The 57,446-nt window shown below is 71.8% G+C and carries 42 protein-coding genes (1 of these 42 cut by a window edge); 19 read left to right on the top strand and 23 right to left on the bottom strand.

Annotation, left to right across the window (positions count from 1 at the left end; all coding sequences use genetic code 11):
- Nucleotides 1-344, bottom strand: a 344-nt coding sequence (locus ABZS69_RS34025; RefSeq protein WP_355379472.1) for a helix-turn-helix domain-containing protein, incomplete at its 3' end; no start/stop codon positions are given.
- A gap of 27 nt (nucleotides 345-371) precedes the next feature.
- Between ABZS69_RS34025 and tnpA the strand changes: the two genes are divergently transcribed.
- The 4 genes from tnpA to ABZS69_RS34005 all read left to right on the top strand — a co-directional run bounded on the left by tnpA (nucleotide 372) and on the right by ABZS69_RS34005 (nucleotide 3,989).
- On the top strand, nucleotides 372-788 hold the full coding sequence (tnpA, locus tag ABZS69_RS34020) for an IS200/IS605 family transposase (RefSeq protein ID WP_355379471.1): 417 nt from the start codon (nucleotides 372-374) through the stop codon (nucleotides 786-788).
- Between the two features lie 159 nt (nucleotides 789-947).
- Nucleotides 948-1,637, top strand: a complete 690-nt coding sequence (locus tag ABZS69_RS34015; protein WP_355379470.1) for a DUF3152 domain-containing protein — start codon at nucleotides 948-950, stop codon at nucleotides 1,635-1,637.
- Between the two features lie 261 nt (nucleotides 1,638-1,898).
- Nucleotides 1,899-3,020, top strand: coding sequence for an MBL fold metallo-hydrolase (locus ABZS69_RS34010; protein ID WP_355379469.1), 1,122 nt, complete (start codon nucleotides 1,899-1,901; stop codon nucleotides 3,018-3,020).
- Between the two features lie 42 nt (nucleotides 3,021-3,062).
- Entirely contained in the window at nucleotides 3,063-3,989 is a 927-nt protein-coding gene (locus ABZS69_RS34005; RefSeq protein ID WP_355379468.1) for a pirin family protein, read from the top strand.
- Here ABZS69_RS34005 and ABZS69_RS34000 read toward each other — a convergent pair.
- The 6 genes from ABZS69_RS34000 to ABZS69_RS33975 all read right to left on the bottom strand — a co-directional run bounded on the left by ABZS69_RS34000 (nucleotide 3,986) and on the right by ABZS69_RS33975 (nucleotide 14,986).
- The gene (locus ABZS69_RS34000; RefSeq protein ID WP_355379467.1) at nucleotides 3,986-6,658 is read right to left on the bottom strand and encodes a serine/threonine-protein kinase; all 2,673 of its coding nucleotides are present in this window, start codon (nucleotides 6,656-6,658) and stop codon (nucleotides 3,986-3,988) included. The two genes, ABZS69_RS34005 and ABZS69_RS34000, sit on opposite strands and share 4 nt — an antisense overlap.
- An 83-nt stretch (nucleotides 6,659-6,741) precedes the next feature.
- Nucleotides 6,742-7,695: an ABC transporter permease gene (locus ABZS69_RS33995; protein ID WP_355379466.1), complete on the bottom strand. Its 954-nt coding sequence runs from the start codon at nucleotides 7,693-7,695 to the stop codon at nucleotides 6,742-6,744.
- Entirely contained in the window at nucleotides 7,692-8,651 is a 960-nt protein-coding gene (locus ABZS69_RS33990) for an ABC transporter permease (protein ID WP_355379465.1), read from the bottom strand. The genes ABZS69_RS33995 and ABZS69_RS33990 overlap by 4 nt, the downstream gene beginning before the upstream one ends.
- Nucleotides 8,644-10,842 (bottom strand): ATP-binding cassette domain-containing protein, encoded by a 2,199-nt coding sequence (locus ABZS69_RS33985; RefSeq protein WP_355379464.1) that lies wholly within the window; start codon nucleotides 10,840-10,842, stop codon nucleotides 8,644-8,646. Before ABZS69_RS33985 ends, ABZS69_RS33990 begins: the two co-directional genes overlap by 8 nt.
- Before the next feature lie 67 nt (nucleotides 10,843-10,909).
- Entirely contained in the window at nucleotides 10,910-11,944 is a 1,035-nt protein-coding gene (locus ABZS69_RS33980) for an ABC transporter substrate-binding protein (protein WP_355379463.1), read from the bottom strand.
- A 510-nt stretch (nucleotides 11,945-12,454) separates the two neighbouring features.
- Entirely contained in the window at nucleotides 12,455-14,986 is a 2,532-nt protein-coding gene (locus tag ABZS69_RS33975) for a PA14 domain-containing protein (RefSeq protein WP_355379462.1), read from the bottom strand.
- A 162-nt stretch (nucleotides 14,987-15,148) separates the two neighbouring features.
- Between ABZS69_RS33975 and ABZS69_RS33970 the strand changes: the two genes are divergently transcribed.
- From ABZS69_RS33970 to ABZS69_RS33960, 3 genes are all read left to right on the top strand, one after another.
- Nucleotides 15,149-15,949 carry a DeoR/GlpR family DNA-binding transcription regulator gene (locus ABZS69_RS33970; RefSeq protein ID WP_355379461.1) on the top strand — a complete coding sequence of 267 codons (801 nt, stop codon included), beginning with the start codon at nucleotides 15,149-15,151 and terminating at the stop codon, nucleotides 15,947-15,949.
- A 482-nt stretch (nucleotides 15,950-16,431) separates the two neighbouring features.
- Nucleotides 16,432-16,983 (top strand): TetR/AcrR family transcriptional regulator, encoded by a 552-nt coding sequence (locus ABZS69_RS33965; protein WP_355379460.1) that lies wholly within the window; start codon nucleotides 16,432-16,434, stop codon nucleotides 16,981-16,983.
- Nucleotides 16,967-17,371 (top strand): DUF5360 family protein, encoded by a 405-nt coding sequence (locus ABZS69_RS33960; protein WP_355379459.1) that lies wholly within the window; start codon nucleotides 16,967-16,969, stop codon nucleotides 17,369-17,371. The genes ABZS69_RS33965 and ABZS69_RS33960 overlap by 17 nt, the downstream gene beginning before the upstream one ends.
- Here the strand turns inward: ABZS69_RS33960 and ABZS69_RS33955 are convergent.
- Complete coding sequence (locus ABZS69_RS33955) at nucleotides 17,358-17,573, bottom strand: hypothetical protein (RefSeq protein ID WP_355379458.1); 216 nt, start codon at nucleotides 17,571-17,573, stop codon at nucleotides 17,358-17,360. The genes ABZS69_RS33960 and ABZS69_RS33955 overlap by 14 nt on opposite strands.
- A 143-nt stretch (nucleotides 17,574-17,716) precedes the next feature.
- Here ABZS69_RS33955 and ABZS69_RS33950 point away from each other — a divergent pair, with 143 nt between their 5' ends.
- Nucleotides 17,717-19,198, top strand: coding sequence for a sugar ABC transporter ATP-binding protein (locus ABZS69_RS33950; RefSeq protein WP_355379457.1), 1,482 nt, complete (start codon nucleotides 17,717-17,719; stop codon nucleotides 19,196-19,198).
- 11 nt (nucleotides 19,199-19,209) lie between these two features.
- On the opposite strand, the gene ABZS69_RS33945 is transcribed toward ABZS69_RS33950, so the two are convergent.
- From ABZS69_RS33945 to ABZS69_RS33910, 8 genes are all read right to left on the bottom strand, one after another.
- Nucleotides 19,210-20,208, bottom strand: coding sequence for a hypothetical protein (locus ABZS69_RS33945; RefSeq protein WP_355379456.1), 999 nt, complete (start codon nucleotides 20,206-20,208; stop codon nucleotides 19,210-19,212).
- A 112-nt stretch (nucleotides 20,209-20,320) separates the two neighbouring features.
- Nucleotides 20,321-21,964, bottom strand: a complete 1,644-nt coding sequence (locus ABZS69_RS33940) for a protein kinase (protein ID WP_355379455.1) — start codon at nucleotides 21,962-21,964, stop codon at nucleotides 20,321-20,323.
- A 136-nt stretch (nucleotides 21,965-22,100) separates the two neighbouring features.
- Nucleotides 22,101-23,165, bottom strand: a complete 1,065-nt coding sequence (locus ABZS69_RS33935) for an NAD(P)-binding domain-containing protein (protein WP_355379454.1) — start codon at nucleotides 23,163-23,165, stop codon at nucleotides 22,101-22,103.
- A 49-nt stretch (nucleotides 23,166-23,214) separates the two neighbouring features.
- Nucleotides 23,215-26,709 (bottom strand): WD40 repeat domain-containing serine/threonine-protein kinase, encoded by a 3,495-nt coding sequence (locus tag ABZS69_RS33930; protein ID WP_355379453.1) that lies wholly within the window; start codon nucleotides 26,707-26,709, stop codon nucleotides 23,215-23,217.
- Nucleotides 26,710-26,746: 37 nt separating this feature from the next.
- Nucleotides 26,747-27,760, bottom strand: a complete 1,014-nt coding sequence (locus ABZS69_RS33925) for a substrate-binding domain-containing protein (RefSeq protein ID WP_355379452.1) — start codon at nucleotides 27,758-27,760, stop codon at nucleotides 26,747-26,749.
- 44 nt (nucleotides 27,761-27,804) lie between these two features.
- On the bottom strand, nucleotides 27,805-28,665 hold the full coding sequence (locus ABZS69_RS33920; protein WP_355379451.1) for an aminoglycoside phosphotransferase family protein: 861 nt from the start codon (nucleotides 28,663-28,665) through the stop codon (nucleotides 27,805-27,807).
- 31 nt (nucleotides 28,666-28,696) lie between these two features.
- The gene (locus tag ABZS69_RS33915; RefSeq protein ID WP_355379450.1) at nucleotides 28,697-29,260 is read right to left on the bottom strand and encodes a hypothetical protein; all 564 of its coding nucleotides are present in this window, start codon (nucleotides 29,258-29,260) and stop codon (nucleotides 28,697-28,699) included.
- Nucleotides 29,261-29,262: 2 nt separating this feature from the next.
- Nucleotides 29,263-30,051 carry a hypothetical protein gene (locus tag ABZS69_RS33910; protein WP_355379449.1) on the bottom strand — a complete coding sequence of 263 codons (789 nt, stop codon included), beginning with the start codon at nucleotides 30,049-30,051 and terminating at the stop codon, nucleotides 29,263-29,265.
- Between the two features lie 495 nt (nucleotides 30,052-30,546).
- Between ABZS69_RS33910 and ABZS69_RS33905 the strand changes: the two genes are divergently transcribed.
- Nucleotides 30,547-33,228 (top strand): AAA family ATPase, encoded by a 2,682-nt coding sequence (locus tag ABZS69_RS33905; RefSeq protein ID WP_355379448.1) that lies wholly within the window; start codon nucleotides 30,547-30,549, stop codon nucleotides 33,226-33,228.
- A 27-nt stretch (nucleotides 33,229-33,255) separates the two neighbouring features.
- On the opposite strand, the gene ABZS69_RS33900 is transcribed toward ABZS69_RS33905, so the two are convergent.
- The 3 genes from ABZS69_RS33900 to ABZS69_RS33890 all read right to left on the bottom strand — a co-directional run bounded on the left by ABZS69_RS33900 (nucleotide 33,256) and on the right by ABZS69_RS33890 (nucleotide 35,302).
- Nucleotides 33,256-34,191, bottom strand: a complete 936-nt coding sequence (locus ABZS69_RS33900; protein WP_355379447.1) for an aminoglycoside phosphotransferase family protein — start codon at nucleotides 34,189-34,191, stop codon at nucleotides 33,256-33,258.
- Nucleotides 34,192-34,374: 183 nt separating this feature from the next.
- A complete protein-coding gene (locus ABZS69_RS33895) occupies nucleotides 34,375-35,034 on the bottom strand; it encodes a GNAT family protein (RefSeq protein ID WP_355379446.1) in 660 nt (219 codons plus the stop codon).
- Nucleotides 35,035-35,104: 70 nt separating this feature from the next.
- A complete protein-coding gene (locus tag ABZS69_RS33890; protein ID WP_355379445.1) occupies nucleotides 35,105-35,302 on the bottom strand; it encodes a hypothetical protein in 198 nt (65 codons plus the stop codon).
- 990 nt (nucleotides 35,303-36,292) lie between these two features.
- Here ABZS69_RS33890 and ABZS69_RS33885 point away from each other — a divergent pair.
- On the top strand, nucleotides 36,293-37,831 hold the full coding sequence (locus ABZS69_RS33885; protein WP_355379444.1) for a pectate lyase: 1,539 nt from the start codon (nucleotides 36,293-36,295) through the stop codon (nucleotides 37,829-37,831).
- 217 nt (nucleotides 37,832-38,048) lie between these two features.
- On the opposite strand, the gene ABZS69_RS33880 is transcribed toward ABZS69_RS33885, so the two are convergent.
- The 3 genes from ABZS69_RS33880 to ABZS69_RS33870 form a co-directional block, all read right to left on the bottom strand.
- The gene (locus ABZS69_RS33880; protein WP_355379443.1) at nucleotides 38,049-39,077 is read right to left on the bottom strand and encodes a hypothetical protein; all 1,029 of its coding nucleotides are present in this window, start codon (nucleotides 39,075-39,077) and stop codon (nucleotides 38,049-38,051) included.
- A gap of 208 nt (nucleotides 39,078-39,285) precedes the next feature.
- Nucleotides 39,286-42,786 (bottom strand): carboxypeptidase regulatory-like domain-containing protein, encoded by a 3,501-nt coding sequence (locus ABZS69_RS33875; RefSeq protein WP_355379442.1) that lies wholly within the window; start codon nucleotides 42,784-42,786, stop codon nucleotides 39,286-39,288.
- 8 nt (nucleotides 42,787-42,794) lie between these two features.
- The gene (locus tag ABZS69_RS33870; protein ID WP_355379441.1) at nucleotides 42,795-45,398 is read right to left on the bottom strand and encodes a M4 family metallopeptidase; all 2,604 of its coding nucleotides are present in this window, start codon (nucleotides 45,396-45,398) and stop codon (nucleotides 42,795-42,797) included.
- A 289-nt stretch (nucleotides 45,399-45,687) separates the two neighbouring features.
- Between ABZS69_RS33870 and ABZS69_RS33865 the strand changes: the two genes are divergently transcribed.
- Nucleotides 45,688-48,543: a choice-of-anchor L domain-containing protein gene (locus tag ABZS69_RS33865; RefSeq protein WP_355379440.1), complete on the top strand. Its 2,856-nt coding sequence runs from the start codon at nucleotides 45,688-45,690 to the stop codon at nucleotides 48,541-48,543.
- A gap of 77 nt (nucleotides 48,544-48,620) precedes the next feature.
- Here ABZS69_RS33865 and ABZS69_RS33860 read toward each other — a convergent pair whose 3' ends face one another.
- Nucleotides 48,621-49,607: a polyprenyl synthetase family protein gene (locus ABZS69_RS33860; RefSeq protein ID WP_355379439.1), complete on the bottom strand. Its 987-nt coding sequence runs from the start codon at nucleotides 49,605-49,607 to the stop codon at nucleotides 48,621-48,623.
- 342 nt (nucleotides 49,608-49,949) lie between these two features.
- Here ABZS69_RS33860 and ABZS69_RS33855 point away from each other — a divergent pair, with 342 nt between their 5' ends.
- From ABZS69_RS33855 to ABZS69_RS33820, 8 genes are all read left to right on the top strand, one after another.
- Nucleotides 49,950-50,198, top strand: coding sequence for a hypothetical protein (locus ABZS69_RS33855; RefSeq protein WP_355379438.1), 249 nt, complete (start codon nucleotides 49,950-49,952; stop codon nucleotides 50,196-50,198).
- Nucleotides 50,188-50,949: a phosphotransferase gene (locus ABZS69_RS33850; protein WP_355379437.1), complete on the top strand. Its 762-nt coding sequence runs from the start codon at nucleotides 50,188-50,190 to the stop codon at nucleotides 50,947-50,949. Before ABZS69_RS33855 ends, ABZS69_RS33850 begins: the two co-directional genes overlap by 11 nt.
- 321 nt (nucleotides 50,950-51,270) lie before the next feature.
- Nucleotides 51,271-52,281, top strand: coding sequence for a TOMM precursor leader peptide-binding protein (locus ABZS69_RS33845; RefSeq protein WP_355379436.1), 1,011 nt, complete (start codon nucleotides 51,271-51,273; stop codon nucleotides 52,279-52,281).
- Nucleotides 52,282-52,791: 510 nt separating this feature from the next.
- Nucleotides 52,792-54,153: a radical SAM protein gene (locus tag ABZS69_RS33840; protein WP_355379435.1), complete on the top strand. Its 1,362-nt coding sequence runs from the start codon at nucleotides 52,792-52,794 to the stop codon at nucleotides 54,151-54,153.
- Nucleotides 54,146-54,988, top strand: a complete 843-nt coding sequence (locus ABZS69_RS33835) for a TOMM precursor leader peptide-binding protein (RefSeq protein WP_355379433.1) — start codon at nucleotides 54,146-54,148, stop codon at nucleotides 54,986-54,988. The genes ABZS69_RS33840 and ABZS69_RS33835 overlap by 8 nt, the downstream gene beginning before the upstream one ends.
- Complete coding sequence (locus tag ABZS69_RS33830; RefSeq protein WP_355379432.1) at nucleotides 54,981-56,291, top strand: YcaO-like family protein; 1,311 nt, start codon at nucleotides 54,981-54,983, stop codon at nucleotides 56,289-56,291. The genes ABZS69_RS33835 and ABZS69_RS33830 overlap by 8 nt, the downstream gene beginning before the upstream one ends.
- Nucleotides 56,292-56,301: 10 nt before the next feature.
- Nucleotides 56,302-57,408, top strand: coding sequence for a hypothetical protein (locus tag ABZS69_RS33825; RefSeq protein WP_355379431.1), 1,107 nt, complete (start codon nucleotides 56,302-56,304; stop codon nucleotides 57,406-57,408).
- Between the two features lie 3 nt (nucleotides 57,409-57,411).
- On the top strand, nucleotides 57,412-57,446 hold the beginning of the coding sequence (locus tag ABZS69_RS33820; protein ID WP_355379430.1) for an MFS transporter. It continues 1,204 nt past the right edge of the window; only the first 35 of its 1,239 coding nucleotides appear in the window; it begins with the start codon at nucleotides 57,412-57,414; its stop codon lies off the right edge, out of view.

Below are 57,446 nucleotides of genomic sequence, written 5' to 3'. Positions count from 1 at the left end.
TTCGCCTTCGACTTCCAGTGCACTGTCCACGTGCCATGCTTGCGGCACGCCTGGTCCAGGTCTTTGAGGGTCTGCTGGATCACTTGGGCGGGGGCATCGGCGAGCCAGTGGCAGTACGGGTCCTTCTTGGCGTCGGCGAGTTGCCTGCACTGCTCGGCATAGGTGATCCACTGCCCGCGTCGCCGGTATTCCCGCCGTTGTTCGAGACCGGTGTTCCACACGGCCCGGCAGATTCCGCCCAGCCTTTCGGCGAACGCCCGCTGCCCGAAGTCGAACTCCAGGCGGTACTTCCGGCCCTCCAGCACGCGCGACACCTCCTCTTCCACGGGACGCTCACGCCTCACCGACTCGAACATATTATCGCCTGGTCTATGAGCCAGGAAGTGGAATATCGACGAGGCAGACACGTGGTTTCCGCGATGCACGTCCATCTGGTCTTTGTCACCAAATATCGCAGCAACGTGTTCGACGACGCGATGCTACGCCGCTGCGAAGACATCATGATCGAGGTGTGCGACAGCTTCGAGGCCGAACTCCGCGAGTTCAACGGCGAACACGACCACGTCCACCTGCTCATCCACTACCCGCCCAAGGTTGCGATCAGCAAACTCGTCAACTCGTTGAAAGGCGTCTCCTCGCACTACCTGCGCAAGGAGTTCACCGGCCAGGTCAACCGCGCCATAACGCACGGCCACTTCTGGTCACCCAGCTACTTCGCCGCCTCCTGTGGCGGAGCGCCACTATCGATCATCAAGGCGTATATCGAACAGCAGCGCCACCCCACCTGAGGCTCCAGGTCCGCGCTCCGCGCTCCGCGCTGCCCCGCCTACGGCGGGCCATCCCCCAAAAGGGGGACCGCATTCATCCCCGGCCTGAAGGCCGAGGCTTTCTGCGGGCCTTCGGTAACATCGGTTTCCTCCCCACCGTGACGCTGTGGGGAGGCCGCGTTGCCGCTGCTCGCGCTCTTGATGCTGGTCCTGCTCGTGACCTCCTGCGCCTCCGCGACCCCCGCGCCCCCACCTACCTCCACCCCCACGCCTTCGCCGAGCCGGCCTCCCCCCGCTCCCAGGAAGCGCCCCGTCAAAGAGGTGTGGGTACCGTACTCCGCCTCCGGCCGGTACCTGGTCGTGCCCGGCGGCGCGCCGGCCCGGCCGGGCTCCGGCGAGGTGGTGCGGTACGTGGTGGAGGTGGAGGCCGGCCTGCCGTTCGACCCGGCCGGGTTCGCCGCCGACGTGCATCGGGTGCTCAACGACGTACGCGGGTGGGCGCGCTTCGAACGCGTCGACCACGGCCCGGCCCAGGTCCGCGTCGCCCTGTCCAGCCCGTTGCTCACCACCCTCCAGTGCCAGCCCCTCCGCACCGGGGGCGAGCTGTCCTGCTGGAACGGCACCCGCTCGGTCATCAACGCCCTGCGCTGGGCGAAGGGCGTCCCGCAGTACCGGGGCGACCTGACCGCGTACCGGGCCTATCTGATCAGCCACGAGGTCGGGCACAGCCTGGGGCACGGCCACGAGCCCTGTCCCGGGCCCGGGCGGCTCGCCCCCGTCATGACCCAGCAGTCGAAGTCGCTGGACCGCTGCCGCCCCAACCCGTGGCCCCACCCCGACCGCGGACCGGCCGAGGACCGCAGACCGTGAGGCCATATGTCGCGACACCTCACCCGTTCATGGCAGGGGCTGCCGTGCGGCGGGAGGATGGCGACCGGTAGGTTCATCGAGCCGATGAGGTCGCCGCGGCGGGGACGGGGCGGGCGTCGCAGCGCGCTGGGGAGCGCCGGCGACACCGGCCACCAAATGATCGATGCGGTCTGAACCTATCGCGATATATCGTAGAACGGGAACACCGGGGAATCCCGCTCGGTTGAGCGGGATGCACAGATTTCCAGGGGAGTGTGGCTGATGGCAGGAATGCGGACGGCACGGCGGGTCCTCGCGGGCGGCGTGGCCCTGGCGACCGCGGGCTGGGTGTTGCGCGAGATCCCCGCCGAGCTGGGCGTACGGCCTCTGACGTCGGGGCCGGACCGGGCGGCGAGGATGCGGCGCTCGCCGCAGTTCAGGGACGGCACGTTCTTCAACCCGATGCCCGAGCCGACCCACATGATGACGGCCCCGCCCGCCGGCCTGCTCGGCGAGCTGACCAAGAACAAGGAGCAGCGCCGCCCCGCGGGCCCGATCCCGCTGCGCGTCCCGCCGACCGACCCGGCGCCCGCCGACGGCGTGCGCGCGATCTGGTACGGCCACGCCTCCACGCTGGTGGAGATCGAGGGCAGGCGGGTGCTGTTCGACCCGGTGTGGAGCAAGCGGCCCTCCCCCTCGCAGCTCGTCGGCCCCAAGCGGCACCACCCGGTGCCGGTCGAGCTGGGCGAGCTGCCGGCGATCGACGCCGTCGTGATCTCGCACGACCACTACGACCACCTCGACCTGACGACCGTGCGCTCGCTGCTCAGGACGCAGAAGGCGCCGTTCCTGGTGCCGCTGGGCATCGGGGCGCACCTGGAGCGGTGGGGCGTGCCGTCGTACCGGATCATCGAGCTCGACTGGGAGGAGGGGGCCGAGGTGGCGGGGCTGAGCTTCGTCGCCACGGCGGCCCGGCACTTCTCCGGCCGGGCCTTCACCCGTAATGACACGTTGTGGGGCTCCTGGGTGGTGGCCGGGGCGAACAAGCGGGTCTTCTACGCGGGCGACTCCGGATACTTCGAGGGCTACCGGGGCATCGGGTCGGCGCACGGGCCGTTCGACCTGACGCTGATGCCGATCGGCGCCTACAGCCCGGCCTGGCCCGACATCCACATGAACCCCGAGGAGGCCGTCAACGCCCACCTCGACCTGGGCGGCTCGCTGCTGCTCCCCGTCCACTGGGCGACCTTCACGCTGGCCCTGCACCCGTGGTCCGAGCCGGTGGAACGGCTGTGGCGCGAGTCCAAGGCACGGGACGTCAAGATCGTCGTACCCCGCCCCGGCGAGGCCGTGGACGCCTCCGCCGCCCAGGTGGTGGAGGGCTGGTGGGAGACCCTCGCCTGACCCTCACCTGACCTTCGCCCGCGCGGCCCGTACAGTCTTGGCGTGAGCAACCTGGAGCTTGACCCGCGGGAGATCCGCTGCGGCGCCGACGCGGGCCCAGAGGTGGGTGCCGGCGGCGAGGTGCTGATGGGGCGCGAGGTGCCGCTGGGCGGGCCGCGCGCGATGCTGGTGAGCAGGACGCTGCCGGGCGTGCACCGGCGCATGATCGGCGCGTGGTGCTTCGTGGACGCCTACGGGCCCCAGCGCGCGACGATGCGGGTGCCGCCGCACCCGCACACCGGCCTGCAGACGGTGAGCTGGCTGGTCGAGGGCGAGGTGCTGCACCGCGACAGCCTGGGCACCCTGCAGGAGATCCGCCCCGGCCAGCTGAACCTGATGACCGCCGGCCGCGGCATCTCCCACTCGGAGGAGTCGCCGGAGACGGTGCTCCACGGGGTGCAGCTGTGGGTGGCGCTGCCCGGCGAGCACCGGCACACCGGGCCGGCGTTCGAACACCATCCGGCGCTGCCCGTGCTCTCGGGGCCCGGCTTCGAGGCGACCGTCGTCATGGGGTCGCTCGGCGGGGTCGCGTCGCCGGCCACCGCGTTCAGCCCGCTGGTCGGGGCCCAGATCGCGGTGGACGGCACGTGCGAGGTGCCGCTCTCGCCCGGTTTCGAGCACGGCGTGCTGCTGCTGGACGGCGCGATCGAGCAGCTGGAGGCGGGGGCGATGGTCTACCTGCCACCGGGGCGGTCCGCGCTGCGGCTGTCGGGGCGCGGCCGGGTGCTGCTGATCGGCGGCGAGCCCTTCGGCGAGGAGATCGTCATGTGGTGGAACTTCGTCGGCCGCACCCACGACGAGATCGCCGCGTTCCGCAAGGACTGGATGGAGGGCGAGGGGTTCGGCGCCGTCGAGGGGTTCGACGGGGCGCCGCTCCCCGCGCCCGTCCTGCCCGCCATCCGGCTGAAGCCGCGCGGGCGGGTGCGTTAGCCCTTCTGGACCGTGTAGACGACCTCGAGGTCCTCGCCCTTGGCCGGAACCTCGGCCAGCAGGCGCACCATCTTCCCGGTGAAGTCGATCACCTGGACCTGCTGCTTGTCGGCGGTGGCGTCCGGGCGCACCCAGCAGAGCAGGTGATCGTCGTCGAACCAGGCGGCCAGGCCGCCGCAGGCCGTCTCGATCCGCTTCACCTCGGCGCCGGTCCGGCTGTCGTACACGCAGTTGTTGCCGCTGCCCAGGCCCGGGCAGTTGGTGACGAAGAGCCTGCCCGACGGCGAGAACAGCTCGTCGGCGATGCCGGCGCCGACGTTCGGGATGCGGCGGACGCGCAGGCCGCCGGCGTCGAAGAAGCGCAGCGCCTGCTGCCCGGCGTCGATCGACATCGCGACCACGCCGGTGTCGGCGTCGTCGAAGCCGTACCTGATGTTCTTCAGGGAGCTCTCCCTGAGCGAGGCCACTGCGGCCTTCCTGGTGGTCACGTCCACGATGGCGAAGCCGGTCGACTGCCAGGTGTCCTTGACCGGGTTGCCGACGTTGAGCAGCAGGCGGGTGCTGTCGCGGGACCAGGCCTGGATGTACGCGCTGAGCGGCTGCCGCGAGGTCTTGACCGAGAACCGTTCGCCCGTCGTCTTGTCGGTGATCTCCACGGCGTCGTAGTTGTCGACGAAGTTCTTGCCGCGCTTGGCTAGGTAGCGGCCGTCCGGGGAGAGCGTGGCCTCCCATTGGTCCTGATATTTCGTGAAGCCTCCCGTGAGGGAGTCGCGGGCGTGGTACACCCAGTTCTTGGACTTGGGGTCCCTGACCATGTAGGTCGTCAGCCTGACCGGGTCGTCCGGGCTCTCGTAGACGGTGGCGTCGGTGTCGGGGAGCCGGACCGGGATGAGGTTCGCGGTCGGGACCGGGGACGCGGTGGGACTGGGGGACGCCGTGGCCGTGGCCGTGGTGGTGGCTGTGGCGGGTGTCGGGAATGCCTGCGGCTTGGGGGGCAGGTTGACGACGGTCACCACGACGATCGCGATCGCCGCCACCAGCGCCACGCCCGCGACGGCCCCGCCGATCAGCCAGTTCCTCCGGTTGGACGGGGGCGGGCCGCCGTACGGGATGCCCGTGGGCGGCGTACCCGGCTGCTGGAACGGGACGGGCGCCTCAAACCCCGGCCGCCCGCCGGGCGGGGGCGGCTGCTCACCCCCCAACGGCCGGTACTGCCCCTGCGGCGGCGGGGGGTACGACGGTGGATAGGACGGAGGTGGGTACGGCGGCTGGGGATACGGCGGCTGGGGATGCGGTGCTTGGGGATACGGCGCTTGGGGATACGGCGGCTGCCCAGACCACCCCTGCGGCCCAGACCCACCGGCCCGATCCGCCCCAGGCCCCCGCCACTGAGCCCCCTCCCCTACCGAAGCCCCACCCCCAGACGGCGTCGGGCCACCTCCTGAAGCCCCACCACTCGGCAGCGTCGGGCCACTCCCTGAAGCCGCACCACCCAGCGGTGCCCCACCTGCCGCCGGAGGCGCACCACCCGGCCAGGACCCCCCACCCATCGGCGACCCACCGCTCGACGGCGTCGCACCGCCCACGGGCGACCCGCCACCTGGCGTAGGCGTGCCGCCCGCCGAGGGCCCGTCACCCATCGCGAAAGCGCTGCCCACCGGCTGAGGACCACTCGCAGGCACACCACCCACCGGCGAGGGACCGCTCGTCGGCGCGCCGCCCACCCAGTGGGGACCACTCGCCAGCGCGCCACCCATCGGTGACGGGCCGCTCGCGGGAGGCGTGCGCCCCATCGGGGGTGAGCCCGGAGGGAGGCCGCCGATGGCGGCTGCGGCGCGGTGGAGGGCGTCCGGGTTCGAGGTCGGGTGCTCCAGGAGGCGGTGGATCACGTGCTCGGCCGTCGGCCGGCGACCGGGCTCCTTGGACAGGCAGGCCGCGACCAGTTCGCGCAACGTACCCGTCAACCGCCCCAGATCCGGCTCGGCGTTGAGCACGCGCTGCACCGTCGCGGGCATGTTCTCGGCCGCGAACGGCCCCGCGCCGCCGGCCGCGAAGACGACGGTGCACGCCCAGGCGAACATGTCGGCCGCCGGCCCCACGGCATCGCCGACGAGCTGCTCGGGCGCCAGGAACGCCGAATCGCCCACGGGCACGGTGGTGTCGCCGGCGGTCACGTCGAGCGCCGTGGCGATGCCGAACCCGATCACCCTGGGCCCCTCGCTGCCCAGCAGCACGTTGCCGGGGCTGAAGTCGCGGTGCACGATGCCGGCCTGGTGGATCGCGGCGAGGGCGGTGGCGGTGCCGATGGCCAGCCGGTGCAGCGCGGGCCCGGTGCGCGGCCCCTCCTCGCGGACCGCGCGGTCCAGCGCCAGGCCGTCCACGTACTCGCTGACGATGTACGGGCGCCCGTCGTGCACGCCGCTGTCCAGCACCTTCGCGGTGCAGAACGGCGCCACCCGCCGCGCCGCCGTCACCTCCCTGGCGAACCGCTCCGCCGCCGCCCCGTCACCCGCCAGCTCGGGCCGCAGCCATTTGACGGCCGCCTGCCTCCCCTGCCCGTCGACGCCCAGATAGACGACACCCTGAACGCCTTCTCCCAGCCGTCCCCGGATCTCGTAGCCTCCGAGACCGGAGGGATCTCCTGCTCTGAGTTCAGTTATCGGCGGCATGGGCGCATTATGAGCGGCGAATCTTGCAAACGGCTTACATCACTCGTGAGTTTTCTTCGTATCCTCGCCGCCCCGGGCCGCTGTCACGTCAGGCGCTGCGCCTTGCTCAGCAGCCGCTGCGCCACCACGACCAGCGCCAGGAACATCCCGCTCACCACCTGCTGGAACGCCGACGTCAGGCTCCCGACCTGGTTGATCAGGCTCTGGATGACCCCGAGCAGCAGCACCCCGGCCACGGTCCCGGTGATCCCGCCCGCCCCGCCGGTCAGCAGGGTGCCGCCGATCACCACGGCCGCGATGGCGTCCAGTTCGAGCCCGATGCCCAGGATCGTCACCCCGGAGGAGAGCCGGGCGGCGTTCAACGCCCCCGCCAGGCCCGCGAGGAGGGCGGACATGACGTACACGTAGACCTTCGTGCGCACGACCGGGACGCCCATGAAGGCCGCCGCCTGCTCGTTGCCGCCGATGGCGTAGACGTTCTGGCCGAAGCCGGTGCGCTGCAGCAGGACCATCGCCAGCAGGGCCAGGATGATCGTGATGTAGACGGGGTACGACAGGCCGAGGAGCTCGCCCTGACCGAGTGTGGCGAAGGCCGGATTTTTCACGAGATAGGTGGTGGCGCCCTCGTTCGAGATCGCCAGCATCAGCCCGCGCACGCCGAGCAGCCCCGCCAGGGTCACGATGAACGGCGCCATCCCCGTACGCGCGATGACCAGGCCCTGGAGCAGGCCGACCACCCCGCACACCGCCAGGGGCAGCAGCAGCGCCACGATCAGCCCGTACTGCGACCCGTACGCGGCCAGCACGCCGCCGAGCACGAACAGCGACCCCACCGACAGGTCGATCCCGCCGCTGATGATGACGAACGTCATCCCGATCGCGATGATCGCCAGGAAGGACGACGACACGACGACGCTGGCCGCGTTCTCCGGCGTGGCGAACGAGTCGAACGCCAGGCTGCCCACGATCACGAGCAGGCCGAGCACCATCATGGCGCCGTGCTGCTGGAGGATGCGGCTCACCTGTTCACGGTTCATCGGCGCTCCCGGGTGGCGTAGACGGCGGCGAGGATGATGACCGCCTGGACCATCTGGGTCCACGACTGCGGCAGGTTGTGCTTGATCAGGGTGGCCGAGAGCAGTTGCATGAGCAGCGCGCCCATGACCGTGCTCAGCACCCTGATGCGGCCGCCGGTCAGCGGCGTGCCGCCGACCACGACCGCCGTGATCGCCGACAGCTCGATGAACAGGCCGAGCGAGGTCGGGTCGCTGGCCTGCAGCCGGGCCGTGGCCAGTACCCCGGCCAGGGCCGCCAGCAGCCCGGAGATCACGTAGACGGTCAGGAGCACGCGTTTGACCGGCAGCCCGGACAGCTCGCTGGCCGACCGGTTCCCGCCGATCGCCACCACCTGCCGCCCGAACGTGGTCCGCCGCACCACGAACAGCACCACCACCGTCAGCGCCGCCGCGATGAGCACGATGACCGGGATCCCGGCCACCGAACTGCTGCCGAGCGCGATCAGGTCCGGGTTGCGGAACTCGACGAGCTGCGGCACCAGGACGTTCGCCAGGCCGCGCACGCCGACCAGCAGCGCCAGGGTGGCCACGATCGGCTGCACTCCCACGTACGCCACCAGCGCCCCGCCCGCCGCCCCGACCACCGCGCCTCCGATCACGGCCACGATCAGCGCGGGCAGCCAGCCGTACCCGAGATAGAGCACGACCAGCGCGGCCGCGAGCGCCATCGCCGAGCCGACCGACAGGTCGATGCCCTGGGTGCCGATCACCAGCGCCATCCCGAGCGAGACGATCACGATGGGGGTGACCTGGACGAGCTGGGTGCGGAAGTTCGCGGCGTCCAGGAAGTGCGGGGTGAACAGCACGTTGAACAGCAGCAGCGCCAGCACCGCCGCGTACACGCCGTAGTCCTGGACCCAGGCGAACACGCGCGGTTTGAGCACCGCGACGCGCCCCTGCACGGTGAGCTCAGCCATCGCCCCGCCCCTCACCCATCTGCTCCTCGCCTATCTGCTCCTCGCCCGCCCGCCTCACACCCAACCGCTCCCCGGCCCCCTGCCCCACGTCCCCCTCACCCGCAACCGCCCGCCCCACGTCTGCCTCTTCCGCAGCAGCCGGACGCTCCACCTCCGCCTCACCCACAGCCGGGCGTGCCTCCTCCGCCGCCTCATCAGCGGGCGCGTCCTCTGCCGCCTTTTGATCCGCGAACGTCAGATCTCCGGCCGTGTGCTCAGCGATCGTCGCCATGATCCTCTCCTCGGTGACCTCGTCGCCCGCCAGTTCCCCGACGACCGCGCCCTCGCGCAGCACCAGGATCCTGTCGGCGCCCTCGACCAGCTCCTCCAGATCGGAGGAGATCAGCAGCACGCCCAGCCCTTCCGCGGCCAGCTCGTCGATCAGCGCCTGCACCTCGGCCTTCGCCCCGACGTCGATGCCCCGGGTGGGCTCGTCGAGCAGCAGCACCTTGGGACGCACGGCCAACCAGCGGGCGAGCAGCACCTTCTGCTGATTGCCGCCGGACAACTCGGACACCAGTTGATGCGGCGACGCGGCCTTGATCCTCAGCCTCCGCATGAAGATCCCGACCACCCGGTCGATCTTCGCATCGGACACCACGCCTGCCCTGCCCAGACTGGGAAGGGCGGCCAGCGCGATGTTCTCCCGTACCGAGAGGGTCGGAATGATGCCCTCGGCCTTGCGGTCCTCGGGCAACAGGCTGACCCCCGCCCTGATCGCCGCTTTCGTCCCCCTTCTGAGGGGCCGCCCCGCCACCAGCACCTGGCCGCCGTCGAGCGGAAGCGCGCCGACGATGGCCTTCGCGGTCTCGGTCCTCCCCGCGCCCAGCAGTCCGCCCAGCCCGACGACCTCCCCGGGCGCGATGGCCACATCCACGCCCTCCAGAACGTGACGCCGAGTGAGCCCCCGCGCCTCAACCACCGGCGCCCCCACCCCCTCGGCCGGGGTCGTTCCGTCGGACGCAAGCGGCGCGTCCCCGTCAAACGCGGCAGCACTCCCCCGCCCGTCGTTGCCAGGCACAGCCGCAGCACCACTGCCCACCGCCACCAACGCATCACCGCCACCGGGTACGGCACTCGAAGCACCGCCGTGCGCATCGATGGAAGCGCCGCCAGCCGGAACACCCGCATGGGGGAGAGCACCGGCTGCACCACCGCCGCGCGTCACGGCGCCACCAGGCACACCACCAGTGGGAGCGCCTTCGGGCACGCCACCAGTGACGGCACCTTCGGGCACGGCACCAGTGGCAGCGCTTTCGAGCACGCCGGTAGCAGCACCGCCGGACGTCACCGAGGCACTGGAACCGGACGCTCCCGCAGAACCCGCCGACGCCACAAACCCTGCCGACGCGGCAGATTCCGCCGACACCGCATCGCCCGCCGGAGTCGGACCTCCCTCCACCCCCACAGGGTCCGGCGAGGATGTCGCAAGGGTGATGGCGCGGTGGCGGGTGCGGGAGAAGCGGGTGAGGCCGCCCGTACGGACCTCGTTCAGGTCACGACCGAGCATGAGCGAGATGAGCCGCAGCCGCTCCACCTCCGCGAGCGGCCCCGAGTGGGCGACGCGCCCGTCCCGTAGCACCGTGACCTCATCGCACACCCGGTACAGCTCGTCCAGCCGATGGCTGACGTACATGACGGCGATCCCCGCGTCCCGCAGCCGCCGGATCACCCCGAACAGCGTCTCCACCTCCCGCGGTTCCAGCGAGGACGTGGGCTCGTCCATGATGACCACCCGCGCGTCCACGGAGACCGCCCTGGCCAGGGCGACCATCTGCTGGGCTCCGACCCCGAGGGTGCGCAGCGGCCGGCGGACGTCGGTCGCGACCCCGTACCCGGCGAGAACGCGTCGCGCCTCCCCGTGCATCGCGGCCGCGTCGATCACGCCGAAGCGGCCGCGCGGCTCGCGGCCGAGCAGCAGGTTGCGGGCCACGCTCATCATCGGGACGAGGTTGACCTCCTGGTAGATGGTGGAGATCCCGGCGCGCTGCGCTTCCATGGGCGTGCCGAAGGCGGCGGGAGTGCCCCGGTAGCGCAGCTCGCCGCCGTCCGGCTGGTACACGCCGGTGAAGACCTTGATCAGTGTTGACTTGCCCGCGCCGTTCTCGCCGACGAGGGCGTGCACCTCGCCCGGGCGAAGGGCGAGGGACACGCCGTCCAGAGCGAGTACGCCGGGGAAGCGCTTGCTGACCGCCCGGGCCTCGAGAACCGGTTCCAAGTCAGTACGCCTCACCGATGGAATCCTTGGCGTTGCCCGTGTCGTAGTCCCGGTCGGAGATGATCACCTTGTCCGGGATGGGCTGCCCGTCGAGGAACTTCTGGGCGGTCTCGAAGGCGAGCGGCCCGAAGCGGGGGTTCGACTCGATGACCGCGTGCAGCCAGCCGTCGGCGATGCCCTGGACGGCGCTGCGGGTGCCGTCCACCGACACGATCTTGATGTCGCCGGGCTCCTTGCCCGCGCCCTTCAGCGCGGTGACGGCGCCGAGGGCCATCTCGTCGTTCTCGGCGTAGATGCCGTTGATGTCCGGGTTGGACTGAATGAGCTGCTCGGTGACCTGCTGCCCCTTCTCGCGGGCGAACTCGCCGGTCTGCTCGAACGAGATCGTGATCCCGGGCGCCTTCTCCTTGACGCGGTCCTTGAAGCCGTTCGTGCGCTCGGTGGTGACGTTGTTGCCGGGGGCGCCGAGCAGGATGGCAACCTTGCCCTTACCGTTCAGCGCCTCGATCATGCGGTCGGCGGCGCGCTTGCCCTGCTCGTAGAAGTCCGAGCCGATGAACGTCAGGTAGTCGCTGCACGCCTTGGCGTTGATCTTGCGGTCCACCGTGATGATCGGGATCTTCTTGGCGGCGGCCTGCTGGAGGACCGGCTCCCAGCCGTCGGAGTTCAGGGGGGCGATGACGAGGAGCCGTACGCCCTGCGCGATGAGCTGCTGGACGTCGGTGATCTGCTTGGAGAACTGGGACTGGGCGTTGGTGACCTTGAGGTTCGTGATGCCGAGCTTGGCGGCCTCGTCCTTGATCGACTTGGTCTCGGCGATGCGGAAGGGGTTGGCCTCCTTCTCCGACTGGGAGAAGCCGACCGTGGCCGTCTTGAGGTCGAACTTCGTGCCGCCGAACTGGTCGAGCGTGCACGTCGGCCCGGCCGAACCGGTGGGCGACTGCACGACCTGCTGCCCCGCCGTACTCGCGGTGGCGGGCACGCCCTGCGGCGCCTCGGCCTTGGCACACGCGGCCGCGGTGAGGAGGACGGCCAATGCTAATGCGGCTGTCCGGATATGGGGGGTCATGGCGTTCCTTTCCTATCAGGCCCGGCGCCCGGGCCACAGGGCCCGGACGACCGGCGTTCACCCGCGGTCGCCGTGTTCCGGCCTGCGGTTCAGGCGGGGTGCGGCGCACACGGTTCGATCAGGAGCTACGCGCCCGTCGGACGGGCGCGGTGTTCGTTTCAGTTTTCAAAGGTGCGGTGTTTCAGGTGCGGCGTGCTTTGGACGGACCCAGGTCCCGTCGGACGCGGGGGCCATCAGACCCAGGGCCGTCGGACGCGGGAGCGTCGGACGCGGGACCGTCGGACCCTCGGGTCCAAGGGCCGTCGGACGCAGCACCCTCGGACGCGGGGATCTTCGGACGGGGCCCGTCGGACCCAGGTTTCTCAGACGCGGGGGCCGTCGGGCCCAAGGGCCGTCGGACACGGGAACCGTCGGACGGGGCCCGTCGAACCCAGGTTCCTCAGACGAGGCTTTCCAGGTGCCGAGTGGGTGTGCGTGTCAGGTGCAGGGTGGGTTGATGGCGCTCGTCAGGGCCGTGTTGGCGTCGTGTACGCGCTTCACGTCCGGCTTCGTGACGGCCCGGTCGTACGTCATCAGTCCGTTCAGTTCGGTCTCCACATCGGTGGTCTGGGTGTAGATCGCGGCGCTGAGCTGCTCGCAGGCGTGCAGCCGCTCAAGCTCCTTGACCATCCCGACGTACCGGGTGGTGAGGGCCTCCGGGTCGGGTTCGACCGCGTAGCCCCAGCCGCCGCCCGACCAGGTGTGGCCGATCAGCGGCAGGCCGAGCCCGCCGTACTCGCCGAGTACGTTCGCCCGCGTCCCCGATGGTTTGCCGGGGTTGCCGGGGCCCGGGTAGATGTGGAAGTCCTTGACGTCGCCGTTGCCGCCGTCGACCGCGCCGCAGCAGTTGATCCCGCTCATGTTGTTCACCAGGCGCGACGGGTCCCAGCTCTTGACCAGATCGGCGATGCGGGCCTGGTCGTACTGGCCCCAGCCCTCGTTGAACGGCACCCACATGATGATCGACGGGCTGCTGCGGTGCTGGTCGACCAGTTCGCGCAGTTCGGCCTCGAACTGGGGTCTGTCATCCGTGCGGAACGCCGCCGGCATGTCCTGCCAGACCAGCAGTCCGAGCTTGTCAGCGTGGTAGTACCAGCGGTCGGACTCGACCTTGACGTGCTTGCGGACGGCGTTGAAGCCGAGCGCCTTGGTCTGCACCAGGTCGTACCGCAGTGCCTCGTCGGTCGGCGGGGTGTAGATGCCGTCGGGCCAGAAGCCCTGGTCGAGGGGGCCGAGCTGGAAGACGGGCTGCCCGTTCAGCAGGATCCGGTTGCCGGAGACCGCGATGGAGCGCATCCCGAAGTAGGACGTGACCTTGTCGTCCTTGAGGCTGACCTCCAGGTCGTACAGGTGCGGGTCGTCCGGGGTCCAGAGCTTGGGGTTCGGCACCGGGAGTCTGAGCTCGCGGCCCAAGGGGCCGGTCACCTTGCCCACGACGCGGCGGCCGTCCCTTGCGATGACCGTGGCCTTGCCGCCGGTTCCCTGGACGGTCACGTAGAGCGCCTGGCCGCGCAGGTCGGGCACGGTGTCGACGCGCTCGATGCGCTCCTTGGCGACCGGCTCGATCCAGACGGTCTGCCAGATGCCGGAGTTCGCGGTGTACCAGATGCCGCTCGGGTCGAGCCGCTGCTTGCCGATGGCCTGCGTGCCGGCGTCGGTCGGGTCGTACACGCCGACGATCAGCTCCTGCGGGCCGCTGCGCCTGAGCGCGTCGGTCACGTCCACGGTGATCCGCCCGTAACCGCCCTTGTGGGTGGTGACCTGCTTGCCGTTCACGTACACCGTGGACTGCCAGTCCACCGCGTCGAGGTGCAGCAGCAGTCGCTCGCCGCGCCAGGTGCGGGGCACGTCGAACGTCCTGCGGTACCACATGCGCTCCTCGTGCCGGCCGATGCCGGACAGCTGCGACTCCACCGGGTACGGCACGACGATGCGCTCGGGCAGGTCGCGGCCGACGGGCGCGGCCTCGTCAGCCTTGGCCGGCGCGAACTGCCACTTCCCGTTGAGGCTGCGCCAGCGGTCCCGGACGAGCTGGGGCCGGGGGTACTCGGGCAGCGGATTGGCCGGGTTGACGTCGTCAGACCACTTCGTCCGCAGGATGTAGGCGGAGCCGTTGGCGACGTAGGCGTACGGGAAGGCTTCGACGGCACTGCCGTCGGCGTAGGTGAGGCCGCCGGCGCCGTCGTAGGCGGCGCGGACGGCGCTGCCGGCCTTGGACGGGATCGGATATTTCAGCTTCAGTTCTACGGTTTGCGGATTTTTCAGGACTGCGGAGGTTGCGGGCCATTTGGTGCCCGCGACGGTGACGTCCAGCTTGCCGAGGGCGTCCGCCGGCAGCGCCCCCAAGGGCTTGGCGAACGCCAGTGTCGCGACGTCACCGGCCGCGTTCACCTTGGCGTCGGACGGACCGGGCGGCGCGAACCCCTCGGGCAGCGTGAACGCCTCCGCGGGCACGATCTGCTTCGGCTGGCTCGGGCTCTGCCAGCGCAGCCGCAGGTTCGCGCCGCCGAAGTGCTCGAAGTACTCGACCTTGAAGTCGTACTTCCTGCCCGCCTCCAGGGTGATCGGGGTGCCGGTCTGCTCCCGGTCCCAGTCGTCCACCCAGTGGTCGATGACCGGCTTGCCGTCCACCCAGAGTCGGAAGCCGTTGTCGCCGATGATGGAGAAGGTGTACGTCTCGGAGTACTTGGGCTGGATCTGACCCATCCACCGTACGGAGACGTCGTCCTCCCTGCCGGCCAGCAGCTTGAACGTCGGATTCAGGTCTGTCAGCTCCAGGTTGGGGTCGACGACGCTGGCCTTCAGCTCGGCGAAGTCGAACTTCCCCGCCCCGGAGGCGAGGTAGTAGTCGCCGCGCAGCCCGTTCCGGGCGTCGGCGGCCTGGTCGGGAGCTGCGGCGGCGGCGGGGAAAGACGGCTGCCATAACAGTGACATCAGTACGGCCAGCGGGAACGCGAGGCGCTTGCGCACGGGGGGTCCTTTCGAAACGCGCCGATCAGGTTCGGACAGCTTTTGACCCTGACACGCTCTCAAGTAAGCACTGGCGGACCGAGCCGGTCAAGATTTCCGATCAAATTCGTTCTCATACGATCAGAGGTGAACTCATCTTGGCCTGTCCACTATGATCGGGACGTGAGCGACACGCAGAGCGACGGACGCAGACCCGTGTTCGCCGCTGAACGCCGGCAGCGCATCCTGGAGCTGGTGCGCGCCAACGGCGCGGTGTCGCTGCGCGAGCTCGCCCAGGCCGTGCACTCCTCCGAGGTAACCGTCCGCCGCGACCTGCGCGCCCTGGAGTCGGAGGGCCTGCTCAACCGCCACCACGGCGGCGCCACCCTGCCGGGCGAGCTGTCGCGCGAGGCCGGATACGCGCACAAGGTGTCGCTCGAGTCCGCCGAGAAGACCGCCATCGCCGACCTGGCCGCCGCCCTCGTCGAGGACGGCGACGCGATCGTGATCGGGCCCGGCACCACGACGCAGGAGTTCGCCCGCCGCCTGACCAGGCACGCCGAGCTGGCCGTGGTGACCAACTCCCTGCTGGTCGCGCAGGCGCTGGCCGGGTCGCCCCGGGTCGAGGTCATGCTCACCGGTGGCACGCTGCGCGGCTCGATCCTGGCTTTGGTGGGCAGCGCGGCCGAGCACTCGCTGGCGGGGCTGCGGGTGCGCCGGGCGTTCATCTCCGGCAACGGCCTGACCGCCGAACGCGGGCTGTCGACGCCGAACATGCAGGTGGCGGGCGTCGACCGGGCGCTGGCGGCGGCCGCTGAAGAGGTCGTGGTGCTGGCCGACCACACCAAGATCGGCGTGGACACGATGGTCCAGACGGTGCCACCGGACCGGATCGACCACCTGGTCACGGACGACACGGCACCCCGGGACGTACTCGACGACCTGAGCGCCCGCGGCGTCCGCCTCCACGTCGCCCAGTTCTGACCTTCTCCCTCGCCCGCCCGAACGCCCACGCACCCCCGGGGTTGGGCGCGGCCCTTGCCGACGGTGTTGAAGCGGAAGTCCGAACGCCCAGGCACCCCGGGGTTGGGCCCTTGGGCGAGATGCGTGGGCGAGATGCGTGGGCGGAGGTTGCGCGGAACGAGTGCGGCTGTCGGGAACGGGTGCCGCGGCCATGAGACGCCCGGCGCGCGGAGCGACACGGGTGCAGGCATGCGGACGGGTGGGCGGGCGCGATGGGCGGGCGCGATGGGCGGGCGCGCGGTGGATGAGCGAGGGCGGGCGGGCGTTGGCAAGCGGGTGGACGGGCGCGGGTGGGTGCGGGCGGACGAGCGTGGGTGCGGGCGGGCGGGCGGGCGGGCGGGCGGAGGATGCTGGCAGGTGGGTGGAGTCGCATCGTCGGCGGTGGCATTACCCGAGCGTGGGTGGCCCGCAAAGTGTACCGGTCGGCCGGTATAGTTTGCCTTATGCCGCGATCCAGCTCGAAAGAACGGCTGCTCGACGCCGCGGCCGAGGTGCTGCTGTCCGAGGGGGCCGAGGCCCTGACTCTGGAAGCGGTGGCCCGGCGGGCGGGTGTGTCCAAGGGCGGTCTGTTCTACCACTTCCCCACCAAGCAGGCGCTGGTCGCCGCCATGGTCGACCGGCTGACCAAGGCCTTCGACCAGGCGCTGGCCGAGACCGGCGACGAGCCGGGTGACTTCCTGCGCGCCTACCTGAACGCGACGATCCCCGAGCACCCCACAGCGACCAACGCCCCGGCCGACCGGGTGACCGCGGCGCTGCTGGCCGCGGTGCTCGTGGATCCGGCGGGGCTCGCGCCGCTGAGGGAGAGGTTCGCCGCCTGGCAGGCCAGGTTGACCGACGACGGCATCGACCCGGGCGCGGCGACGGCGGTGCGGCTGGCCATCGACGGCTGGTGGGCGGCCAGGCTGCTCGGGCTCGGCGAACCGGACGCGGCGCTGCACGAACGGACCAGGCGCTATCTGATGGAGGCGATCGACCGTGCTACGCGTCACTAAGGCGTTGATGCTGCTCACGGATCTGGGGTTCGTCGTCTACTTCGCCGTCACCGGGCTGGGGCTGGTCCCGCCCGAATGGGCGTTCGCCGACTACGCCGATCCGCTGATGGCCGACTGGAACTGGTCGTTCCTCTGGATCGACCTCCTGGCCAGCGTCACCGGCCTGGCCAGCCTGCACCTCCTGCGCCGGGGCTCGCCGTCCGGGCCGGGGCTGATGCTGGTCTCGCTCGTGCTGACCACGGCCTCCGGTTTGATGGCGATCGCGTTCTGGACGTTGCGCGGCGACTTCTCGCTGATCTGGTGGCTGCCGAACCTCTATCTCATGTTCTTCCCGCTCCCCGCGATCGTCCGGCTCACGCTGTCACGACCTGGCCTCACGGCGTCATGAAACAGCTCCGCGCCCGGTGTCGGTCCGCCATGGCCGCTTCGAGGACCGCCGTGCCCACGGCGTAGCCGCGGCGGGCCAGGTCGAGCGGGAACTCGGAGGCGAACGCCCGGGCGCTCGATGTGCCGGCGCCCTGCCACTGAGGCCAGACGAGGCGCAGGTTGACGTCGTTCCCGCCGGTCGGCGGGGAGGCGAGATGTGCCACGGATGCGGTTCTCCCCGCGCCTCAGCCCCTACCCCAGAGCGCCTGGTGACGAGTTACGCTCGGTTCTGATCGAATGTGACAAGGTCGTTACGATAACGTTTCCTTCCTCGACCACGATCGAGGCGGAGGCAACCGTGCTACAGGTGGCAGGCGTTCTCAAGACGTTCCAGGGTGTCACCGCCCTCGACCACGTCACCCTGTCCGTGCGCCCCGGCGAGGTGCACGCGCTGATCGGCGGCAACGGGGCGGGCAAGTCGACCCTGGTGAAGGTGCTCTCCGGGGTCCACCAGCCGGACGCGGGCGAGCTGCGCCTCGCGGGCGGGCCGGTCAGGTTCGGCAGTCCGGCCGACGCCGAACGGGCGGGGATCGCCACCGTCCACCAGGAGACGAACCTCGTCCCGACCATGAGCGTCGCCCGCAACCTGCTGCTCGGCAGGGAGCCCAGGGGACGGTTCGGGCTGATCGACTCCGCGGCCGTGCACGCGCGGGCCGAGCGGGTGCTGGCCGCGTACGGGCTGGAGGTGGACGTGCGCCGGCCGCTCGGGGCGCTGGGCGAGGGCGCGCGCCAGCTCGTCGCGCTGGCCAGGGCCGCCTCGGCGGACGCGCGGGTGGTCATCATGGACGAGCCCACGTCGGCGCTGGCGCACGCCGAGCTGGAGACGCTGTTCGGGGCCGTGCGGCGGCTGCGCGAGGAGGGCCGGTCGGTCGTGTACGTCACGCACCGGCTGGAGGAGCTGTACGGGATCTGCGACCGGGTCACGGTGCTGCGCGAGGGCCGGGTCGTGCACACGGGACCGCTGGCCGGGCTCGACCGGTTGCGGCTGGTCTCGCTCATGCTGGGGCGGCCGTTCCATCCCGTGGAGCCCGCCGCCCACCCCGGCGAGCCGGCCGAGCCCGCCGACCTGCCCGTGCTGGAGGCCAAGGGCCTGACCCGCCACCACGTGCTGGACGGGGTGTCGCTCGCGATGCGGGCGGGTGAGGTGATCGGCCTGGGCGGGCTGCTCGGCGCGGGGCGCAGCGAGACGGCCCGGGCCATCGCGGGCGTGCTGCCGGTGGACGCGGGCCAGGTGACGGTGGCGGGGGCGCGTTCGCGCAAGTGGTCGATCAGGAACGCCATCCGCGCCGGCGTCGGCCTGGTGCCGGAGAACCGGAAGACCGAGGGCATCGTGCCCACGCTGTCGGTGCGCGACAACATCGCGCTGGCGGCCCTGCCCCGGCTGTCGCGGGCGGGGATCGTGTCGGACGCGCGGGTGGACAGCATCGTGGCGACGTTCATGAAGCGGCTGGGGATCAAGGCCGTCTCACCCAGGCAGCCTGCCGGGGAGCTGTCGGGCGGGAACCAGCAGAAGGTGCTGCTGGCGCGCTGGCTGGCCATGCAGCCGAAGGTGCTGCTGCTGGACGAGCCGACCCGGGGCGTGGACGTGGCGACGAAGGTGGAGATGCAGGCGCTGCTGGACGAGCTGGCGGTGGACGGGCTGGCGATCCTGCTGATCTCGTCGGACGTGAGCGAGCTGGTGGACAACTGCGACAGCGTGGTCGTGCTGCGCGACGGCTCGATCACGGACCAGCTGGTCGGCCCCGAGGTCACGGAGGACCGCCTGCTGGCTGCCCTCGCCAAGGACTGACGGCACGCCCCCTAATAAACCGAAATATGGGGATGGTCGTAGTGGTTGGCCGTCGTGCCGCCCCGGTCCGACATGGTGCGCCAGGAGCCGGTCCTGGCGTGCCAGATCCGCTGCCGGTAGATGATGTACATGATCCCCAGCCGCTTGGAGTTCTTGATCGCCCACGCCGCGATCTCGTTGCCCCGCCCGATCTCGGCCCCCGACGGCATCGCGCCGCCGCGGCTCAGCATGAAGTCGCAGGCCCGCCCGAGCGGATGCTCGCCGCCGTCCTGGATCGCCCGGTAACATCCGATCCCGTACGGAACGCTGAACCGCTCCTGGACGAGCTGCTTGACCAGCCGCATCCGGGGCGTGATGTTGTCGGCCCCGCCGGGCAGCTGTGGGACCCACGTGCCGTCCGGCCGCCGCACGCCGGGCCCGATGTAGAGCTGGTCGATCTTGTCCTTGATTCGCTCGATCTGCTTCTCGGCCTTCTTCTTGCGCTGCTCCAGCTCGCCGGCCGTCTGGGCGAGCTCTTTCGCGCGCGCGTCGGCCTCGTCCTTGGCCTGCCGGTGGGCGTCCCTGACCTTGGCGTAGCCGCGCAGCCGGGTGTCCTGGAGCGTGACGAGGTGCTGGTTGAGCGCCATCCGGCCGAGGAAGGACGTCGGGTCCTGCCCGCTGGTGAAGAGGGCGATCTGGCCGGGGTCGCCGCCGATGTACTGGGCGACGGCCATGGCGCGGAGCTCGGCGGACTCCCGGTCGTAGACCGCCTGGGCCGCGGCCAGCTTCTCCCGCGCCGACTTTTCCGATTTTTCAGCTTTTTGCTGGGCAATTCTGCTGCTGTAGTAGTCGGTGATGAGCTTGTCCGACTCCTTCTGGAGCGCCGAGAGCTCCTTCTTGAGCTGCTTCACCGTGGGTTTGGGCGCGGCCTGTGCCGGAGCCCCCGCCGTCAGCAGCGCCACCGCGAACGTCGCCGCGGAGAGCGCACGGACTGAACCGCGTAGCCGGTCGGCCCGGGACGCAACCGCCACACTTCTCCTCACCCCGAGCCGCAGGGCAGGTTCCGGTCAGCACCAATCCAGGCCGGGGGATGCCCTCTATTCGAGAGCTGATAGTAGGGGATCACGCCGCTCCGCACACAACTCACGACTTTTCGGTATCGCGCGGTCGTCGTACCCTCCGTGCCACGATCTGCCGGCCGACCAGCACCGAGCCCGGCACGATCACCATCCCCAGGAGGCTCGACCCCAGACCGAGGTCGATGTCGGCGTCCAGCAGCCCGTCATCGTCGCCGCCGCCGAGGATGGGCAGGTTCACCGACACCCGGACGGAGACGGAGATGAGCGGCTCCCTGTTCCTGGTCGCGGGCGGCGTGCCGGGATCGGGCGCGCTCGTGGTCGGAGGCCGGGTGACCGGCGGCCGGGTGGTGGGCGGCTCGGTGTCCGGCGGGCTCGTCGGGGGCCTGGTCGTCGGCGGCCGGGTGGCCGGGGGTTCGCCGGTGGGCGGCCGCGTGGTGGGGCGGCCAGTGGGTCGGCCGGTGGGCCGATCCGTGGGCCGGCTGGAGCGCGTCGGCTCCCGCGTCGTGGGCCGGGCGCTCCCAAGCCCGCCCGTGGGAGGAGCCGTGGGTGGAGCCGTCGGCTGACCGGCGTACGTGACGGGCGGCGTACCCGTGATCGACTCATTGGGAGTGGGCTCAGCGGAGGGCGGCACAGTGGTCGGTGCCAAGGTCGGTGAGGCCGGCGCCGGGGTCCGCGACGTGGCGGGCGGCAGCGCGACGCCCGGCCCAGGCCCCGGCGAGTCGCCCAGGATCACGAACGCCGACACGACCGCGGCCGCGGTGGCCAGCACCAGCCCGCCCGTCACCGCGAACTTGGCCGCCGGCGCCAGCGTGCTCTGGACCACGCTGGTGGTGCTCTCGGCAACCGGTTGCGCCTTGGGTAACAGCGCGGCCAGCGGCACGGCCACGACGCCGAGCCCGGCCCGCCCGCGCCGCTCCCATTCGTCGCCGTACTCGGCGAGCGCGACCTCCTCCAGCTCGGCCAGGAACGCCTGCGCCGACGCGGGCCGCCCGGCCGGGTCCTTGGCCAGGCCGTGTTCGAGGAGCGGCCGCAGCGGCTCGTCGACGTCCCCCAGCTGGGGCAGGATGAACTGGTGCTGGTAGGCGAGCGCGGCCACGTTCTCGCCCTGGAAGGCCCGGTGGCCGGTCAGGCACTCGAAGAACACCAGCGCGGCGGCGTACACATCGGTCGCGGCGCTGGCCGGGGCGTCGTCCCACTGCTCGGGGGCCATGTACGAGGGCGTGCCGACGAGCGCGGCCGTCTCCCCGAAGTGGGTCGCCACGCCGAAGTCGACGAGCTTGCTCTCGCCGTCCTGGGTGATGATGACGTTCTCGGGTTTGAAGTCCCGGTGGACGACGCCGCGCTGATGTGCCTCGGCCAGCCCGAGCAGCGCGCCCTTCAGCACCACGAGCGCCGCCTCCGCGCCCGTCGCGCCCTCGTGCTCCAGCAGCCGCCGCAGCGTCACGCCGTCGACCAGCTCCATCACGATGACGGCGTCGTCCTGGCCCTCCACGTAGTCGAGCAGGCGGGCGGTGTGCGGGCTGTCGATCTCGCGGATGACCTCCGCCTCCGCCCGGAACCGCTCGACGAACTCCGCGTCCTCGCGCAGCGGGTCGGACAGGTGTTTGATCGCGACGGCCAGCCCGTCTGAGTCCCGTACGGCGAGCATGACCCGACCTGTGCCGCCGTGTCCGAGTTCCCGGATCTCGGTGTAGCCGGGAACTTCCATGTGGGACCTCCTGACCGGATAAAGATCCTTATGTCAGGACGCTAACCTGGGGTCACACCCCGTGTCGACCCCCTTCGCGCGAGTAACCGGCGCGCTGCGGCAATCGGTATCTTTACTACTCCGCATAGTAGGTCGGTCAGGCGGCGGGCCGCGCCGGCCGGCTCGCCAGGTAGCCACGGACGTTGCGCGCGGCCGTGCGCCCGGCCCGGTTCGCGCCGATCGTGCTGGCCGAGGGGCCGTAGCCGACCAGTTGCAGGGCCGGCTCCTTGACGGCCTGGGTGCCGTCCACCTGGATCCCGCCGCCCGGCTCCCTGAGCCGCAGGGGCGCGAGGTGGTCGAGGGCCGATCGGAAGCCGGTCGCCCAGATGATCGTGTCCGCCTCCAGGTGGAAGCCGTCCGGCCAGGTGGCGCCGTCCGGCGTGAGGCGGTCGAACATGGGGAGGCGGTCCAGGGCGCCCTTCGCCAGGGCCTCGCGGACGACCGTGCTGTAACCGAGGCCGGTGACGCTCACCACGCTCTGCGGCGGGAGCCCCGCGCGCACGCGCTCCTCGACCAGCGCGACGGCCTCGCGCCTGGCGTCCTCGCCGAAGTCGTCGTCCCGGAACACCGGCGGGCGCCGCGTCACCCAGGCCGTGGCTGCGGCGACCCCGGCGAGCTCCGACAGCACGTGCATCGCCGACGCCCCGCCGCCCACCACGATCACGCGCCGCCCCTCGAACTCCGCCGGCCCCCGGTAGCCCGCGTAGTGGAGCTGGCGGCCGGCGAAGTCCGGCGCCCCCGGGTAGTAGGGCCAGTAGGGCCTGGTCCAGGTGCCCGTCGCGTTGATCACGGCTCCGGCCGACCACTCCCCCGCGTCCGTGCCGATCACCAGCCGGCCGTCCGCGCCGTGCCGGACGGAGGCGACCCGCACCGGCCGTACGACGTCCAGCCCCAGCTCCTCCTCGTAAGCCGCGTAGTACTCGGGGACCACCTCGGCGGCGGGACGGCGGCCGTCCACGCCCGGGACCCGGGCGACCCCGGGCAGGTCGAAGATCCCGTGCACCTTGTCCATGGTCAGCGACGGCGACCGGTGGCGCCAGGCCCCGCCCGCCCCGTCGGCCGCGTCCAGGACGACCGGCTCGAACCCGAACCGGCGCAGGAAGTACGCGCTGGACAGCCCCGCCTGCCCGGCGCCGATCACCACCACCTCGGTCTCTTCCACGATCGGGTGAAACCGCCGCCGGGCCCGCCCTCTTCCCGAACCCGGTGCCTCACGCCTTCGCGCACACGTCGCGGTACGCCGTGGCACCCAGATAGTCGCGCCACTCCTGGGGGCTGAGCGTGCGCCCGGCCCGCGCGCACACCGCGCCCGCCATCGCCTCCGGCGCGACCGGCAGGTCGTGAACCCGCTCCGACGCGCCGACCACCCGCAGCAGCCCCCCGTCGCCGGTGAAGGCCATGAGGTGCATGATGCCGCTGCTGTCGAGCCGGATCTCCCCGCCCAGCGGCTGCCGGGTCGCCACGTCCCACAGATGGAGCCCGCCGCTCACGTCGGAGGCGGCGATCACGTCGCCTCCGGGGGCGAACACGACGGTGTCGAATTCCAGGCCGGCGACGCGCAGGTCAGGCACCAGGAGCTGCCGGGCGCTCAGGTCCCACAGGCTGAGGCGGCGCCCGTCGTGCGTGGCCAGCCGCCGCCCGGCCGGATCGACGACCATGTAACCCTGGTTCCGCGCCGCGCCGAACCCGGTGCCGACGGGCTTGCCGGTCATGATGTCGTAGAACTGCCCGCTCGCCGACGCGATCGTCTTACCGTCGGCGAGGAAGACGAAGTCGCGGGTGACGAGCGGCAGTTTCACGCTGCTGACCGCCTTCCCGGTCCGCGCGTCCCACACCCGCAGGCGGAAGTCATCCTGTTTCTGGTTGTTCTGCGCGAAGACCGCCGCGAACAGGCGGCCGTCCCGGCTGTAGGCCCCGCCCATGGGGAGGAACGCCGGAATGCCCCCGAACGACCACAGTCGCCGCCCGTCGGTGAGGCTGTAGGCGACGATCGCCTCCCCGTCCTGGAAGACCAGGCTGTCGCCGTCGGGGCTGAACCGCCACGGCGTCGGGTTGCCGGGGTTGGGGTACGACGCGGTCGAGCGGCGCGCGGCCACGTCCCACGCCCGGTACGCGGACGACGTGCTGATCAGCAGCCGGCGCGCGTCCGGGCTGATCGCCTCGATCTGCGTTCCGGAGGGCGGGCGGGTGCTCGCGGTGCTGGGCCGCAGGGCGAGGCCGACGATGCGCTCGTCCACCCGGTAGCGCAGCGTCCGGCCGGTCGGGTCGAACCACACGTCGGTAACCTCGCCCGGCGCCTCGTATTTGAGGATCTCCTCGTGCGTGGTCACGTCCCAGACCCAGACGCGCTGCCCGCGCGCGCCGGCGACCAACTGGTTGTCGGCGCTGAGCCGGACCGTCCACTGGGTGCCGGGGACCGCCTCGCTCACCGCGTCCCCCCAGGTCAAGCCGTCCTCCTCCGCCTCCGAGTCGGCGACCAGCCTGCCCGAGGCGGTGTCCCGGAGCTGGAACCGCTGCCCCGCGCAGTACATGAGCCGGCTGTCCGCGCTGAATCCCACGACCGCTTCCGTGCCGCAGCCCTTCTCGAGAGCGGGCACCCGCCGCATGCCCGGCAGCCGCCACACGCGGACCGTCTCCCCCGACGGCGTCACGATCGCGACCAGCCTGCCCGAGGAGGCGACGGTGAACTGGGTGAGCTCATCCCACTCCTTCGTGGGGATCTCGCGGCCGTGCTCGGCGTCCCACAGGTCCGTCACGCCGTTGGTGACGCTGATCGACAGCAGCGAGTCCTGGTCGCCGAAATCGGGGTGGAGCAGCTCCGGGTCGTCGCCCGGCTTGTTCTTGACGCCGACCAGGCGGCCGGTGCGCGTCTGCCACACAGTCACGGCCTGGCCGACCGCGATGGCCAGCAGCCGGCCGGTGCGGCTCAACGCCACCTGGTACACGCCTTCGGCCAGCCGCGGCGAGGTCCAGGAGGCGACCTGGCGGCCGGTCGCGACCTCGTACACGCGCACCCCGCGCTCGCTCACGGCGGCGAGGACGCGGCCGTCGCCGCTGACCGCCTGCGTGGCCGCGCCCTTGTCGGCGGGCGGGCTGAACGCCGTGCTCTCGCGCTGGTAGACGGCCGAGGTGAGGCTGGAACGGGTATCGGGGCCCGGGGCCAGCCGCCAGGCGGCCAGGCTCAGCAGCATGGCCCGCACCGGGTTCACCGTGCGCAGGTCGTCGGCCTGGTGGATCAGCTCGCGGCCACGGGCGCGGTCGCGTTCGGCGGCCACCTGGTCGCGCTGCTCGGCGGCCTGGCGTCCCTGCTGGACCGCGACCCCGGCGCCGATCACCGCCACCACCAGCAGCACCGCCAGCGCCGTGGTGAGCAGGCGGCGGCGGCCGGCCCGGCGCCGGGTGACGCCGCTCGCGGCGGCCAGGAAGTCGCGTTCGAGCGGGGTCAGCGTCAGCTGGTGGCGGCCGGTGGCGGCCCAGTCGAGCACGGCCTCCAGCCTGCTGCCCTGGAACAGGTCGCCGTCCTTGCGGCCGTGCTCGTGCCAGGCGTGGGCGGCGCGGGAGATCTCGGGCAGGACGCCGAGCCCGCGCCGGTCGGCCTCCACCCAGCCCCGCAGCCTGGGCCAGGCGCGCAGCACGGCCGGGCGGACGATGCTCACCTCGCCGTCGCGTTCGGTGAGGATGTAGCCGAAGACGTCCAGGATGCGCTTGCGCTCCGCGGGCCGTTCGGGGAGCAGGTCGGCCACGGACGCGCGCCGTACGGTCTCCGTGCCGTCGCCGTCGATCGTGATCAGCCGCAGCAGCAGGTCGGGCACCAGCTCGCGCTGGTCGGGGGTGAGCAGGTCGTAGGCGTCCTCGGCCAGCGTGCCGAGCCCGGGGTCGGCCGCGGCGGCCCGCAGGCCGTCGCCGCGCTGGCTGCCCTCGCCGAGCGGGTCGTGCGCGCCGCCGACCAGGGCGAGCAGCAGCCCCCGCGCGGTCGGCCGCCGCCCCGGGTCCTTGCTCAGCGCCGCCGCGACCAGCGGCCGCAGCGGCTCGGGCAGCGCGCCGAGGTCGGGATCGAAGGTGAGCACGCGGTGCATGACACCCGCGAGGGTCTCCGCCCTGAACGGGTCCAGCCCGGTCGCGGCGAACACCATGATCCCGCCCCAGGCGAACACGTCGGCCGCCGTCCCCGCCCGCCCGCCGGAGTAGACCTCCGGCGCCATGTACGTGGGCGTGCCCGCGATGTAGTCGCCGGCCGTCCGCGACATCTCCTCGGTGCGGGCGATGCCGAAGTCGATCACGCGCGGCCCGTCGGGGCCGAGCAGGACGTTGTCCGGTTTGAGGTCGCGGTGCACGACCCCGGCCTCGTGGATGGCGGTCAGCGCGGTCGCCACGGCGGTGGCCAGCCGGTGCAGGTCGTCGCCCGCGAACCGCCGCCCGGCGCGCCGCAGGTCCACGCCCTCGACGTATTCGCTCACGATGTACGGCGGGGTGGCGGCCGGGTCGGCGTCGATCACCCTGGCGGTGCAGAAGGAAGCGACCCGGCGGGCGGCGGCGGCCTCCTTGGCCAGCCGGTCGCGTACCTCCGCGTGCAGGACCTTGAGCGCGTACCGGCCGCCCTCGTCGTCGTACGCCTCATACACGACACCCTGGCCACCCGCGCCGAGCCGGCCGGCGAGCCAGTATTTGCCGATCTTGACCGGATCACCCGGCGCCAGACTCTCCACGTGACCTTTGATGCGGATGGGGCGCGATTGGTTGGCCTCAGCCGGGCACGGGCGCCGTGGACCCGCGGACGACGAGCTCCGTGGCCAGCTCCACGTGATGGGAGTCGATCCTCTCGCCGGCCGTCAGCCGCAACGCGGTGCGCAGCGCCACCCCGCCCATCTCGCGCAGCGGCTGGCGGACCGTGGTCAGCGGCGGCGCGGCCATCCGGGCGACCTGGGTGTCGTCGTAGCCCACGACGCTGATGTCCTCGGGGATGCGCAGCCCGCGTGCCCTGGCGGCCTCCATGACCCCCAGGGCCACCTCGTCGCAGCCCGCGAAGATCGCCGTCGGCGCCCGCGGCAGGTCGAGGACGGCCGCGCCGCCCAGCAGCCCGTCGTGGTAGCGGAACTGGCCGGTCCGCACGTACTCGGGGACCACCGGCGCGCCCTCGGCCTCCAGGGCGGCGCGGTAGCCGTGCAGCCGGGCCTGGTTGCAGGCCGCAGTGGCCGGGCCGCCGACGTACGCGATGCGGCGGTGGCCGAGCGAGAGCAGGTGGCGGGTGGCGGCCAGCCCGCCGGCGAAGTTCGTGGAGCCGACGCTGGTCACGCTGGCGCTCTGCAGGTTCAGCGGGTCGATCAGCACGAGCGGCAGGCGGGCGCGGGCCAGCGCGGCCACCTGCTGGGCGGCCAGCTGTTCGCAGGTGACGGCGATCAGCGCGGTGCGGCCGGCGGCCACCAGGTCACGGACCCAGGCCGTGCTGCGGCCGGCGTCCTTCTTGATGCTGACGACGATCCCGACGCCGATCTCGGCCCCGGCCGCCACCGCGCCCTGGATGATCTCGGTGGAGTAGGCGTTCAGGTCGTCGTCGAACTGCAGCTCGACGTTCCCGCACAGCTCGCGGCGCGGCGTGGCCGGGACGTACTCGTGCTGCCGCAGCAGCGACTCCACCAGGGATCGGGTGGCGGGCGCGACGTCGCTGCGGCCGTTGAGCACCTTGGAGACGGTCGCGACCGACACGCCTGCCGAGGCCGCGACGGTGGCCAGGGTGGCGCGCCTGGGGGTGTCCGGCATCGTGCCTCCTCACCTCGACGGGCGTGCCGTGGCTGGACCGATCATCACGTTGTCACGAGGGCGGACAGGAACGCGGGCTCGCAGCGTGCCAGGTGGGCCATGTCCGCATGGTAGAACCGGTCGTCGCCCCGGGCTATGTGCCCGGCGAACGCCTCGTCGCCGGCGGCGGCCCGGTCGTACATGTGCCGGACCAGGTGCTCCAGGCGGGCGCGCGCCGTGGACGGGAGCGCGCGCCGGTCCGCGTCGCCGAGCCCGTACGCGTCGGCGAACAGCCGCAGCCGCCGGGCCTGCTCCTCCACCGGCCCCGAGCCCACTCCCTCGTGCCGGGGATCGCTGAGCGAGACGAACCGGTAGGCGGCGTAGGACACGTCCCAGATCCGCGGCCCGGGGTGCGCCGTGTCGAAGTCGATGAACGCCACCGGCAGCCCGTCCCGGAAGACGCAGTTGTAGGTGGCCAGGTCCCCGTGGCAGATCACCTCCGCCGGACCCACCGGCGGGAAATACCACGAAAAATCGGGATCGATGGGGAAGTCGAGCGTGGCGTCGTGGTAGTCCCGCAGCAGCGTGCCCACGGCCACCAGCGCGTCGTCGGTCATGGCCCACTCCGGCAGCGGATAGCCGGGGACCTCGCCGGGCACGAAGTCCAGAATCTCCCGCCCGTCGCCGTCGATCCCGTGGCCGCGGGGCGCGCCGGTGAACCCGCGTGCCCGCAGGTGGCCGAGCAGCGCGTGCACGGCCGGGGTCCAGGCCCCTACCGGCCGCCGTACGGTCGAGCCGACGCGTACCACGTGGTTGACGCCGCCACCGGTCAGCACCTCTTCGTCGGGCACGGCCGCCTCTCCCCCGATCACCGCCGGGCCCGGACGATGATCGCCCGACCCGGCGGTCAGTGTGTCACGCGGCACCGGGGCACGGCACGCGAATAACACCGCGCCGTCAGCGGCGGGAGCGGAAGGCCACGGCCGTGGTCGAGGTGATCGCCGAGACCAGCACGGTCATGACCAGCACGGTGCCGATCGGGCTCTTGCGCCGGGCCGGGGCCGCCACGGCGCGCTGGTAGCGCGACATCGGGACGGCCGCCTTGGGCTCGGGCGTCTTCTTCGGCTTCTTCTCCGGCGCCGGCACCCGCACCGGCGGCGTCCAGGGGGCGGGCGGGCGCACCCGGACCGCTTTCCTGCGCGGGCACTGCCCCACGTGGACCTCTCCCGTGCACACGCCGTCGCGGTAGACCGTCACGTGCGGCAGCACGATCGCGGGCGGCCCCGGCCCTTTGCGGGGCGGCACCGAGATCGACACCTTGGGGCGGGGCGAGCGCCGCGTGCGGACCCGGGGCACCGACACGGTGGGCCCGACGGTGACGCCCTTGGGGGGCGTGGGCGGGCGCACGGTCACGTGCGGCACCGGGCGCGGCCACGACACCCCGTCGGCCGCGGCCGGACCCGCGACGGCCATGGCGGCCAGGGCGGCGGCGAACAGGAGTGGAGCGCGTCTGACGCCCACGGTCACACGCCCCCGCCGATGCGGGTGAACTCCTGCAGCGCCCCCTGGAACGCCTCGGGCCCGACGGCCAGCGGCCCGGCGAAGGCGCGGGAGATGTCCCACGTCAGGTAGATGCCGAAGCCCAGCAGCGCGGCCGTGGCCAGCAGCGGCAGCAGCGCCAGACCCCTGGGCCTGGCCCCGGCCAGGAACGGGAAGACGATCACCAGGACGCCGGTGAGGACGGTCAGGTGCAGCAGCCCCGCCGGCGGCCTCGCGGCGGCGTCGGCGGTGCGCTGGGCCCGCGCGGTGGACAGCGTGCTGAGCTTCTCCAGCACGGCGGCCTTGGCGTCGTCCTGCTTGTCGCCGGTCACCTGCAGGTCGGTGACGCGACCGCGCAGCTCGTCCATCCTGGCGGCGCCGACCGGGTCCATCCTGCCCTCGGCCATGAGCGGCCACTCGTCCCTGACCACGAACGTGACGTAGTCGCGCAGCGCCCTGCGCACGTCCTGCGGCGCGGTGCCCGGCAGGGCGTCGGCCGCCCAGTACGCGTCGACGGCCGCCTGGCTCTCGGAGTGGGTGTTGAGGCGGGCGGCGTCGGCCGTGGTCCAGGGCACGATGATCGCGATGGCGAAGACCAGCAGGAACATGGCCGACAGCATCGCTCCCGCGTGCGCGGCGGACGGGCCGTTGGGGTCTCGGTCCTCTCCGGCTCGTTTGACCTTCCTGAAGATCAGCGCGGTGAGCGCCACCGCGCCCACCGCCGCCACGATTGAGAGCGTGTACGCCACCATGAAGAATCTCCCGAAACTCATCGGATACGCAACGTCACATTACTATCACACAGTGCAATGATGGCGCGAAGCACAGATCGGTAAAGGCCCGGGCAGCTGCGGGGCTGTGAACGGCGTCGGGGCGGCCACGTGTGGCTACGCGCGTGACCGCCCCGCTGGGCCCGGGTTCCGGGGAGGCGTGCCCTCCTGCGCGACGAGGGCCGGGGCCGCTCCGCGCGAACCGCCGACAGCCCTCGCCCGCACCCCTCCCACCAGGGCCCGCCTCGCATGATCCGCCGTCCGGGGGCTCCGCGCGTCAGGGATCGCCCCGGGGATTTCCCCTGGAGTACAGGCCTTCGTGCGGCCGTGGCCCGTCCGGCCGCATGTGGAACGGCCGCGGGGGCACGTCGTCGTCGGACGGCACCCGGGGATAACCCCTGGTTTTCGCACGGACTCTGGACAAAGGGACAGGCAAGTCTTACTTGAGCCGCCCGCCGCGCCGCGCAACGTTGGATTTCCCAGCGTGCGGAGGCCGGTATGACGTTCGTCGGACGGGATGAGGAGCTGCGATGCCTGGCCTCGGAGTTCGAGCGCGCCAGCGCCGGGCTGCCCAGGCTCGTCGTGGTCGAGGGAGCGGCGGGGATCGGGAAGACGACGCTGGTCCGGCGGTTCCTGGAGACGTGCGGGACGGGCAACGTGCTGTTCTCCGACGGTGACGAGGGTGAGGCGTTACTCCCGTACGGGACGCTGACCAGGCTCTTCGGCGGGCTTCCCGCGCAGGTCGAGGCGGCGGCCGCGGCCGGGCCGCCCGATCCGCTGGCGGTCGGCGCGGCGCTGCTGCCGGAGCTGAGCGAGCGGCAGGCGAGCGAGCCGCTCTGCCTGGTCGTCGACGACGTGCACTGGGCGGACGCGCCGACGTTGCAAGCGCTGACGTTCTGCCTGCGCAGGCTGCGCGTGGACCGGGTGATGGCGGTGCTCATGCTGCGCGAGGCCGCCACGCTCCCGGGGCCCGAGGGGCTGCGGCGGCTCATCGCGGCCGACGCGACCCGCCGGGTGCGGCTGCGCGGGCTGCGGGAGCCGGAGGTGGCCGCCCTGGTGGGCGGGCGGGTGTCGCAGCGGGCGGTGGCCAGGCTGGTCGCCCACACCGAGGGCGTGCCGCTGCACCTGCGGGCGCTCCTGGAGGAGGTGCCCCTGCGGGCGCTGGACGACCTGGCCGAGCCGCTGCCGGCGCCGCGCTCGTACACGATGCTGGTGCTGGCCAAGGTGGCCAGGTGCGCGCCGGCGGTGCGCGAGCTGGTCGGCGCGGTCAGCGTGCTGGGCCTGTCGTGCCCGCTGCACCTGGCGGCGCGGGTGGCCGGGGTGGCGGAGCCGCTGCACGCGCTCGAAGAGGCCGTGCGTGAGGGCGTGCTCCTGGAACGGTCCTCTTCGCGCGGGCCCGTGGCCGCGTTCGCGCATCCGCTGATCCGCGTGGCCGTCTACCGCGACCTGGGCCCGGCGCGCCGCTCGGCCCTGCACGCGCGGGCGGCGCTGGTGGCGGAGGGCGAGCAGGCGCGGCTGCGGCACCGCATCGAGGCGGTGGCGGGCCCGAGCGCGGAGCTGGCCGCCGAGCTGGCGGAGCTGGGCAGGGCGCAGGTACGGCTCGGCGCGTTCGGCGGCGCGGCCGAGCACCTCAAGGCAGCGGTGGAGCTGTCGGGCGACCCGGCGCCGCTGGCCGCCGAGGCGGTGGAGGCGCTGCTGCTGGACGGGCGGGTCGACGAGGCCGCCGGGCTGGCCGCGAGCCTGCCCGAGGACGCGCACCCGGCGGTGCGCGGCTACGCGCTCGGCCACCTGGCCATGGTGCGCGGTCAGGTCGAGGTGGCGCGGAGGCAGCTCGTCGCGGCCTGGCAGCAGGCCGGGCCGCCCGAGTCGGGCCTGGCGGCGCGGGCCGCGCAGCAGCTGGCCATGCTCTGCCTGGTCAGGGCCGAGGGCAGGCAGGCCGCCCGCTGGGCCGAACGCGCCAGGAGCTCCCCCCGCTACCGCCTCAGCATCGACTACAACCGCTTCACCCAGCTCACCGGCCTGGCCGTGTCCGGCGAGATCGACGCGGCGCTGGCCGCGACCGCCGACCTGCCGCCGCCCGCGTCGGCGTCGATCGCCGACCTCGACGCGCTGCTCGGCCGGGGGCTGGCGCGCACGTGCTCCGACGACCTGGCGGGCGGGCTGGCCGACCTGTCCGGGGTGGTGGCGGCGTGCGGGGAGCGTTCGGTGCCGTTCCGCATGCTGGCCACGGCCCTGCTGGGACAGGTCGAGTACCGCTGCGGCCGCTGGGACGACGCCGCCCTGCACACCGAGACCGCCGCGTCCGTGGCCGACGACGCCGACCAGCGGTGGCTCTCGCCCGTCTGCCACGGGCTGGCGGCGCTCGTCCCGGCCTCGCGGGGCGCCTGGCCGCTCGCGGAGTCCCACGTCAGGGCGGCCGTCGCCGGGGCGGACTCGGTGGCGGCGCTCGCGCACGGGTGCGCCGCCGCCGCGCACCTGGCCGCCGCCAGGGGCGACCACGCCGCGACGGCGACGGCGCTGGAGCCGCTGGAAGCGGTGAACGTGCACGACATCGTGTACGAGCCGGGCGTCGTGCAGTGGCTCGACCTGCTCATCGACGCGCTGGTGGGGCTGGGCGAGCTGGACCGGGCCGAGTCCTGCCTGGTCGCGGTCGAGCGGCTGGCGGGGCGGCGCGGCCGGCGGTCGGCGCTGGCCACGGCGGCCCGCTGCCGGGGCGGCCTGCACGCGGCCCGCCACGAGAACGCCCTGGCCGACGCCGCCTTCACCACCGCGCTCGCCCACGCGGGCGCGGTGGCCGGGCTGCCGTTCGACGAGGCGCGGCTGCGGCTGGCGTACGGGCGGTTCCTGCGCAGGCTGGGCCGCCGCCGGCAGGCGCAGTCGCACCTGGAGCTGGCGCTCGGGCTGTTCGCCAGGCTGGGCGCGGCGCCGTACGCGGGGCGGTGCGAGCAGGAGCTGAGCGCGTGCGGGCTGCCGCGCGCCGAGCCGGGCGCCTCGCCGCTGCTGCGGCTGACGCCGCAGGAGCAGGCGGTGGCGCGGCTGGTGGCGACCGGGATGACGAACCGTCAGGTGGCCAGGGAGCTGGTGCTGAGCGTGAAGACGATCGAGTACCACCTGGGGAACGCGTACGCCAAGCTAGGGGTGAGCTCACGCGTGGCCCTCACCACCAAGCTCATGCACTGAGCCCGGGCCCGCCCCGTTGGGTGGGCGTCACGGAGACGGTTCCACGAGCAACTCCGACAGGCGATCCGCGAACTCGACGAGCCGGTCCAACCGCGGTCCCCCGCGGGCGATGCGGAAGCCGTGACGGCGGCCCCAGAACGCGGCCTGGACGGCGTGGAACTGGGCCCAGCGCCGGGTGCGTTCGCGATCGAGTTCGGCGGCCTCGGCGAAGACGTCCAGCGTACGATCGAGGGCCTTGCGCAGGTCGTCCGCTTCGAGGAGCGTCAGGGCACGTGACTTGAGCAGCGTGCCTGCGTCGTAGGCGGGGTCTCCCGCGTGCCCCTTGGGATCGACGGCCAGCCAGGGTTCGCGGTCGGCGCGCAGGATGTTCCTGGGGTGGAGGTCCCCGTGGATGAGGACGTCCGGCTGGACGGGGCCCAGCTCGCGTACGGTCGCCACGGCGGCGTCGACCACGTGGCGTGGCAGTGTGTGCGGCAGCTCCTCGGCGTCCTTGCGCAGCCGCACCTCCCAGGCGCCGGCCCGCTCCCGCAGCCGGGGCAGGCCGGGCGGCGCGGGGACGGCCAGGCGGCGGTTGATCCGCCCCGCGACCGTGACGACCTCGTCGCCGTCCTCGACCTCCGCCAGGGTCGACGCCCGGACCCGTTCGAGCAGCATGGCGAAACGCCCGTCGTCGCGCTCGTACAGCCGGACGGCTCCACGCCCGCCCCACGCCGCGAACGCGTCCGGCTCATGGACGTTGCCGGGATGCGGGAACGACACCTTCAGCACGGCATCCCCCTCGGCCCGCCGGCGCACCGGGACGACCATCCCGACGCCCCCGTGCATGACCTCGCCGTCCGGCACGCACCCCCAACGCTCCAGCAGCTCGTCCACGATCCCGGGCAGTTCGGCGAGCCACGCCGCTCCCGGGTCTCCCTCACGCTCGACGGTGCTCCGCGCGAACGCCTCCGGTATCCCGATCATCCGGGCACCCTACGGGCCCGGACTCGGCCGGGGTATAATGATCTTGTATCCCGAGCGGTTGTCCGCCCGGGATTTTGCCTTTCATGCCCACTCCCCATCGCGTGATCCTGAACGCGGCCACCGGCGAGCTCATCGTCCGCCGGTTTCATGCGGCACAGCGCACGCGTGGGGGCTCGATGAGACTCAGCGGCCCGGCGGCGTGTCGAGGCCCAGCAGGGGCAGGCAGGGCGCCAGCCCGTCGATCCGCACGGGAACGGTGCGATGCCGCTCCCAGGCGTCGCGGGTCAGGCGTGACCGGTGCTCCTCGACCAGCTTCCCGTCCACCGCGTGGCGCAGGCGGCCGTCGGGCTCGTAGCCGAGCTTGCGGGAGACGGCCAGGGAGGCGGCGTTGTGCTCGAGCGCGCCGGACAGGGCCACCTCGGCGGCCAGGCCGGCGAAGGCGAGGTGGAGGACGGCCGCCCGCATCTCGGTGCCGATCCCCTGCCCCTGGTGCCGGCGGCCGAGCCAGGAGGTGGTGCGCACCTGACGCGTGACGCCCAGGTCCCGGGCGGCGAGGCTCTGCTGCCCGGCCACCACGCCGTCCCGGAACACGGTGAGGTCGAGCGACCACTCCCGCGGCGTCCACGCGCCGAGCTGCCGCCAGTGGTAGTGGATCACACTGCGGGCGGCCTCGGCGCGCGGCGCGTCGGTCCACCGCACGAGGAACGGCGAGACGTCCGGGTCGTGGATGCCCTCGGCGGCCAGGTCGGCCAGCTCGGCCAGCTCCTCGGGCGAGGGCAGCCGCAGTTCGAGCCGCGGCGTGACCAGCCGCAGCCCGGCCGGCGGAAAGTGATCGACCAGCATGACACCATCATGATCGCCCGGCCGTCGGCCCGTCATCCGGTTTCCCCTGGGGCCGGCTACGGCGGGTGGATCAGCGGAGGTCGACCTCGACACCGCGATCGGAGAAGATCTCCAGGAGGTCGTGCAGTTCGACGTTCGGTCTCCAATACCGCGGGTCGCGGGTGGGCCGGTCGTAGCCCGGGACCAGATGCCGGCGAGCCACGTCGGAGTGGTGGGTGTAGTCGTCAGGCAGCAACCATCGCGCGCCCGATAAAGCAGAAGTCGTCATCACGACAGACCCTAACGGTCGGCGGAGCCCGGGTCGAGGTCGGGAATTCGATTGTGGACGGCAAAGTAAATACGACGCCGTGCATTGTGGCGTTTCGGCGTCAGTCGGCATGGAGCCATGTTCATGGTGAATGGCTGCATTCTGCGCCCCGCATGTGGGACGCAGAATGCAGCCGTTCACCTGGCGGTGTCAGCTAGCAAAGCCACCTTCGCGCGGATTCTCTGTCACCGGCCGGCGTCCTGGCCAGCGTGTAGTAGTTTCCGGCGCCGGTCCTGCTGCAGTAGGCGTATGCGGTGACCGGGCTGGTGTATCGGGGGCAGCAGCCTGCCCTTACGTCGGGCCCGGGCACGTCGATCCAGATCTCCACCGTGACGGCTTGGTTGCCGCATCCGCCGATTCCGGAAATCACATCTCCGTTCTGGCTCGGAGGATAGGCGTACGGCGCGTACCCGTTGCAGTCAGCCGCAGCCGAGGCGGTCGATGCTGCCGGTGCTGCCGACGCCGCCGAGGCCCCCGAGGCCCATGGCACGAGGAGCCCAAGTGCCATTGTGAGAATCAAAATAGTTCGCCGGAACATCCTTTTCTCCCGTCTACGATCTCCTCGCACGATTCTGATGAGCTGCCGGATCGGCGGCTATCCCGTATCCGCCGATGTTCAGCTGTTCAATGGATTGACGGACTCAGCGCAGGCTGCTACCCCAATGCCGTTCAGTTAACGATCATGCCCTGGTTCGAGGTTGCCGAGGCGTTCGTCGCCGGCCAAGAGCTCCGCCGGGTGGCGACATGAAAGTTTCACGCTGCATTGACACCCGGAAAGCGCTTTCCTACGGTGTGGGTCACTCCCAACGCGGAGGGGTCCGTTCATGTGAGCGGTGCTCATCCGCTGCCGGAAGCCAGCGGCCGACCTGCACCTGCGACAAGCCCGATGCCGCGGCGGCGACCGCGCAGAGAAGATCGCATCCGTTGTTCGAAGGAGAAGGTGAAACAAGGATGAGACGAGCAGTCGCGTTACGACTCCAGGCGGTGCTGGCCGCGGTGGCCATCGCGGCCGCGGCCGGTGTGGCCTTACCAGCGCTGCAGGCATCAGCGGCGGCCGGCGGCGCCACCGGCTACGCGACCGCCAACGGCGGAACCACCGGCGGTGCAGGCGGGCAGACGGTCAGGGCCACCACGGGGACCGCGATTCATGCGGCCCTGTGCAACCGGGCCAGCAGCAGCACCCCGATCATCATCGAGGTCTCAGGGACCATCAACCACGGCAACACCACCAAGGTCTCGGGCGGAAGCTGCAACACCGCCGCCGACGTGATCGAACTCAAGCAGATCAGCAACGTCACGATCATCGGGGTCGGCAGCGGGGCCGTCTTCGACCAGCTGGGCATCCACATCCGCGAAGCCCGCAACATCATCATCCGCAACGTGACCGTCCGCAACGTCAAGAAGTCGGGCTCGCCCACGTCCAACGGCGGTGACGCCATCGGCATGGAGAGCAGCGTCCGCAACGTCTGGGTCGATCACGCCACCCTGGAGGCCTCGGGCGGGGAGGCGGAGGGCTTCGACGGCCTCTTCGACATGAAGAACGACACCCAGTACGTGACCCTGTCCTACAGCATCCTGCGCAACTCCGGGCGTGGCGGGCTCATCGGATCCAGCGAGAGCGACCGCTCGAACGGCTACATCACCTTCCACCACAACCTGTACGAGAACATCGACTCCCGCACACCCCTGCTGCGTGGTGGCATCGCCCACATCTACAACAACTCCTACGTGAGCCTCCACGAGTCGGGCATCAACTCCCGGGCCGGAGCCCGCGCCAAAGTGGAGAACAACTACTTCAAGAACTCCAAGGACGTCCTGGGCACCTTCTACACCAGCGAGGCCGGCTACTGGCAGGTCGGCGGCAACATCTTCGACAACGTGACCTGGTCCGCCCCGGGCAGCGAGAACAACCCCGCCGGACCCAACCCGCAGTCCAACACCACCGTCAGCATCCCCTACTCCTACACCCTCGACGGGGCGAGCTGCGTGCCGGGCCTCGTCCTCCAGACGGCCGGCGCCAACAAGGGCCTGCAGGAGTCGAACGGCAGCTGCACGCCGCAGACCCCGACGGCCACGCCGACACCGACCATCAGCCCCACGCCGTCACCCACCCCTACGCCGGGCGGGCCCAACCTCAGCCTCGGAGCCGGCTCCGACGGCTCCAGCAAGGCCGACGGGACGAGCTACGGCAACGTGCGGGACGGCAGCATGAGCACCTTCTGGTCGCCGGCCGCCTCGACCGGTGACATCTCGATCAAGTGGGGCTCCGCCACGACGATCTCCAGAGTCGTCATCCGTGAGGCGTCAGGCTCCGAAGGCGGCATCGGCGCCTGGCAGCTCGTCGACGCCGGCACCGGAGCGGTCCTGAAGTCCGGCAGCGGGACGGGCGCCATCACGTTCACGCCGACCTCACTAAGCAAGATCACCTTCAGGATCACCAGCTCGGCGAGCACACCGAAGGTCGCCGAGTTCGAGACCTACGCGGGGTAACGGCCGCTTCCGCCGTCCACTCCGTCTGCCCAGGGACGAAGGCGGGGCCGTCAGAAGGACGCCCCGCCCCGTCTCCTTGTGAAGCCCCGGTCGGGGACGGATTGGCAGGTCGGTTCGGCGAGGCCGCCCAGGCCGGCGATCGGCTGCAGCAGGCAGGCAGGGCTGCCCCTTTGATCCACTGGAGCCGGAGCGACACGTCCGGTTCGGGGCTTGACGTCTACACGAACGGGTCCATGTACGGGCGGTCTTTCACCCGGTCATAGATGCGGCGCAACCACGGCTGCCGAACCGGCGCCAGCCGCTCGAGCGTGCTGAGGAACACCCGCCCATCAGGGCGGAAAAGATGATGCGGCAGCAGCGGGGGCGGGTCATCGCGGCGGACGCCGGCAGGCATCCCGTGCGCCGCCGGCACGAGCCGCCGGTCATCGTGGTAGGCCAGGTACGTCCACACGTCCGCAGCCATCGGCACCACCGCTCCCGCGTCGCACGGCCATGCCTCACCGGTCTGTGGATGGCGCGGCACCAGGGCGATGTCCGTGATCGCGGCCGACAGGCCGGGCCCGGCCAGGACGAGGTGCCGTTCCGGTGGTCCCGGAGGGAACAGGATGTCGATCGCCCGGCGGAACGCCTCTGCGACAGGCCCGTCAGGGACGGACACCCGCTTGCCGCCCGAAACCGCCAGCAGGTGCGCCAGTGCCACTGCGACCGCGGCCTCCCACGGTGGGCTCCAGAAACCAAGCGCATCAACGGGCGGTGTGCTCGGCAACTCCGGCCAGTCGAGCACCCGCTGGACGGGGCCGTCGACGGCGACGGGGCGCACGGCGTCCGGCTCCAGCCACACCACCTGCCAGAACCCGCAGTCGTCGACCCGGGTCGCCACCGGACGGCCGCACCCCGCGCACGCCAGGTTGGGACCGTACTGGCCGTCCCAGCCGCAACAGCAGCCGCCTAACCTGTCCGGGATGAAGACGGTTCCGCGAACGTCGCCCGGGGCGATCCCGATCCTGTTCGGGGGTCCCGAGATGCAGTATGTCTGCAGTCGGACGCCATGCTCTTCCGGCTCCGGCTCCGGCTGCCTCGGCTCCCAAGGCCGGTCCTCTCCAGGGTCCACCACGTACGTTCCCGGCTCCAGAAGACCAGAGAGCAGGTCATGGCCGTACTTCTGGCTTGAGTGGTCGGGAAGCGCCACCCGGGCCACCCGCGCGGTCATCACGGCGCCGCACTCCGCACAGGCGAAAACGACCAAGCAGCCTCCTTCGACGGAACGACGCGATCATGGTGGCACAAAGTCCCGCCTTGTGTGGAAGTGTTGGCCAGGGGTGACGGCGGTCGTGCCTGCTGCGGGATCGCCCTCCCAGTCCACCCAGCTCGGCGGTGGTCTCAAAGCGCTTGTGGTCGCCGCGGGTGACCGCCCGCTCCGCGGAGCGGCACAGCGGGCGGTCGTCGTCGGGCCTTCAGCTCTGAGGGGCCGGCCGTACCTCGAAGGCCGTCTCGGGCTCGAGCGCGCCGCGGATCAGCAGCACGTCGGGCCCGTAGGCATTCGACACCGCCACCACGCCCTCCCCGTTGCGGATCCGCGGGTCGTCGGGCAGCTCGCCGTACTGGAACACCATGCGGCCGTCCGGATGGAGCACCGCCTCGAAGGTGAGGCGGAGTCCGGTGTCCTTGAGCAGGACGCCGCGCCACTCGACGACGAACGTGCCGTTCACCGTCGCGGTGCGCACCGAGGACTGGCCGTCGTAGGTCAGGTTGTCGGTGTACGGCGCGGCCCAGGACCACTCGCCGGTCAGCGCGTCGTAGAAGAGCAGCAGGCCGAGACCCGTGACGCCCACGCTGGTGAAGGTGTCGCCGGAGAGCGGGAAGGAGAAGGGCAGCGGCACCATCTCGCTGGTCGTCGCGTTGACGCCGAGCACCTCGGTGCCCTCGATCCACGCGCGCGGCTTGCGCGTGCAGGCGAAGCCGGAGTCGTCGACGGGCATGCCCTGGGTCAGGTCGACGACCAGGTCGCCGGTGACCGTCAGCCGCTTCTGGACGATCACCTCGCAGGCCCGGGCGAACACCTGGATCCACTGGGTGCCGCCGTGGACGCCGGTCAGCCGGTAGGCGCCGGTCGCGTCCGTGGTCGCGGCCGCGATGTTCCGGTCCATGACCGCCACGCTCACCCCGGGCAGGGCTTTGCCCGAGCTGTCCCTGACGACGCCGGAGAGGTCGCTGCTGCTGGGATACAGGGTGATGTCGAGGTCGATGACCTGCCCCTCCTCGCCGAGCGTGACCTCGGAGGAGTAGTACTCCCAGTCGCTGGAGGCGATCGACACCGTGTACTCGCCCGGCAGGGGGAACAGGCGGTACGCGCCGGAGGCGTCGGTGACGGTCTGCTCCATGAGGGTTGAATCGTCCGCCTTGGAGTAGCCGACCTCGATGCCCTTGAGTGGCGTGCCGGCGGGGTCGCGCACGACGCCCTGGACGACGCCCGCGCCGTAGAAGCGGATTCCCATGCCGGCGCGCAGCACGGGCACGTTGCTGGAGTACTCGAAGCCGAGCGTTCCCGTGCTGTTCTCGATGCCGATCGTGGCCGAGGAGCCGCGCGGCATCAGGCCGCTCGACAGCGACTTGTACTGGATGAGGATCTGCCCGTTCTCGTGCAGCTCCGCGGAGAAGGTGAGCCGCGCCGTGGGCTGGGAGACGAGGCTGACGTTGCGCCACTCGACGAGGTAGCGCCGGTTGGGGGCGGCGCCGAGGGTGGCGGTGAGCACCTGCGCCGAGGAGTCGACGACGAGGTCGTCCCAGAAGGCGTAGATCGCGGAGTTGGGCAGGCCGCCGCTCGGGATCGCGCTGTTGATGGACAGGGTGCTGAGCCGCTGGAAGTTGATGAAGCCGTTGGTGGAGATCCACGCCTTGGTGTACGGCTTGCCGTACAGCGGGAAGGTGAAGGGCAGGGTGACCGCGACGCCCGCGTCGTCGCCCGTCAGCGCCAGCGCGGTGGTGCCCGGCTCCCAGGTGAGCGTCGGGATGACGTCGCACTTGTTGTTGAAGGCGTCCGTGCGCAGCGGGGTGTCGATCTGGAGTATCTCGTCGGAGTCGACCACGAGCGTCACCGTGGTGGAGGCGCCGCACCTGGCGCCCCGCACGTTCACCCGCCAGGTGCCGACGGGGACTCCGAGCATGGCGAACGCGCCGTCCGACTCGGTGGTGACCGGGGCGTACGGCGTGCCCTCGATGCTGACCACCGCGCCGGGCAGCGGCTCGCCGCCGGACTGCCGGACCTCTCCGTACACGTCGTAACGCGGGACCGCGGCCAGGGACAGGTCGCGGGTGGCGGTGGCGCCGGAGACCACGGTGGCGGTGCCGGTGGCGGGCGCGAACCCGAAGGCCCAGGCGGTGACCTCGTAGGAGCCGGGAGGAAGCGGGATGCTGAAGGTCCCGTCGGCGCCGCCGGTGAGGGTGCGCTTGACGCCGGAGGCGGTCAGGGTCACGGTCGGGTTCGGCACGGCGGCGCCGGTGGCGTCACGGACGGTTCCGGCCAGGGTGCCGGTCGCGCCGCGTGGGGCGAAGGTCACGGCGGCGAAGGCGTCCAGGCGTCCCTGCCCCCACACCCGGTTGTTCGCGCTGTCGCCGCCGCAGCTGTAGTCGGTCACGTCCACGGCGGTCTCGTCCAGCGCCCGCCTGGTGGCGGCGATGTCGCCGCGCAGGGCGGGCGCGGCGGACCACAGCAGCGCCACCGCTCCCGCCACGTGGGGCGTGGCCATGGAGGTGCCGCTGTAGGCCGAGTAGCCGCCGCCGGGTACGGACGAGCGGACGGCCACGCCGGGCGCGGTGATGTTGGGCTTGATCGTCGCGCCTTCGGGGTCGCCGCGGCTGGAGAAGTCGGCGATCGCCCCGTCGGACTGGTAGGCGCCGACGGCGTAGGTGTTGGCGTAGTCGCCGGGCGAGTGCGCGGTGGCGCACTCGGGGCCGGCGTTGCCCGCGGCGAAGAGCGGGAAGATGCCCGACGCCACCCAGGAGTTCACGATCTCCTGGTAGAAGGGGTCGCCCGCGGCACCGCCCCAGGAGTTGCTCACCAGGTGGGGTGCCAGGTCGGGGCGGGGGTTGTCGCCTGCCAGGTCGGTGGGGGCCAGCATCCACTGGCCCGCCTCCAGCAGGAAGACGTCGCTGCACCTGCTCGTCTCGCAGCCCTTGGCGCTGATCCAGGTGGCGCCGGGCGCCACGCCGATCCCGCCCGCGCCGACGATGGTGCCCATGGTGTGGGTGCCGTGCCCGTTGTTGTCGCACGGCGTCGCCGAGGGGACGCCGCAGACCAGCGTGGGGTCGAACCAGTTGTAGTTGTGGTCGTAGCTCCCGTCGGCCTTGCGCCCGCGGTACTGCCCGGCCAGGGCGGGGTGGTCGTACTGCACGCCGGAGTCGATCGTGCCGACGACGATGCCCTCGCCCTTGGTGCCGAAGCCGGACCAGACGCGCGGGGCGCCGACGGCGTCCACGCCCCACTCCGCGCCCGCGACCTGGGCCAGGGCCTTGGCCGCACGCTCCGGCTCCGGCAGCGAGACGCTGCCGGCCGGCCGTACCCGGGCCACGTCGGGCCGCTCGGCCAGCCGCTTGACCAGACCGGCGTCGGCGCCGCGCACCAGCACGGCGTTGACCAGCCAGTACGGCGTGAAGATCGCCTTGGAGTCCCGGAGGAAGGAGCGCAGGCCGCGCTGGCTGCGCTCGGCGGTCGAACGCAGCGTGCGGAACCCGTGCTCCGCCTTGGCGGCGTGGCCGCGCAGCGACCGCCCGCCGGACAGGTCCGCCTTCTCCTTGAGCATCACGAACACGTCGGTGGTGTCGTGCCGGGCGAGCTTGGCGGCGACCGCGCGGTCGAGCCGGTCGGGCAGGGGGTCGTTCTCGGCGGCGGCCGGCACGGCTGAGCCCAGCAGTAACGCGGGCACCAGCCAGAGGGCCGTCAGGAGGCGGCGGCGCATGTGGTTCCTCATTCGAAGAGTGAGTCGAGGTAGGCGTACGCCTCGTTGATGGTCATGCCGACCATGGACTGGATGTCGGCGTGCTCGAGTTCCGAGCGGGCCAGTGCCGTCCAGGTGCCGTCGCTGCCCGCGTCGAGGTCGGCCTCGAGGTAGGCGTCGACCAGCGCGTTGATCTCGTCGATCTGCGCCTGCGTGACGGTCAGCAGGTCGCCCTGGGGCGTGTTGACCGTGCGGAAGGCGGGCTCCATGGTCTGCATCAGGTGCGCGGTCTGCCTGCGGAGCGTGTCGCTGGTGGTGAGCAGCTCCATGGCGCGGCTGTTGGCTCGGGCGTACAGCTGCGCGTAGTGCATGACGGCGCCGGACTCGGCGTTCTCGAAGATGTCGCGGACGCGCAGCAGGCCGGCCACGGTCGCGTCGGTGCTCGAGCCGTCAGGGTCGAGCCCTTCCAGGCCGACGCCGGTCAGCGACTCGTCGGCGAAGCACATGCACTGCTGGCGCGGCGACTCGTAGGTGCCGTCGATCCCGACCGCGCCGAAGGCCCGCCAGGCCTCCAGCATCTCGGGCGAGTTCTTGCCGTACAGGTCGGAGGCCGCCTGGATGGCGCCGGCGCGCGTGTCGGAGAAGCGGGAGCGCGGGCCGAGCATGACGGTGAGGTCTCGGTAGGCGATCTCCTGGGTCTTCTCGATGCCGATGCGGGTGGCCAGGATGTACCAGGCGTGGCTGGGGATCAGGCTGTTGAAGTGGACCCAGCCGCCGTCGGCGCAGCCCAGCCAGTACTTGCTGTAGTGGTCGGGGTGCGGCGTGCCGTTGTAGCTGATCGCGCCGGGGTTGGCCAGGTCGCGGATGACGCCGAGCGAGCTGCCCTCGCCCGCCTTCCAGTTGGTGCTGCCCTTGACCTTGTACTCGGTGAAGGCCGCGAAGACGTCGGAGAAGCTCTCGTGGAGCGAGCCGCCCTGGAAGAAGGAGAACAGCTCCGCGGTGGAGGAGGTGACGCCGTGCTGCCACTCGTGGGAGACGATGGTGAGCGTGGCGGTGCCCTCGCCGAACATGGTCTCGCCGGTCAGCGGGTCGAAGAAGGCGTTCTTGACCGGCTGGTGGTTGCGGTCGTTGGAGTAGCGGGCGTAGGAGTTCATCCTGGCGCCCTCGCCGTCCCAGCTGTCGCGGCCGAAGGTGCTCGACAGGTAGTCGTAGAAGCGGCCGCTGTTCTCGTAGACGGCGTTGACGTCGGGCTCGGACACCGGGCCCTCGCCCTCGGTCCTGGCCGGGCCGCCGCTGGGGCGGGGGTTGTTGTTCAGGTCCCAGACGCTGCGGTTCTTGTACTCCAGGTGGCCGGGCTCGAACTTGACGATCCGCCCGGTGCTGAGCGCGTCGACGTAGAAGACCGTCGAGCGGCCGTCGTCGGCGACCATCGGCACCCGCCAGACCAGCGTGGCCGCCACCGGCTTGCCCGGGTCCGGCTCGTCGGGCAGCAGGAAGAGCTCGGGCGCCGCGCCCGCCTTCGCGCCCGGCATGGCCCGGCCTGCGGCGCTCACGGCCGAGTTCGCGTCGAGGGTCGGCTTGGTGCCGGTGGGGGCCAGGTCGGGGACGAAGTGGTTGGTCAGGCTGAGCACGGTCTTGCCCTTGGCGTCGCGGTGGACGCCCACCCGCCCGCCGTACACGGGCACCCCGTCGACCTGCTGCTGGAACCAGTCGTGCTTGAGCCCCAGCGGGTCCTTGGGCCTGGCGGGCAGCTGCGTGAGCTGGGCGACGGGGTCCTTGGCCGCCAGGAGCCCGGCGTTGGCGCGCAGCCAGCTCTTGACGTCCTTGCCGGCGGGGCTCCGCATGCTCAGCATCGTGGGCACGCCCAGCCAGGGGTCCTTGGCCATGGTGACGCCGGTGTCGGCGGCGATCTTCGCTCCGTCGGCGGCGTTGGAGATCCCCACCTTGGCGAGCGCCTCGGTCACGCCCGGACGGAGGTAGCCGACCGGAGCGGGTTCGGGCGGGCCCGCGGCCGCCATGGCCACCGGCAGCTCGGTCCTGGCCTTCGCCGGGGCGGCGGCGATCGCGGACCCGGAGACGGCGAACTGCGCGACCAGCAGGACGGCCGCGGCGCCGGCCACGACCTTCACGCGGCGCGCCGCCTGGCCGACCAGCCCGGCGGTGAAGCACCAGGCCAGGGCGAGCACGAACGCGATCGGCCAGGGCGTGCTGACGGCCGCGAGCTCGCCGGGCGCCACGAGGGCGGTGACCGTGGCCGCGGCGGTGAGCACGGCGGCGTAACCGGCCGAGGCGGCGAGCAGCCGACCCCGGCCCCGGGTGAGCAGGCCGGCCGTCAGACCGGCCGCCACGGGCCCGAGCGCGAGCAGCACCATCGGCGAGCCCTGGAGCAGGAAGCGGACCGGCCAGATCCGGCCGCCGGAGGACAGCGTGGCCGACCACCAGTCCACCGGGCCGCCCGTGGCGGCCGCCGCCGCGGTGGTGACGCCGTTCACGCTCTTGGCCAGGAAGCTCCCGACCAGCCCTTCCGCACCGCTCACGAGCAGTGCCAGCATCGCCCAGGTCACCGCGACGCAGGCCGCGGCCGCGAGCCCGCCCACGCATAAGGCACGGAAAACGTTTTTGGCCAGGCGCATGGCATGCTCCACACAGGTGCGGGGGGTGACGGGAAGGGTGCAGACCGCCAGCACTCAGGCGTACGTCAGCCGGTGCTTCACGGGCGCTGTAGGGAGGCCAGGGGATTGATCATCTGGAGTATTGAGCCTCCGTCACGTTCCGTCAATATCTAATTTTCAGCCTTGACCGTTTACGTGTTGATGTATACGTTTTCACCGCTTTGATCTTGGTGTTACTGCTCCGGCACGCCGTGACACGAACGCCCGGAACGAAGTGCGTTTCACGGCCCGACCCAGCCTGGAGCAGCCCATGCGCCGCAGGTTCTTATTGGTCATGCTCGCCGTCGCGATGGCAGGAACCGGACTGACCGTCCCCGCCCTCGCCGATCCCAGCACCCCCGCCACCGACTCCCCCTCCACCGCCGCGCCTTCCCCGGAGCGCCACACCATCTCCGTCGGCAGGCCCGCCGACCGCAAGACCACCCGCGAGCGCGCCGCCAAGGCGCGCAAGGCCCGGCAGTCCCGCTCCGCCGGCGTCACCACACTGGACGTCGACGCCGGCAGCGTGACCCCGGTGGACACGGGCGCCGCCGGCGCCAGGGCACTGGCCGGCGCGCTGGTCGGCGACAGCAGCCTGGTCACGGCCTCCTACGTCACCACCCCGCCCGCCACCGGCACCAACGGCCTGGCCACCGGCATCGGCGGCCTCTCCGGCACCGGCGCCCTGCTGACCACGGGCGACGCCACCCTCGCGCCCCAGCCCAACCAGTTCACCTCCGACGGGCGCGACTCGGGCGGAGGCAAGGTCCGCGGCGACAGCGCCTACGACGTCACCGTGCTCCAGGTCGACCTGGACGTCCCCTCCTGGGCCAAGTGCATGACCTTCGAGGTCAAGTACTTCAGCGAGGAGTTCCCCGAGTTCGTCAGGACCGCCTACAACGACGGCTTCGTCGCCGAGCTGGACCGAAGCACCTGGACCACCCACGAGTCGACCATCCTGGCGCCGGACAACTTCGCCTTCGACCCCTCCGGCAAGGTCATCTCCACCAACACGACCGGCCTGCTGACGATGACCGCCGCGGCCGGGGCCGGGACGACGTACGACGGGGCCACGCCGCTGATGAAGGCGTCCACCCCCATCACCGGCGGGTCGCACAAGCTGTACCTGTCGATCTTCGACCAGCACGACGCGGTCTACGACTCGGCCGCGCTGCTGCGCAAGCTCACCTACACCCAGGACGAGGAGTCCGAGTGCGGCACCGGCGCCAAGCCGGTCACCAAGCCGGTGATCTTCGTGCCGGGCATCATGGGGTCCAAGCTGCGGGATGCGACCACCGAATACTGGCCGGGCACCCTGACCAAGCTGTTCAGCCTGACCGACGCGCACCTCGACAACATCATGCTCAACGACGACGGGGAGACCGACGCCCAGGGCAACGGCGTCTACGCCCCCGAGGTCATCATGAAGATGTTCAACATCAAGTCCATCTACGCGGGCACCGTCACCCACCTGCAGAACGCCGGGTACGTGCTGGGCGACATCGAGAACCCGCAACCGGGCGAGAACCTCTTCCTCAATCCCGTGGACTGGCGCAAGTCGGCCGAGCTCAACGCGGACCAGCTGCTGGACCGGATCGAGGCGGTACGGCAGGCCACCGGCTCCGACCGGGTCAACATCATCGCCCACTCCCAGGGCGGGCTGGTGACGCTGGCCGCCGTGCGCGCGCAGCGCTCCGTCGGCATGATCAACCGCATCACCACCATCGCCACGCCGTACCTGGGCGCCGCGAAGGCGCTGGGCGTCATGCACTACAAGACGCCCTGCGTGATCGACCTGACCGCGGGCCGCTGCCTGATCAACAGGAACCAGGCCGCGAAGATCACCAAGAACTTCCCCGGATTCCTGGAGCTGCTGCCGTCCGACAACTACCACACCGTGGTCGAGCCGCCGGTCAACCGCGTACCTGGCGGCCCGCTCACCCCCGACCAGGTGCGCGACATGCTCAGCGACAAGAACCTGGCGCTGATCGACAAGGCCCGCGCCTGGCACCAGGCGTCCGACGCCTGGCGCCCCGCCGAGTCCAGGGTCGGCCTGACCCGCCTGGTGGGCACCGGCGTGACCACCCCGGTGAGCTTCGACGAGTTCCCCGAGGCGCACTGCAACGAGAAGAAGGGCTGGTGGGACGGCTGCGTCAACGGCACCGGCGTCATGATCAACTGGAGCGACCTCGGTGACGGCACCGTGCCGCTCGGCTCGGCCCGGCTCACCGCGGCGCTGCGCGGCAACTCCGTGACCGAGCCCGCCTACTCCGGCATCGGGCACGTCGAGCTGCCCAACGAGTCGCAGGTCGTCTACGACGCCGTCAACGCCATCCAGGGCGAGGGACCCACCGCGTCCGCCCTCGCCGCGCAGCAGGACGACACCGTCCAGGCGGCCGCCGCCGGCGGGCTCACGGGCACCGAGGTGCAGGTCAGAGGCCCGGTGAACCTGCTGCTCACCGACGCGGGCGGGCTGCGCACCGGGTTCACCGACCCGGCGACCGAGGTCGAGCTGGAGGACATCCCCGGCAGCTCGTACGCCGCGGGCGTCGGCCCGTACAAGCGCATCTCCGCCTTCCTGCGCCAGGGCAAGGCCGCAGCCACGATCACCTCAACGGACTTCGGCTACGTCTACATCCGGCTGCGCACCTTCGAGAACGGCGTCATCACCTCGACCATCCCCTACGAACCCATCCTCATCGGGCCGAACGACCACATCACCCTCAACGGCGGCGGCGTCGCGGTCCCCGCGACCCGCGTCTCCGTCACGCCGTGCGACTCGGGCTGCCCGGCCCAGGACCCGCTGCCCACGGTGACCGGTTCGGGGGCGGACGACGTGACCCCGCCCGACACCGACGTCACGCTCGGGTACGACGAGTACGACGGCAGGAAGCGGGTGCACATCGACGCCTCCGCGACCGACGCCGGCGGGTCGGGCGTGGGGCGGATCGAGTGGGCCATCGTGTCCAGCGATCCGGCCGACACCCCGCAGTACTCCACGTACGGCCTGCCGTTCTACTGGATGAAGCCCACCGGTTCCACCGGAACCTGGACGCTCCACCTGCGGAGCATCGACAAGGCGGGCAACATCGACGGCTCGTACATGAAGATCCCGCTCAACCTCTGACCGGAACCCCGCAGAACCCTGACCCGGCTCGGCGACGATCCGGGTCAGCGTTCGCCCCCTCCCGACCGGCGTTCGCATCAGGCCGCGCGGGAGGAGACCAGCTCGCACAGAGCCGTCAGGACCTGCTTGGCCGGGCAGTCACGGAGCCGGCCGGCGGCCGAGCGTGCCTCGGCCGCGTACCTGGCCGCCTCCGACCCGGCGGCGGCCAGGCCGGCCGACGAGCGCAACAGCTCCAGCGCCTCGGCGTGCAGCTCGTCGTCATGGAGCGGGCCGGCGGCCAGGAGCTCGCCGAGCCGCCCGCCCTCGCGCAGCGCCAGCAGGGCGGGCAGGGTCAGCACGCCGGCGCGCAGGTCGGTCCCCGCCGCCTTGCCCGCGCGGTCCGCTCCGGAGACGATATCGATCACGTCGTCGGACAGCTGGAAGGCCACGCCGAGCGCCTCGCCGTACTCCCCCAGCGCCGCGACCGTGCCGGCGTCGGCGCCCGCGCAGATGCCGCCCAGCCGTACGGACAGCGCGATCAGGGAGGCGGACTTGTCACGCACCACCTCCAGGTGGTGCGCCACGGGATCCTGGCCGGGACGCGGGCCCGCCACCTCCCTGACCTGCCCCATCACCAGCCGTTCGAAGGCCTCCGCCTGGGCGCGGCGCGCCTGCTCGTCCAGTCCCAGGCTGAGCGTGGCGGCGCGGGCGACGAGGTGGTCGCCCGCCAGGATCGCGATCTTGTTGTTCCAGCGGGTGTGCGCGCTGGGCACCCCGTGGCGCAGCGGCGCCTCGTCCATCACGTCGTCGTGGTACAGCGAGGCGGCGTGGACGAGCTCGACCACCGCCGCCGCGGTCGGCACCGAGTCGCGCTCCGGGTCGCCGAACTGGGCGCCCAGCAGCACCAGGAGCGGGCGCCACCGCTTGCCGCCCGCGCCCAGGAGGTAACCGGCCGTCTGGCTCACCAGGAGGTCGGGCGACTCCGCGGCTGCCGCGTGCAGCCTGGCCTCCACTTCGGCCATGCTCTTGCGCAGGTGTTCCGCCAGGTCAGGGTCGGTTAACTTCAGCTGCTCGATAGCCGACATATCCGCCTTCTCCGCGATATTTCATGATCCGGCAGACTCTAACCCCGAGATCCACACCACGGGGAGCCCATTCCCTGCGAACGAGCAAGGCCGCTGATCGACCCCCTGTGGTCGAGGTCAGCGCCGGGCACGGCTCATCATGACGGTGCGGCAGTTACGTCGCCGTCTGCGGCCGGCCGGCGAGCCGGAGCACATTCCGGGCGAAGCACCCGAGCTGACGAACATCGCGGTTCCCGGGCGTGGCGCGGAGCGGCTCACCCTGGCCAAGCTGCCGGAGAGCGTGCGATTCCCGCAGGTCGCCGATGGGCATGATGGTCAGCGCCATCTCGGAAGCTGGGAGTCATGGATTCAGTCATCGGGACCCTGAAGGAGCACCCGGCTGTCCAGGACGCGCTCGCCGGTCCCGTCGTCCCCGGGCGCCGGCTCCTCGATCGGTACGTCGTGCCGCCCCAGCAGACGGAGGCGATCGGGGGCGCCCTTGCCGCCCGGCGGCTGGTCGGAGCCGAGGGGTTCGGTGCGGAGCAGGTGCCGGCGGCGGGCGTACGCGCGTGTGCCGGCGAGATCGTGACGTGGGGTGACCGTGGCCGCTGATCAGCTGGTGGGCGGCAACGACCAGGCCGTGGTGCGGGTCGGCGGCACGGTGCGGCGGCCGGTGCGCCGGTGGTCGGCGTCGGTCCACGAGCTGCTGCGGCACCTGGAGCGCGTGGGGTTCGGCGGCGCCCCCCGCACCCTGGGCGTGGACGCGCAGGGCCGGGAGATGCTCACCTACCTGATGGGCGAGAGCGCCGGCGCGCCGCCGTGGCCCGCGTGGGCGTGGAGCGAGGACGCGCTGGTCCAGACGGCCCGCTGGCTGCGCGACTACCACGCGGCCGTGGCCGACTACGTGCCCGCCCCCGGGGCGCGCTGGCGGCTCGGCGGGTGCTGGACGCCGGGAACGATCATCGCGCACAACGACGCCGGGCCGTTCAACGCCGCGTGGCACGAGGGCAGGCTGACCGGCTTCTTCGACTGGGACTTCGCCGGGCCGGTCACACCCGACTCGGACGTGGCCTGGGTGGCCATCGCCTGGGTGCCGCTGTACGCCCGGCGCGTGGCGGTCGCCGATGGCTTCGGCGACCTCGCCGCCCGGCCGGAGCGGCTGCGCCTCTTCCTCGACGCGTACGGCTGGCGCGGCCACCCCGAGAAGATCGTCCGCGAGGCGCAGGTGCGCATGCGCGCGCGGGCCGGCCAGATACGCAGATATGGCCGCGGCCCCGACGAGCTTTACATGCGGCTGTTCGAACGCGGTGTCGCCGACGATCTCGACCAGGCGGTTCGGGAACTCGACGACTTATGCTTGTAAAAAATTCTACAATGAAGAGAATACAGTGTGGAATCCACGGACGAGGGGTGCAGCCATGAGAAGACGTCCGGTCATGGTGAAGCTCGAGGAGACGAGCCTGCGCGTGGGAGCGGTCACCGCATCGAATTCCGCCGGTAACTGAGAGTGGGCGCGGGCGGGGCGTTTTCGCCGCGCCCGCGCTCCTCGGAGGAACACGTGACAGATTGGCGCCCCCGCCTGCGGGAAAGCGTTATCGTGCAGGCCGACGGCGACGAACTGCTCTTCCTGTGCACGGCCGAGAGAACCGTGAAGAGATTCGCCGCCGACGCTTTCGTGAAACAGGTGATAACGCTTCTGGACGGCACCCGCACATATGCCGAGATCCAGCGGTCCGTCGGTGACTCGCAGCCGCTCGGCGAGGTGCTCCAAATCCTCACGGAAGAGCGGCTGCTGAGCCGGGTCGGCCATCTTGAGGGGTCGTTCGCGAAGCTCGGGGACGAGCGCGCCGAATTCTACGACCGCCAATTGAGGCTGCTCCAGGATTTCTGCGACCAAGGCCTCACCGACCTCCCCACCGGCGTGCAGTTGCAGGAGCGCGTCGACCGCTCGACCGCGGTGGTGTGCGGGGTCGGCGGGCTCGGCGGCTGGGTCGCGCTCTCCTTGGCGAACGCGGGCGTCGGCACCATCCGCCTGTGCGACTTCGACCGCGTCGAGCCGTCGAACCTGACCCGGCAGACCCTGTTCTCCGTCGCCGACGTGGGAGCGTCCAAGGTCGAGGCGGCCGGGGCCCGGCTGCGGGCCGCCAATCCCTTCGTCACGGTCGAGACCTTCGACCGGCGCGTCACCTCGCCCGCCGACCTCGCGGACCTGGTGGACGGGGCGGACATCGTGATCAACGCGATCGACCTGCCCACGCCCAACGACACGTCCACCTGGGTCAGCGAGGCCTGCTGGCCCGACGTGCCGCACATCCTGGGCACCGGGTACGCGTACCACATCGGGGTGCTCGGCACGACGGTCCTGCCGGGACAGACCGCCTGCTGGACCTGCGTCCGCACCGAGACCTTCGCCGACCACGGGCGCGACCGGATGGAGTCGCTGGTCGGCAAGAGGGAGAAGGCGGGGGCAATCGGGGCGCTGTGCGGGCTGGTCGGCTCGATTCTCGCGTGGGAGGCGATCCGGGTCCTGGCGGGGTTGCCGCCGGCGCTGAGCGGCCGGTGGAGCGAGGTGGACTTCTGGCCGCTGGAGATCCGCTCGCGCCCCATCCCGAGGCGGCCCGACTGTCCGACCTGCGGGAAGGGCCGCGACGGCGTCCCGCCCTCTCATCGACCGGACGGACCTGCTCCCGTCTGACGGGACTTCCTCCTGACGGGCCCTTTCTGACGGCACCTCCCTTCGGATGGCGCTTCCCTTCCAACGGGACTTCCCTTCGGACGGGACTTCCCTTCGGACGGGACTTCCCTTCGGACGGGACTTCCCTTCGGACGGCGCTCCCCTTCGGACGGCGCTCCCCTTCGGACGGCGCTCCCCTTCGGACGGGACCGAGAGCAGTCATCGCGCGACGGCCCGCCCCGGCCGACCCCCGGGATCGGGGACCAGCATCGTGGCGCCCACTTCGGTGTTCAAGCCGGGCGCCCGGTGGCGTGGAGCGAGCACGACGGCGTCCTGGGCACGGGCGACCTCGGCGCTCCACGGGGGGCGGTCGCCGTGACCGGCCGGGAGCCCGGGGCTTCCGCCCCTTACCCCAAATCCCCCTTTTGGGGGATATAGGCGCACCTTCCCTCCTTCGGGTGATTGATAAGGCCCCGTACCCCTTTCACTATTGAGCCACGCCGCGCCGGACATCTGCGAGGGGGCCACCTGATGGCGTATAAGAGAAGCAAATATCTCCTTATATCGCGACAACCCTTTACCTCTCCCTCCGGCCGTCCCGTGTGCCTGGGATATTCCGCCCGAACCGCCCGCTACATTCACCTCTCCCCCGCGACAGCCGACCATTTGAAATCCCAGACGATCGACGCGCTCGACGAGGCGACCCTGCGCTCGCTGGTCAGATCCGAGGCCGTGGTCCCGGCGGAAGAGGACGAGCTCGCCGTCGTGCTGGGCCGGCTGCAGGCATCCTCCGCGGCCCCCCAGGCCCGGCGCATCTCCATCATGCCCACCGCGTACTGCAACATGGCCTGCAGCTATTGCGGCCAGGAGCACGTGAAAGGCGGATTCCGGCACGATCGGATGAGCCGGATGATCGACCGGGTCATCGCGGCGATCGCCGACCCGGGGAGCCGGGAGGTCCGCATCACCTGGTTCGGCGGCGAACCGCTGATGGCCATGCGCACCATCGTGGACATGAGCGGCCATTTCGTTCCCGAGGCTCAACGGCTGCGAAAGAAATACGTCGCCAGCGTCGTCACGAACGGCAGTCTGCTCGATGAGCGAAAGCTCGCCTTATTGCACGACGAATGCCGGGTCGAATGGGTCGAGGTCACTCTGGACGGCCCGGCGGCCGTGCACGACCGCCGCAGGAAGATGAAGAACGGCCGGGGCACTTTCGACCGGCTCCTCAATCTGCTGTCCACGGTGATCCGCGAGGATCGATTTCCGGAGCTGAAATTCGGGATCCGCGTCAATATCGACCTCGAGAACGAGGACCACACCTCCGCCCTCATCGACACGTTGATCGAGCGCGGCCTGGGGCATCCACGCGTCCAGCTCTCGCTCGCCCGGGTGCATTCCTGGGGGAACGACGTGTCCAGCGTGGAGCTCGCCGCCCAGGCGTACGCGGAACGCGAGCCGGAATGGCTGCGGACGGCCCAGTCGGCCGGGATGGAGATCCCGCTGCTGCCAGCTCACCCCAAGGAGACCACCTGCATCGCCACCACCCGGCGCGGCGAACTCATCGACCCCTCGGGAGCGATCTACTCCTGTTCGGAGCATCCCCTGGTGCCCCGTGACCGTGATCGCGGCCGGATCGCCACAGTCGAGGTCCTCGGCCGCGGGCAACCTCGCCCGGAAGGCGCCTTCGACGGCTGGTACGGCGAGCTGGCCGAGCGCCGATGGCCGTGCGCCGGATGCCCGTTCCTGCCGGTGTGCGGCGGGAGCTGTCCGAAGCTCTGGCACGACGGCGGGCAACCCTGCCCGAGCTACAAGTTCAACTGGGAAACCCGCCTGGAGCTGGCCGCCGCCGCGAACGGCTACCGCCGTCAGGACAGTGGTCAGCATGTCTGACTACGTGCCGGCCCCCTACGCGAGCTGGGCCCCGATCCCGGACGGGCTGGTCGTCGCGGCCGGCGACTGGTACGGCGTCGTACGCGGGCAGGCGGCATGCGACGTCCGTGACCAACTCGCCGGAGGGCACGGCGTCTCCGGCGCGTCGGCACCCTTGGTGGGACGGCTCGCCGAGCAGGGCGTGCTCCAGCGGGCCGGGACCGCCGACAGTTCCTACCTCGCCCTGCTGAGAGCCGGAAAGGCCGCCGACCGGCCGGTGGAGCGAGAGCTCCCCCAGGCGATCACCGTCCAGGGAAGGGACGGCCTGGGCGACGCCATCGCGGAGCTGCTCGGTGCGGAACTCGGCGCGCGGCGCGTCGACGTGCACAGGGACCGAGGCTTCCACCCGTGCCCCGCCGACCGGCTCGCCGTGGTGGTCGCCGGCACGGAGGACGCGTCCGAGCTGCCCGAGGTCAACCGTGCCTTCCTCAAGTCGGGGACCTCGTGGATCCTGGTCGACTCCCGGGCCGTGGTCCCGGTGCTCGTCGGGCCGCTCTTCGTACCGGAAGAGACGGGGTGCCTGGAGTGCCTCTGGACGCGGCGCAGCAGCACGGTCATCCATCCGAACGAGTACGGCGCCCTGCTGCGCGACCGCACGGCCGGGGCCGCCGGTCCCTGGCACCGGCACATGGTGGCCGGCCTGGCGGCGTCGCTGGTGCTCGGCTGGGTGCTGGCGGGCGACCCGTGGCTGCGCGGCGCGTGCTTCGAGCTGTCGCTGGACGAAGGCCCGGCGATCAGCCGCCACGAGCACCTTCCCGTGCCCTCCTGCCCCGCATGCGGCGGCGGCGATGCCTGACCCCACGAAGCCCGACCACGCGACACCTGACCACGCAACGCCCGACCACGCGGCACCTGACCACACGACGCCCGACCACCCACTGCCCGACCGCGCGATCCTGACAGGCGTCCCCGACCTCTGGAGGCCGGCCCGCCGGCCCGAACTCGCCGACCGCCTCGTCTCCCGCCGTACCGGCCCGGTCATCAGGGTCGAGGAGACCGCGCCCGAGCAGGGAGGGGCTTGGCGGGTAGCGGTCGCCGGCGCCTCCGTCGACCGCGTCCACCCGGCCGTCCGCCCGGCCACCGGCGGCAGCCGGGCACCGAGTCGGGACGAGGCCCGCCGCAAAGCCTTCAGCGAGTTCGCCGAACGGCTCGTCCTGCAGGAGCCGCCGTACCCCACCGGAAGTCCGGCATCGGACGGGGACTGCCCGTTGACGACGATGCCGCTGCACGTGCGGGAGCTCGCGACGGGAGACACCCGCGTTCACCCGGCCGCCGGCTACTACCTGCATCCGGCGTCCTGCCCGCTGGCCGGCCGCTCGGACCGGCCATCCTCCAACGGCGCCGCCGCGGGCGAGTCCTACTGGCAGGCCGTCGAGCGGGGCCTGCTGGAGCTGCTGGAACGGGACGCGCTGATGACCACCTGGCGCTACGGCCTGCGCCCGCCACGGCTGTCGCCGGCCGGCTTCGCCGACGACGAGACCGAGGAGCTCCTGCGGCGGGGATTCCGGCTCAGCCTCGTGAACCTGTCCGCCGCCCACGGGATCCCCACCGTCGTCTGCCTGCTGCGCGGGCGGGTGGACGGGCGGGCGGACGGGCAGGCGGTGGCAACGGTCGGCAGCGCGGCCGACCGGACGCTGAGCCGGGCCGTGGCACGCGCCGCCGGCGAGGCGGTCAGCGTGCTCGAAGCGTGCGCGCACCACCTGGCGTCCGGCCCCTCGGGCGAGCTCGCGCTCGACGACTTCGTCGAGCACGCCTTCCACTATCTCGACCCGGGCCGAATCGGCCTGCTCGATCGGCTCGACTCCGCGACGGCCGTGGACTCTGAGGCCCCGGAGCTGGCCGGGGACAGCCGGACGCTGGTCGAGGAGATCGCCGCCGGGCTCGCCGCACGCGAGATCAGCGTGTACGCCGCCGACCTCACTCCGCCCTGGCTGGCGGCCATGGGGACGCGGACCGTGGTCACCCGCTCGCCCGACCTGTATCCGCTGGAGCTGGGTCACGGCAGCCCGGCGCTGGCCGGCCGCCTTGCCCGCCACGCCTCTCGCCGCGCCCTGGTCGACGCGACGCGCGTCCATCTCGAACCCGTCCCTCTGGCCTGAAATGATCGACATGACGACAAGCACCAGCGCGAGCGCCACCTTGGAGTCGTTCCCCCCGGCCGACGCGTGGCTGGGGTACCTGGCCGACGACGAGCGCGTGACGCCCGACAACGCGGCCGTGCTGGCCAGGGCCGACGCGATCCTGTCGGAGCCGCCGGGCGACCTCGCCCGGTTGTTCGTCGGCTGCAACCTGCTGGCGCTGCTGCTCTACCGCGTACGCCGGCTCACCGAGGCGACGGCGGTGTGCCGGGGCGAGATCGCCCTGGCGCTGCGCCGCCGGGGGACCTCCGAGTGGCCGCTGGCCGCCTCGCTCGCCCTGCAACCGCAGATCAACCTGCTCCGGGCGGAGGGGTTCGCGGGTGACTTCCGCCGTGCGCTGCACGGCCTGCGGGAGCTGGAGGAGCTCGCGACAGGACGGCCCGTGCGGCTGCCCGACCTCGAGATCGACGACCCGATGGTGGCGGCCATGATCCGGTACGGCCCCGAGCCGCTCGAACTGGCGCGATCGGCCTGCGTCATCGACACCTGCAAGATCCTCTGGCGGCGCGGTCTTGGACAGGAGCTCATCGAGGCGTCGGCGCGGCTCCGGCGGCGCTGGCCCGGCCTGGTCGCCGCCGGCGGTCCGGCGTTCGCGGCGGAAGCGCCATGGCTGGTCTCCCCGCTCGAACTCGCCCCGCCCGCGCTCGACCAGCGCTCACCGGCGCTGCGCAGGCTGGCCTTCATCCGGCTGCTCCACGTGGCCGCCGCCGCCGTGCAGGCCGGGAAGTGGCAGGCCGCGCGGCGCGCGTCGGCCGAGCTCCTGGCCAACCGTGAGGTCGCCGGGGGCGCGTTCGCCTCGCCGCTGACGCCGTTGCGCTGGCTGGCCTCGCTGGGCGACACCCTGCTCCGGCTGGACCTGCACGAGGACGCCGCCGGCCCGCTCCGCCAGGCGCTGAACGGCGCCCGCGCGTACGGGGAGACCACGTTGGCCGGCGCGCTGGCCGCCCGGCTCGCCGTGGCCGATCCTGCCTGGTCCGGCCGCCCCGCAGAGCGGGCGGCCCCCACCCTCGCGGACGAGTTCGCCAAGAAGCTCACCAAGACCGTGGAGCTGGCGTTCAGCCGGCTGGACAAGGAGTGACCCATGAGCGGGAGACCGTCTGCCGTGGCCGCCATGTG

The organism is Nonomuraea sp. NPDC005650 (assembly GCF_040605375.1).
Classification (GTDB): domain Bacteria; phylum Actinomycetota; class Actinomycetes; order Streptosporangiales; family Streptosporangiaceae; genus Nonomuraea.
This window is presented reverse-complemented; position numbering and strand designations above follow the sequence as displayed.

Bases quoted from the DNA above. Each gene is read 5' to 3' on its own strand.
- tnpA (WP_355379471.1), top strand. From the start codon at position 372: ATGAGCCAGGAAGTGGAATATCGACGAGGCAGACACGTGGTTTCCGCG.
- ABZS69_RS34010 (WP_355379469.1), top strand. From the start codon at position 1,899: ATGGCAGGAATGCGGACGGCACGGCGGGTCCTCGCGGGCGGCGTGGCC.
- ABZS69_RS34000 (WP_355379467.1), bottom strand. From the start codon at position 6,658: ATGCCGCCGATAACTGAACTCAGAGCAGGAGATCCCTCCGGTCTCGGA.
- ABZS69_RS33995 (WP_355379466.1), bottom strand. From the start codon at position 7,695: ATGAACCGTGAACAGGTGAGCCGCATCCTCCAGCAGCACGGCGCCATG.
- ABZS69_RS33990 (WP_355379465.1), bottom strand. From the start codon at position 8,651: ATGGCTGAGCTCACCGTGCAGGGGCGCGTCGCGGTGCTCAAACCGCGC.
- ABZS69_RS33965 (WP_355379460.1), top strand. From the start codon at position 16,432: ATGCCGCGATCCAGCTCGAAAGAACGGCTGCTCGACGCCGCGGCCGAG.
- ABZS69_RS33940 (WP_355379455.1), bottom strand. From the start codon at position 21,964: ATGGAAGTTCCCGGCTACACCGAGATCCGGGAACTCGGACACGGCGGC.
- ABZS69_RS33925 (WP_355379452.1), bottom strand. From the start codon at position 27,760: ATGCCGGACACCCCCAGGCGCGCCACCCTGGCCACCGTCGCGGCCTCG.
- ABZS69_RS33910 (WP_355379449.1), bottom strand. From the start codon at position 30,051: ATGAGTTTCGGGAGATTCTTCATGGTGGCGTACACGCTCTCAATCGTG.
- ABZS69_RS33905 (WP_355379448.1), top strand. From the start codon at position 30,547: ATGACGTTCGTCGGACGGGATGAGGAGCTGCGATGCCTGGCCTCGGAG.
- ABZS69_RS33900 (WP_355379447.1), bottom strand. From the start codon at position 34,191: ATGATCGGGATACCGGAGGCGTTCGCGCGGAGCACCGTCGAGCGTGAG.
- ABZS69_RS33895 (WP_355379446.1), bottom strand. From the start codon at position 35,034: ATGCTGGTCGATCACTTTCCGCCGGCCGGGCTGCGGCTGGTCACGCCG.
- ABZS69_RS33890 (WP_355379445.1), bottom strand. From the start codon at position 35,302: ATGACGACTTCTGCTTTATCGGGCGCGCGATGGTTGCTGCCTGACGAC.
- ABZS69_RS33885 (WP_355379444.1), top strand. From the start codon at position 36,293: ATGAGACGAGCAGTCGCGTTACGACTCCAGGCGGTGCTGGCCGCGGTG.
- ABZS69_RS33875 (WP_355379442.1), bottom strand. From the start codon at position 42,786: ATGCGCCGCCGCCTCCTGACGGCCCTCTGGCTGGTGCCCGCGTTACTG.
- ABZS69_RS33870 (WP_355379441.1), bottom strand. From the start codon at position 45,398: ATGCGCCTGGCCAAAAACGTTTTCCGTGCCTTATGCGTGGGCGGGCTC.
- ABZS69_RS33865 (WP_355379440.1), top strand. From the start codon at position 45,688: ATGCGCCGCAGGTTCTTATTGGTCATGCTCGCCGTCGCGATGGCAGGA.
- ABZS69_RS33860 (WP_355379439.1), bottom strand. From the start codon at position 49,607: ATGTCGGCTATCGAGCAGCTGAAGTTAACCGACCCTGACCTGGCGGAA.
- ABZS69_RS33855 (WP_355379438.1), top strand. From the start codon at position 49,950: ATGGATTCAGTCATCGGGACCCTGAAGGAGCACCCGGCTGTCCAGGAC.
- ABZS69_RS33840 (WP_355379435.1), top strand. From the start codon at position 52,792: ATGGCGTATAAGAGAAGCAAATATCTCCTTATATCGCGACAACCCTTT.
- ABZS69_RS33835 (WP_355379433.1), top strand. From the start codon at position 54,146: ATGTCTGACTACGTGCCGGCCCCCTACGCGAGCTGGGCCCCGATCCCG.
- ABZS69_RS33830 (WP_355379432.1), top strand. From the start codon at position 54,981: ATGCCTGACCCCACGAAGCCCGACCACGCGACACCTGACCACGCAACG.
- ABZS69_RS33825 (WP_355379431.1), top strand. From the start codon at position 56,302: ATGACGACAAGCACCAGCGCGAGCGCCACCTTGGAGTCGTTCCCCCCG.